This window comes from Spirosoma luteolum (assembly GCF_054778875.1).
The window spans coordinates 1-57,671 of sequence record NZ_BAAGZE010000023.1 but is presented as its reverse complement, the minus strand read 5'-3'; the positions used below and the strand labels follow the sequence as shown (position 1 = coordinate 57,671).

The following is a 57,671-nucleotide window of genomic DNA, read 5'->3' as shown; positions in this document are numbered from 1 at the left end:
TCAAGAATCTTTTTTAAACCTGTTTTCCCGTCCGGGACTGGCAACGGTCCTGTAGCCTATAGATGCGTACTGAGGTCGCTTCCACGGAAGCGGCCTTTTTTTATGCCCGGCCGGAGCGCGTGTGCCAGTCAGTCTATCTAATTGGCTGACAATCAGGAGTCGGAAAAATAGTAGAACTATTTAAAGAAGTTGTCGGCCGGGGGTTTTGGCAAGCGCTTGATTCCGTACAGGTTAGGCGCGCGGGTACGCATGGGCAGGTGTTATCGGGCCGGGATGGCCTTGTGATAGCGGCCACAAACCTTAAATTTGTCTACACGCTTATTCGATCTTCCCCGGGTGGGGCTGGTCTTACCACATATACGATCAAGACAAACCGCTTTATGACACAACAGGACGCGATCGAACCGATTCTTCAGGAAGATAAGGGACGTTTTGTGCTATTCCCGATCAAGCACTGGGACATCTGGGAGTATTACAAAACCCATGAAGCATCGTTCTGGACGGCCGAAGAGATTGACCTTGGGCAGGACATGAAAGACTGGAACAGCCTGAACGACGGCGAACGGCATTTTATCTCGCATGTGCTGGCCTTCTTCGCGGCTTCCGACGGGATCGTCAACGAAAACCTGGCGGTCAACTTTCTGTCGGAGGTGCAGTACGCCGAAGCGAAATGCTTTTATGGCTTTCAGGTGATGATGGAGAACATCCACTCCGAAACCTATTCGCTGCTGATCGATACCTACATCAAAGACGCGGCTGAGAAAGACCGGCTGCTCAACGCCATCGACACCATTCCGTGCGTGCAGAAAAAAGCCGAATGGGCGCTGCGCTGGATCGAGAACGGTACGTTTGCCGAGCGGCTCATTGCCTTCGCGGCCGTCGAAGGTATTTTCTTCTCGGGCTCGTTCTGCTCGATCTACTGGCTTAAAAAGCGCGGGCTCATGCCGGGCCTGACCTTCTCCAACGAGCTGATCTCGCGCGATGAAGGGCTGCACCGCGATTTCGCCTGTATGCTATATACCGATCACATTATCAACAAAATGCCCGAATCGGCGGTCTACGACATTATTCGCAATGCGGTCGAGATCGAACAGGAGTTTGTTGCCGACGCACTGCCGGTGTCGCTGATCGGCATGAACGCCGACCTGATGAAGCAGTACATTGCCTTCGTTGCCGATCACCTGCTGGTGACGCTGGGGCTGAAGAAAATCTATAACGTGACCAATCCCTTCGATTTCATGGATATGATCTCGTTGCAGGGTAAAACCAACTTCTTCGAGAAGCGGGTTGGCGAGTACCAGCGCGGTGAGGTGATGTCGAAATTCCGGGCCATGAAAGCCGCAGCCGAGAACCCGCAGGCCGAGGCATCGCAAACCGTTGTCAAGGAAGAACCTAAAGGTTTCGTGCTCGACGCTGACTTTTAGAATGCGTTAGTGCGTTGTTGTGTTTGCTCGTTATACAGTTTGAATGCTCACTTTGTAGACACAGAAACGCCAGCATTGCCAATTATACCAATACGCAGAAGGGCCACCCGTCGGGTGGCCCTTCTGCGTATTGGGGGCAGGCGGGTCTACTGCCCGACTACTTTGATGAGCATACCACGGGTAACCTTGTCGCCACCTTTCATGCTATTGATCGTACCCAGTTCTTCCAGCCGTTTGGCAGGCATACCGAGGGCCGCCATCGCTTCCTGAAACGTGCCATCGCGCGGCACCTGCCGCACCCGGATGCGCTCGGGCTGGCGATTCAGCTTGTCGGGGTCGGTCAGGCTGCGGAATCCACCGGCCACGCGCTGAAATGTACCAAACGAGTTCTGAAAGTCGCCGGCTGCCGACAGTCCGTGCAGGGCGTAGATCGAATTGCCGTACTGAATCAGCCACGTGCCGATCTGCAATACCGATCGGGGGTCCTGCTGCTGCTGTTGGGGCTGACCCTGCTGCTGCTGTGGCTGCTGTTTCGAGATAATCACAAAAGCCGGATTGCCGTTGATGGTTGTCTTGTTGCTTTCCAGCACCGTAAGGCCCATTTCCTTCACCATCGTCTGGGCCGCTTCGTCGAGCGAGTTGCCCTGGGCGGGCATCAGAATCATGGCCAGCTTCCCTTCTTTGGGGCCCATCTGAAACTGAGCGGGCGAGTTTTGGTGCTGCCAGCCGCTCGGTACCGGAAACTGGAACTTCAGATCGGGGTGGTAAAACATGTTGTTCTCCACAAAACCCTGTTTCGGGTCTTCGCCGTAAATGATGCCGTCGATCATACGCAGGTAGCCATCGCGGTCGACCTGGTAGTTGCCCGGATTTTTGGCCTGGTAGTCTTTCGCCATTGCATGCACGTTTGAATAGCGGTTGCCCGGATCGGGGTGGGTCGACAGAAAGGTGGGCACGGCCTGCCCGGCATTGTCGGAGATACGCTTGATGGTGGCGAAGAAGTTGGCCATCTGGTGTGCATCATACCCAATTTTGCTCGAGTACTCGACCCCGATTTTGTCGGATTCCGACTCGTGGGCACGGCTGTAGCCCAGCAGCGCCAGTTGCAGCCCCTGTGAGGCCGCTTCGGTCAGCTGCCCCGTTTTGTCGAGCAGTACCGAGCCGGCAATGAGACCCACGGTTCCGAACAGCTGACTGGTTTGCTGGCGGGCCGAGTGCTGGGCGGTGATGTGCCCGATTTCGTGGCCCAGAACGCCGGCAAATTCAGCCTCGTTGTTGAAGTGGGCCATGATACCCCGGGTGAAATAAACGTACCCGCCGGGCACGGCGAAGGCGTTGACAACCGGCGAATCGACAATGTAGAACTGGTAGGGCAGGTCGGGACGGTGCGAAATCTGGGCCATCGCCTTGCCTTTCTCGTTGATGAAAGCCGACAGTTTCTTGTCGTCGTAGAGACCCATGCTGGCTACGACCGACGGGTGCGACTGCTGGCCCAGCGCAATTTCCTGTTCTTTCGACATCAGGATGACCTGCCGTTTGCCCGTAACCGGATTGCGCGAACAGGCCGACAGCAGCAGCAGACCGGGCAGTGCGCCGTAGAGGAGTGTTTTTACTAGGTGGTTCATGTTGATAGGAATGGCGAAACAGACTCATAGCGAGTCCGTTTGTGTGTTAGACACGAAGATTATTAAATCGTCATTAAAAGCCATAGACGGGCTGATTTGTTTGCCGATGGCCAGGGTCTGATGGCCAGAATCGAGGGAGCGGCCGGCGGGCGCGGCACGCAACCCGAATAGGCTGTATCTTCGCAGCCTACTTTCGTTTGTCTGTATGCCTGATCGCCAACGCATCGAGCCGTGGCTCTACTGGCTCGCTGGCCTGTTTGTGCTGCTGTTTACGCTGACCACCTACCACCGCGCCACCGATTTCGACGATGCCTGGTTTGCCGAACAGGCGTATTTTCTGCTGCGCGACGGCGTAGTGCGGTCCGAATTTTTCCGGGGCGTCAATCACTGGGAAGACCGTATCTACGTATTCCATAAACTGTATATCTACCTGCTGGCCGGCTGGACGGCTCTGCTGGGTTTCTCGGCGCCGGCCGTCGAGTCGCTGGGCACCCTGGGAGCGGCTCTCAATGTGGCCGGCCTTTACGCGCTGACCCGCCACGCTACCACAGGCGACCAACAGATCCGCACCCTGTTCGGCTGGAGCCTACTGCTCTACGTTTCGTGCGGGCTGGTGCAGCGGTTCGGCTTCGTAGCCCGTCCCGAAACCATGAACGCGGCCTTCGGGCTGTGGGGCTACTATTTTCTGAGCACGATTCCGCCCCGGTCACTGTCTCCCGACCAGTCCCGGCCACTGTCGGGTCGGCTGGTACTGGCGGCTGTGCTGGCGGGGCTGGCCGCCCTGACCCATCTCAATGGGCTGATGTACGGGCTGGCGGGGCTAACGTGGCTGGCCGTGGCCCGGCGCTGGCGCGAAGGGTTTCTGTACGGCCTGATCTGGGTTACGGTGTTTGCCTTTTATTTTACCGACGTAGCGGTCGACGGGCAGTGGGCACGTTTCCTCCAGCAGTTTCGCTACGACCCGGCCACGCGGCACCTGTTTGGCTGGCTGGCCAAGTTGCGCACCCTGGCCTCGTTCCACCAGATGCTGTTTCATAACCAGGTCGAAGCCGCCATTACGCTGCTGACGGTACTGGTGGGCTGGTTGAGCTGGCGGTACGATCGCGCCAGCCGGCCGCTGATTGGCTATCTGGCGTCGCTGACGGTCTGGCTGTGGCTCATCACGCGGGGCAGCACCAAATACTATATGCTGCTGCTGCTGCCATTTGCCTGCCTGCTGGCCGGCCGGGCTCTGGTGGGGCCAGTAAGGCAATGGCCAGTGCGGTGGCAGCGCGTAGCTGCGGTGCTGGTGGTAGGCTGGCTGGTGTCGGGCGTTGCCGAGGCCGGACAGCTGCTGTACGCCAACCGCGCCCCCGTCGTGGCCGAACGAACGGCCCGGCTGGCGACGCTGATGGGCAAACCGGGGGCCACCATCATTGGTCCGCTTGACCTGTTTTTCGAGCAGGTCGGTCACTACCGCATCCACAGTCTGACTTACTATTACCTGCTCAACCAGCACGAATACGGAGGTAAGCTGAGCCTGCCTCAATTCTTCGAGCTGGCTGCCCGCGAAGGCGCTGCGTATGTGGTTACGGATCCGAAGCTGAACATGGCTTACGACATTCCCGACACGGCCCCCGCCCGCATCGGGCGCTACCGACGCATCTACCAGGACGACTGGAACAGTCTCTACAAGCTGGAATAAAGGCGGGGGAGTGGGTTTGTTGTTTGTAGTTTGTCGTTCGTTGTAACGGGTGACAGCTGTTGCCGCCAATAGCAAACCACAGACCACAAACTACAAACTGTAAACCACAAACTGTAAACCGTAAACTATAAACTCCCCACCTGCTCGATCACCTGCCAGATCAAATCCGACTCATAGCCCTTGCTGAGGGCGAAGCGGAATAGCTTCTGTTTGACCACCAGTGGGTTGTCGTCGCGCAGGCTCTGGCGTTTTCGGGTGAGCAGGTCGGTCAGGGTGGTGTGGTAGTCGTCGGGCTCGATTTCTTTCATGGCCTGATCGAGGTTATAGCCCGTAATGCCCCGTTGCTGGAGGTGCTGCTTTATTTTGCGTCGGCCCCAGCCTTTGACCCGAAACTTGCCGCCGGCAAACGATTTGGCAAACCGCTCTTCGTTGAGGTAGTTCTGCTGAATCAGTTCGGCAATAATTTCTTCGGCATCATCGCCCCACACACCCCACTCGTTCAGCCGGTCACGCACTTCCTGCTGTGTCCGCTCCTGATAGGCACAGAACATGGCCGCTTTCCGAAGGGCATCCTTAAGCAGATCGGTCATGGCATTGGGCTAGGTCAGCAGGTTGTCGAGGGCGCGGGGCAGGTCGCCAAACTGATACTGGAAATCGGTTTCATCGGCAATACGCTTGTTCAGCACGTAATTACCCCCCAGCACCGTAATGGCCAGTTCGCCAAACATCAGTTTCAGGGCAAACGACGGGATGTTGGGCAGAATAAGCGGGCGGTGCAGCACGGCCGCAATGGCTTTGGTGAGCCCCTCGTTGGTAACGGGCATCGGCGCTACGGCGTTATACACCCCCGACCACGACTCGTCGGTGAGGGCCTGGCAATACATCCGGCACAGGTCGTCGAGGTGAATCCAGGAAATATATTGCTGCCCCGACCCCAGCGGGGCTCCGGCGCCGAGCCGGATCGGCTGGGCAATTTTGGGCAGGGCCCCACCCGCCATGGTCAGTACCACGCCGGTACGGAGTTTCACCGTCCGGATGCCTAGGGCGGCTACTTCGTCTTCGGCCCGTTCCCAGGCCCGCGTTACCTGTGCCAGAAAATCGGTGCCGCCGGTTGCCGTTTCGGTCAGGGGCCGGTCGGCGGTGTCGCCCCCGTAGTACCCAATGGCCGATGCGCCGATAAATGCCTTTACGGTATGGGTAGTGCTGGCCAGCGCCTTGGCCAGCAGCTTGGTCGATTCGGTACGGCTGTTCAGAATCTCGTCTTTGCGGGCATCGGTCCAGCGCTCGTCGGCGATACCGGCCCCGGCCAGGTGGATAATGTAGTCGGCACTCTGAATAGCCCGGGGATCGATGTGCCCCTTTTTAATATCCCACTGAAAGACGCGGACGTTGGGCACCGGCTCGGCCGAGCGGCTCAGCAGGGCAACCTGAAAGCCTTGCTGGTGAAGAATTTCCGTTAGCCGGTGGCCAATGGTGCCGGTTCCGCCGGTCAGTAATACCGTCTTGTTCATGGTAGGTCATGGGATGTTGTACTCATTCTATAACCCATGATTACGCATTGGGGTTTCCCCGAGGTCTTATTCCCGGCGGCACGGTCAGACTTTACCGCCGGGAATAAGACCCCGCGAACCGATGCTGGACAGACCAGTGCGGGCCCGGTTGGCATCGACCGGCCAGCGGGGGAAGGGGCGGGTGGGAGAGAGGCATCGGGCGGGTTGCTAGGGCTGGCGCCAGAAGGGCATTTCGGCCTGTTGCAGGAGTAGTTTGCGGTTGCTGCCCGTAGCGTCGCTGGTATACACGTTGCGCTGCCCCGTGCCCGTGTTATCGGTACTGGTGAAAATGAGGGCAGCTCCGGTGGGGGAGTAACGCGGGTCGAGGTCGTTGGTACCGGCGGGTTTGTTGCCCTGATTGCCCGTGTTCCCCTGGCCTTTCGACAGATCGGTCAGCGTGTTGGTCGTCAGGTCGAAGCGGTAGATGCGGGCGTCGAGCTGCCGACCCTGATCGTTCTGAAAATCGGTCGAGTCGGCCGAAAAGAGAACCTGCCGTCCGTTGACCGAAAAGGCCGGGTTGCCCACGCGACCGTTTCGACGGGTGTAGAACGTGCGTGCGTTGCTGCCATCGACCGAAAAAACGCTTAACTCGTTGTCGTAGACGCTTGTGCCGGTGCTGCGGGCCACAATCCGATCGCCCTGCGGAGTCCAGTCGCAGCCGGCCCAGATGCGTCCGTAGCTGGCCAGCGCCACAGTGCGCAGGCCAACGCCGTCGGTCCGGATCGCGTACAGCCGGTCGTTGGCCGGATACAGTAGCTGGGTACCGTCGGGCGACCAGCAGAACGTCAGATCCAGCGCCGACAGACCACTGATCGGCACCGTTGTGACCCGTTGCCGGTTGCTGCCGTCGAGGTTCATGGTGTACAGCTGCACATCGGTATCGGCATTGGAGATAAACGCGATGCGCTGCCCGTTGGGGCTCACAACGGGCCGCCAGTTGCTGCCGGTACGGGTGAGCTGGCTAACGGCCCCATCGGCCGTGGCTCCGAAAATCTGGAACTGACCATTCATCCGCCGGGCAAATACGTAACTGTACACGGGGTAGCTGCCGGTCTGAAACGACCACACTGCCCCGTTGACGGTGTTGACGCCGTCTTTGACCAGTACCTGCCAGAGGTACGTGGTGTTGTAGTCCAGCCCGCTGATGGTCAGCGAATCGGCTGTCAGGCCGGTGTAGGAACTGGTGGGTGTGCTGGCTCCGGCCCGAAACAGGAGCACATCGTAGGTCAGTGTATCGCGGTTGGGGTCGGTGGCAGTCCATTTAAGCGTCAGCGTCGTCGACTGGGTCGTACTGTTCAGGGCGGGCGCGACCAGTACAGGCGCTGTGGGCGGGCGATTCTGGGTCTTGTCGTCGGTGAGCAGGATCGTAACGGCCGGCGAGGTGGTTGTGGTCGGCGCAACAGTGACTACCTGCGTGCCGTAGCCTGCTTTCGACGCCTGCACCGTGTAGTTGCCGACGATAACGCTGTCGAACCGGAATGAGCCCGAAGAGTCGGTCGAAACGATTCGGTTGCCGGGCGTCAGCTTGACCGTAGCGTTGCCGATCGGTTGCTGGTTGACACTGTAGAGCACCCGGCCCCGCACCGTGGCGAGCTGTACCGGATCGACATAGACGTCTTCGTTGCAACTCGCCAGCGCCAGCAGCCCGGCCGTGACGAACAGGATATAATAAAGCAATCGCATGGTGAACCGGTTGGCAAAAAAACGGGCTGATAAGGGCGGGGTCATGGCGGTGGGATTACTTGCCGGTGATTGATTTGGGCCTGGGACGAAACAGGCTGCCGATATGCAGGGTCAGCCCGACGGTGGCCCGCAGGTAATAATCGTTGCGGGTACCGGCCACAATGCCGTCGAGGGCATCGGTGAAGGGCTGGTTGTAGGAGAGGGTAGTGCGGAAACCCAGCGCCCCGGCCGATGCGTAGCGAATGCCTACGCCCCCTTGCGCCTGGGCGTAGCGGCTGCCCTGCCAGTTGACGGGCGATGCCCCCTGGCGCGACACCAGGCCTCCCCCGATAAACAGCAGCGAACTCCAGCGCTGGAAGGGTGTCGGCGTATACACCAGGTTGCCCTCCAGCGATGCGATACGGGTCGAAAAGACGCCTTCGCTCGACAGGGTGCCGCTGGCGCCGTTGAGCTGAAGGCCCAGCGTTGGCCTAAACTGCACATCGACCGAGGCTCCGTAGGTGCTGGCCATACTGTGCCGGGCATAGTCGCCATAGTAGCGCATAACACCCGCCCAGGGCTGGATGGTGATGAGGGGCGCGTCGATTTCGGGGCGCATGCCATACACGTCGGTTTCGTTCATGCGGTTTTTTTCGCGCTCGTAGGCGTCGAGAACGGTTTTCATCGGTCCGGCCGACTTTTCGGCTGCCGCCCACAGTCCATCCCGAACGCCCTCGACGATTAGACCTTCCACGGCTTTTTCGATGGCTTCGGTCACGGCCAGCTGCCCCGGCTCGGTAGTGGTCAGGCCGGTTTCAGTTTCCAGCAGCCGCTTGAAGCTTACGTAGCGGAACAGGCTGGCATTGACCGACTGCGACAGGATGGTCTTGGAGGTGTAAATCGTTTTCAGAATCTTACCCGTCTTGGTGGCTACGGCCCGCAGGTAAACCGTTACGCGATCCTGCCGGTACTGCGTGGAGCCCCCCGCGCTGAAATACTGGAGGCCACCCCCGCCGGTAATGATGTTGGCATCGTATGAAACCACGCCCCCCTCCAGAATGACCCCGGCAAACAGCAGCGGAGGCAGGTTTTCGCCTTCCTTGAACTGGGCCACGCTCGACCGGACAATCTTGCGTTCGTTGAGCAGGTTACTCACGTTTTCGCGCTCGATCGGCACAAACCAGTTGCTTTCTTCGAGGGCCTTGAGCAGAATGTTGGTGGTGCCCTGCGTAACGGCTGTCGAAAAACCCGCGCCGGTTTCGGTCTGTTTGTACTGCCCGGTGAGGTCGCGGAATTTATACACGGCGGCCACGATTTTTTCATGGGGCGGGGGCAGCTGGCGCAGGGTGGCCGTAGTAGGCGTTTCTTCGCCCGGCCGGGCCCGGCGTGGCCCCGTGGGCTGATAAAAAAAGGTCGTGCAGCTGCTCAGAAAACCCGTCAGCAGCAGGGCGATTGGCAGGCGGTGCCGCCCGTAGGTATAGCGTGCCATAGATAAGTGGAGTAGGGGGGCGCGGTGGGGGGTCAGTAATAGGGTACGGTAATGCTGGTTTCGCCCCCTTTGCCATCGACGATACGGACCACCACGCCACTGGACCCGTTGGTGATTTCGACCTGGAAATCGCCGAAGGTGTAGGTGCCGGGCTTGAGCGTCGACTCGCCGAACTGTTTGCTGATGAGGTTGCTGGTAATGCGGCTGAGCAGCTGGTTTTGCAGGCTCTGCGCGTAGGCATCGAGCTGCGACGTACTGCTGCTGGCCGTGCCGGTCTGGTTACGTTTGGCCGACGGGTCGACGGTGCGGTCCTGCGCCTGCGCCGAACTGAGCATCCACGAATAATTGAACGTGTTGCCGCCAAAGTTGGGGTTGTTGGGGCGATAGACCAGGCTCTGGGCGCTGGCGCTGGCACCGGCCAGCAGCAGAGCCAGCAGCAGCAGAAGACGGTAGTGCATGAGGAAGAAGCGTTGTGGGTCAGCGAGTCTGAACTTAAAAAATGCCCGAACCCCGCTGGTCGTCGTTTTCGAGCGAACGTTGAACGTCCTGATAGTTAAGTACATACTGATTGATCAGTTCGGCAGCATCGAAGGCGTAAGCCTCCAGGATTTCGGTCCGGGCCTGCACGTAGTTTTGCCAGATAACCTGGTCGTTGAGCGACACCACCATCACGGTCGTGCCAACGCCAAAGGCCGGCAACTCATCGATTGTGACCACAAAAGCCGCCAGATCGAGGTCGAGGTTGGGGGCAACCGTGCGGGTCGAATCGGCTGGGGCGGGCAGGCCCGGCGCTTTAGGCAACTCGGCATAGCGCCGGAAAAAAGCCTCGTAGAAGTCGCGCCCGATCTTCGACCGGGTATTGTCGAGCAGCAGCGTCTGGGTACCCTCCTCCGTCACAACGGCCTCGTCGAGCCTTGTTTCGTCGAGGGTTTCGTCCGACAGACCGGGGTCCTGTGCCCGCAGACTCGGTCCCGCCAGCAGCAGACAGCACAGCACCAGCAAACGAAATCGGTTCATGGCTGGCTGGTCAACGCCCCGGGGTGGGGCCGTTCTGAATCCGAATCGTTGCCCCGCCCGACTGCTCGATACGCAAGTTGGCCACACCCTGACCCGATGATGCCGGACTGGGCACCGTCAGGCCGTCGGCCACGATGGTGTTGTTGCCCCCGCGCTGAATCAGGTCGATGCCAGCATGGCTGCCCGTCAGGCCGGCCAGCTGCACCACGTCGCCCCCGTTCTGGTCGATGCGCAGGCGGTTGGTCGATCCGGTCAGGCCCAGGGTCAGCACGTTGCCGCCCCCGGCCTGGGTCAGCATCAGCTGGTTGGCCTGGCCCGTCAGCTGAACCGATGCCGTGTTGCCACTGGCCGTCTGGTTCAGTTGCACGCGGTTCTGACTGCCGTTGAGCACGGCCATCAGGGCCTGGTTGCCACTGCCAGCCTGCTGAATGATCACTTCATTAGCCGACGACAGGGCCGGTGCCGCACCGGTGCCGGCTGCCGTCCATTGCCAGTAAGCATCCGGTAGTGCCGACGCCGGTCCGGGGGCCGGCTGGGCCCCGGCGCCGGTCGTCAGGCCCAGTAAAAGAAATAGTAGACAACGCATAGGGAGAGGGGCCATTGGGAGAAACAGCGGTAACCGATGCCAGTCGTGGCACCGGTTACCGCATGCCGTAGCGATTAGTTGCGACCGGTCTGGATAATCGTGGCCATGTTGCCGGTGCCCAACTGCGTGACGTTGGCAATATTCGGCACGTATACTCCGCCCGAACCCGAATCCTGGCTGATTGAAAGGGTGTTGGTGGTGCCCCGCTGCGTGGCAAAGCTGCCGGCGCTACCATCGGCCGCCCGAATAAGGTTATAATTGCCCGTTTGTGAGAGCGTGGCTACGTTACGTTCGCCAACCTGCAGCAGACGAGCCTGGTTCTGGCTGGACTCCTGGGTGATCGTAGCCAGGTTGCCGACGGAGGATTTGCCGGCCTGCTCGCCCTGATTGACCTGCGCCACGTTGCCAGAATTAGCGGGCGAACTCAGGTTCTGATTGATGGTTGCTGTGCTGCTGATGCTATTGATCTGGTTGATGCCGGCCGTGTTGTCGTATCCGTTTTGCCGGACCGTTGCCGCATTCATCCGGGCATTATACTGCTGGTTGATCGTCGCGTTGCTGTTGCCGCCCAATTGCTCAATCGTAGCCTGGTTGTTCTGGGCATTAAACTGCTGGTTAATGGTGGCACCGTTGCTGCCTGTGCCTGTCTGCTCAATCGTAGCCTGGTTAGTGCGACTGGTATTCGACTGATTCACCTTCGCTACGTCGCCAAAACCGGTCTGCAGTATCGAGGCCTTGTTGCTCAACGATATATCGCTCTGAACGATGTTGGCGTTTTCGTAGTACGCTCCGCTGATCTGGCTGATCGTCGCTTCATTGCCGGAAGCGCTGTTGTTCTGCGCGATCGATCCCGCGCTGCCCTCGCCGGTTTGCGTGATCAGCCCCCTATTCTTATCACTGGTGCCGCTTTGCTGAATACTGGCCGCTACGTTGATGGCTGCATCCCCGGTAGTGCCCTGATTGATGCGGGCTTCGTTGCTGACCGACGTCGTCGACTGCTCGATCTTGGTTTGCCGGCTACCGTTGGCGTACTGAGTAATCGTGGCCAGGTTTGCCTTACTGACGTTGCTCTGGTTGATGGTGACATCCCTGTTGTTGGAACCCTGTTGGTAGAGATCAGCCCAGTTACCGCCCTGTGCGCGCACCGCTCCCACGCTGGTACCGTCGGTTACCTGCAGCGGGCTTTCCCCACTGCCGTTACTTTGCGTGATGCTGCCCACGTTGCCCGTGCCCCCCACCTGGGTCACGTAGCCCCGGTTGCCCAACGAGCCTACGTCCTGGCGTACGATGGCCGTGTTGCCGGCCTCGCCGGTGCTCTCCTGGCGGGTAGCCGCGAAGTTACCCACATTGCGCTGCGTGGTCTGATCCTGCGAGATGATCGACGTGAGGTAATTGCCCGTCTGCTGCTGCCGGGCCGTTTGACTGATACCGGTCTGTACGGTGGTGGTGGTGTTGCTCTGGGCAAAGCCGGCAGCGGCAAACCCCAGCAGGGCCGAACCGGTAAGGAGTACTTTTTTCATGGGAATGGGCTGGTTAGTAGGAAAAGTTGCTGGTTAGTGGGTCGGGAGATCCGGCCGTTGGGATACGGGTAATGCGATGAAGCGTGGGCTACCGTCATCCTGACGACGGTAGTCCACGCTTCTGAATCGGCTAGTTGTGGCCCAGTTGTACAATGTTGGCCATATTGCCATTACCGATCTGGCTGACGTTGGCGGTGTTTCGCACATACGGTGCGCTTGCCCCAGAATCCTGTGTAACTGTCATGGTGTTGTTGTCACCCCGTTGCATCGCGAAACTATCGGCTGTTCCGTCGCCAGCCCGGATGATGTTGAAGTCGCCCGTTTGAGTCAGCGTACCCGTGTTGCTGATACCTACCTGTAGCAGTCGGGCCGAGTTCTGGCTGTAATTCTGAACGATCGAGGCAGCGTTTGCTGCCGATGTGCCTGCCCCCAGTTCGCCCTGCTTGATTTCAGCGACGTTACTGAAGCCAGCCGTCGAACTCAAATCCTGCTTGATACTGGCCCTGTTACCGCTACTGTTGGCATTAACCTGCTCGATAGTCGCCATGTTGGAGAAGCCATTCTGATCGATAGCCGCTGTTCCGTTGGCCGCATAATCGGTCTGTTTGATCGTGGCCATGCCGCCAAAACCGCGCTGCATGATATCCGCCGTATTGTAGCCGCTGGCATCGCTTTGCTTCACGAATCCTGTATTACCTCCCCGTTGCTGGGTGATCGTAGCCGCGTTAGTGGTCGAGTAGTTCTGCTGTTCAATGGTAGCTGATGATCCGCTGCCGTCTGTCTGGCTAACCGTTGCCTTGTTGTTATCACTACCCGCTATGTTTCCTCCTTTCTGAGTAACAACAGCGTCATTACCGCTAGCCAGCTGTGTTACAAACGCTTCGTTGTTGCGGCTGTTTCCCTGCTGCGACACAACCACCCGTCCGTTTGAGATGGAAGCGCTGGCCGTTCCCTGATTAACCGTTGCCGTATTCCCGTTCGAGTTGTCCGACTGGTCGATGGATGTCTGGCGGTTGCCGGAACCGTACTGGTAGATCTCACCGAAGTTTCTGCTGGCCGACTTTCCCTGATTGACGTAGGTGTTCTTGTTGTTGCTACCCTGCTGGAGAATACCCGCCCAGTTGCCACCTGCTGCCTTTACGTCGGCTGCCGACGTACCGCTGCCCACATGCAGTGATCCGCCACCACTGTTGTCACTTTGGGTAATCGTGCCTTTGTTGCCCGTACCAATCTCCTGCGCTACAAAAGCGCGGTTCGAGTTGGCATTTGTCTTCTGATCGATGATCGCTTCATTGCCTGCCGTACCGGTACTTGTCTGGTTCGTTCCGGCGTAACTGCCCGCGTTGCTGCCCGACCCTTTGTCCTGCGTAATGGTCGATTTCAGGTAATTACCACTCTGGTATTGGGAGGCCGATTGGCTGGTTCCGTTTTGCAGCAGCGTGGCGGTGTTGTTCTGGGCGAAGCCGGCTGCGGCAAAGGCCAGCAGGGCCGATCCGGTGAGGAGTACTTTTTTCATAGTGGTTAGTTAGTAGAAATTGGAAAATTGAACTGGGTTGTTGTACGCATACGATCGGCTACGGCCGGCGATGGCCACGCCGGGTAGGGCGCCGGCGGGGTGCCCGAGCTGGTGTCGGCTCGGGCAGGGTCGTGATGGTGTTCTGGTCGTTGTCCGACGATTGGCTGATGGTCGCCGTCGATAGCCCTTCCTGCGAAATCTCGACCGAGTTGGGGCCAAACGGTCCGTCGCCACGGCTACGCTGCTCGATGGTGGTCTGGGTGCCTTTCGTCACCCGCAGACTAACGCGGTTGCCGGGCTGGCTGGCATCGGTTGGGCTGCCACCGCCCGACTGGCTGATGCTGACGGTGTTGCCCTCGCCCGACTGGGTGACGGAAGCCGAGTTGCCCGCAGCACCCGACTGACTGATGCTGACAGTGTTCTGGCCGAAGGCTGCCGCTGCACAGAACAGCGTACCCAGGGTGAGGAGTGTGGTTTGCATGGCACGTAAAGGGTTAGTAGTCAAGAGAAAAGAGGAAGGTATGGTGCCGGCCGGGCGGATGATTCTGCCGGCCAATCGACAAGTCAAATGTAGACCGGCGCGGAACCGGATGCCGGGGAAAGGCAGTGAATGACGGTGTGTGGTAAGTGAAAACGGCGGTTTCGTGTGCGAACGATACTGCCCCCACCGGGCGGTGGTCACCGGCCCGGCCCGCTTGCCCGAAGCCCGCCCGGCTGCCGCCTTACCGGTAGAGAAAATGGCGCATGAAATCGTCCTTGCAGCTTCGGCTCATGGGCAGCAGCTGCGGCCCGATGCTGACCTCCACGTCGTTGAACGACTCGACAGCGTTGATGTTGATGGCGTAGGAACGATGGATACGGACCAGCCAGGGCTGACTGATGCGTTCCAGCAGGTTGCTAAGCGTCAGCCGGAGAATGTATTTGCGGCTCGACGTAACCAGCCGCGTATAGGTATTGTCGGCCTCCAGATACAGCAATTCATTCAGGTCGATGCGGATGAACTGGTAGTTCTGCTTGATATACAGGTAGTTGTTGATTTGTAGTAAACTCTCGCGGCTCGTGCTGTCGCGATCGGGCGTTGCCAGGGGCGGGGCAATCAGCTGCCGGGTGGCGTTATGAACGGCCAGGTCGATGGCGATACGGAGGCTGGTGAGCTGAAAGGGCTTGTTGAGGTAAGCCGCCGGATACGTCTGCTTGGCCCGCTCTACCGTGCTGCTGTCGGTCAGGGCGGTCAGGTAGATAACCGGCACCGGCCGCTCGGCCGTTAGCTGACGAACCGTCTCGATGCCGTCCCAATCGCCTTTGATCATAATATCGCACAGCACCAGATCGACCGTATGGCGCTGGAACAGGTCGAGCGCCTTGCGGCCGTTGTTGACCGTGCCGATGACCGAGTACCCTTCTTCTTCCAGGCTGTCGGACAGATCCATGGCCAGAATAGGCTCGTCTTCGACCACCAGAATTTGCATGCGTTCTGTTGTTTTCATGGGTGTATGTATGGGCGTAGATGATACAAAAAAGCAGTGGCCGACCGGCCAGTGGCAGGGTCGGAATGGGTTGGGGCATCCCTGACCCGGTGGCCGGCTGGGGTTATTGCGCTGGGTTGGATAAGGGTGGTTCCGGGCCGGCCGGTGATTCAGGCGGTGGCCAGCCGAACGTTGGGCATCGACAGCCGGAAGAGGGTGCCATTCTGCCGGAACCACTCGGCCTGTCCGTCGAGCTGCTCGCTCAGCGACGTAATCAGTCGTTTCCCAAACGACCGGGGGCCGGCCGGCTGGCCGTCGACGATGTCGATGCCGGGGCCATTGTCCTGCACTTCCAGGGTCATGCCTTTGCCCGATGTTTCATCATTCTGGTGCAGTCGGATCGACAGCTGCGGATCGGTATGGCTGTCGTAGGCGTATTTAAACGCATTGGTGATCAGCTCGTTGGCGATCAATCCTAGCGGGATGGCCACGTCGACGTCCAGCTCCGGCAGCGCCACGTCGAGGTGCAGATCGAACCGGTCAGGCTGATAGCCGTAGGCGCTCATCAGGCTCCGGGCCAGATCGTTGAGGTACTCACCCATGTCGACACTGGCCACCCGGTCGGTCTGGTAGAGCCGCTGGTGAATAAGTGACATGGCTTCGACTCGCTGCTGGCCTACCCGCACGGCCTGAATGGCCTTTTCATCGTCGAGCCGGTTCGACTGCAGGTTGAGCAGGCTCGAAATAATGGCCAGGTTGTTTTTTACGCGGTGGTGCAGTTCTTTCATCATCAGCGTCAGCTGGGTCGACTGCTGCTGAATCTGGTTGCGGCTGCGGCCCAGGCGCCGGTACTGCCAGTAGAGAGCCCCGAGCAGGATCGACAGAGCCAGCAGCCCACCGGCTCCGGCGCTGATCTGCCGGGCCTGATGCGTCGTGATGGCATCGAGCAACTTGATCTGATCTTCTTTCTGCCGGTTCTGATACCGGGCTTCCAGGCTGGCTACCTGCTGGTTCTTGGTGGCGTTGAACACGCTGTCGTGGCTGGCCGTGTACTGCCGGTAGTAGGTGAAAGCCTGTCGGTAGTCGCCCCGCAGTTCGGCAATCCGGCTCAGGTGGGCATACACTTCTTCCTGCGTTGTGTGTCGGGAGCTACCCGTGCTGTCGGTCCAGGCCAGGGCCCGGTGGCAGGCCTGTTCGGCTTCGGCCAGTTTGTGCTGCGGAATCAGCACCGCCGGCAGATTGGCGTATACGTAGCCCTGAAAATAAGTGTCGTGGTGCTGGTTGCCATAGGCCAGTACCTGACGCATTAGGTTTTCGGCCTGGCCGTATCGCTCCTGCTTCTTGTACAGCAATGCCAGATTGAACAGAGACGCGAAGTAAGATGCGGTGTCTTTATTCGCTCTGTAATAGGCCAGCACCGGTTTCGTGTAGGCAATGGCCCGGTCGAACCGGCGGGCATGGGCTTCGATGTTGGCCATCGTGCCGTACAGTTCGTGCAGTTCACCCGGGAGGTTGTGCGTTCGGGCCAGGTCGATGCCATACTGCACATACCGGCGGGCGTCGGTCAGCTTGTCGATCCGGTCGTAGGCAAAGCCGATAAACGACGCTGTGCGGGCCAGCTTGCGCGGCTGGCTGCGCTGCCTGAAGGCGGTCATGGCCTTCAAATACCAGCCGATGGCCGAGCTGTAATCGCCCGACGAACCGTACCAGAAGCCGATGGCCCGGTAGCTCATACCAAGGGCATCGGGGTCGTTGCCGGCCAGCGCTATCGACAGCGACTGGTCAAAGGCCGCGCGGGCTTTGTCCAGCTGACCGGCGTAGATCAGCGAGTCGCCGATGTTGCGGAGTGTCCAGAGCTTGACGGAGTCGGGGGCCGAGCGCAGCGCGGCCGGTAGCCTATCGGGTTGTGCCTGCAGGCAGGTGGGTAGCAGGATGAGCAGCCAGCTAACGGACTGCCGATACAATCGATTCATGTTGGGTTAGGGGAGAAGCCCGACGGGAACGATCGCCGTTGGGTCTCCAAAACAAGGCGTTGCCCCGGGCACAAACGTGCCAAAATAGGTCACAGCCGTGCCAACCTGCCTTTTTTAGAGGTAGTCGGCGGGGTTTTTGCCGAAGCGTTGCTGATAAAGCTGGCTGAAATGACTGACGTGTCGATACCCCACTCGGTGGGCCACCTGCTTGACCGAGCTTACCTGGCGGGTCTCGAGCAGGTGCCGCGCCGTACTGAACCGGGCTTCGGCTACATACTGAGCCGGTGTCAGTCCGGTTAGTCGTTTAATGGTTCGGTAGAATGTCCGGCGGGTCATGGCTAGTTCGTCGGCCAGCTCGTCGGCTACCAGATCGAACTGCCCGACCCGACCGGTAATGATTGTTTCGAGCTGCTCCAGCCAGGCCACCTCATCGGCCGACAGCGAAGGCGCACCGGTGGGTTCGCCCGGCCGATCGCCGGCATCTGGCTGTTGGGCCGCTTCATGCCGCTGCCGCTGGTGCTGCAACAGGGCCGACACCCGGGCCAGCAACTCCGCTTCGTCGAATGGTTTGAGCAGATAATCGTCGACACCCAGCCGTAGCGCCCGCAGCTTATCGCCTGTCTCACTTCGGGCGGTCAGCATGACCACCGGAATCAGGCGGTAGCGCGGATGCGCTTTAAGGGCGGTCAGCAGCTGAAACCCATCCATGACGGGCATCATAATATCGGAGATGAGCAGGTTCGGCAGCTGCTGCAGGTCGGCCAGGCGGTTCAGAGCAGCCTGCCCGTTGGCGGCTGCCAACACATCGAACGAGGGGCTGAGCACCGTTGTCAGGTAGTCGCGCAGATCGGGGTTGTCTTCCACCAGCAAAATCCTGGCTCTGGGGTAGGCCATCAGGGAAGCCGGATCGGCCTCTGCCAGTGGCTCGGGCCCGGCCATTGGATCGTCTTCGGCAACGGCCGGCGCATCGGCGACGGTAGCCTGCCCGGGCAGCGTCGACAGCGGCAGGGTCACGCAGAACGCACTGCCTTTGCCGGGCGTACTGTCGACGGTGAGGGACCCCTGCATAAGCCGCACCAGTTCCTGACACAGGGCCAGCCCGATGCCGGTGCCACCCTCGAGAGGAGCGTCGGGCTGACGGGTCTGGAAATAGCGTTCGAATACATAGGGCAGATCGGCAGGGTGGATCCCCCGACCCGTATCGATCACCCATAGCCGTAGCTGGTTCGCCATCGTGTCGGTGCGCAGCGTGATGGTGCCTCCCGGCGGGGTAAACTTGCAGGCGTTGGCCAGCAGGTTCTGCATGACCCGGTCGAGCTTGTGTCCGTCGAGCAGCACGGTGAGCCCTTCGGTACGGCCGAGTTCGGCCCGGAGCGTAATGGCTGTCTGGCGGGCAGTCGTGTCGAAAAAAGACAGGCATTGCCGGAGCAAACCGTTCAGCGGCACTGCCTGCGGCTGGAGCACGGGTTGCGCTGTGGCGGGGCGGGTCAGCTCGAGCAGTTCGTTGACCAATCTGAGCAGCTGGCGGGCGTTGCGCTCGGCCGTGCGGAGCAGCTGCTCGTCGTGGCCGTCGATCTGGTGGCGGTTCAGCACACTGCTCAGCGGTCCCAGCATCAGCGTCAGCGGGGTTCGCAACTCGTGCGACACGTTGGTAAAGAACCGGGTTTTGTCCGCATCGAGCTGCCTTAGTTCATCGGCCTGTCGCTGGCGCATGGCCAGCTCGCGTCGTTCGCGGCTGCGGGCTGCTCTGAACCGGATCACACCCAGCCCGGCCGATCCCAGCAGTAAGGCATACAGGCTGTAGGCCCAGCCGCTGGCCCAGGGGGGCGCCAGAATCGACAGAGACACCGTTCTGATTTGCGGGCTCCACTGCCCTACCGAATTAGCCGCGTTGATCTGGAGGGTGTAGGTGCCGGGGGGGAGTTTGGTGTAACTGGCGGTGGGTTGCGTCGTTCTGGTCCAGTCGGCGTCGTAGCCCTGCAGGCGGTAGCGGTATGTAACCCGGCTGGGCTGGTGATAGTTGAGGGCCGTAAAATTGACAGTCAGGTAATTCTGGTCGTAAGCCAGGCGCAGCGCCCGCAGGGTATTGAACAGCTGCGGCAAATCGGTCGGCCGGCCCAGCGAGTCGGCCGGCTGGTTGTTGATCGTCAGGCTGCTGATGGCCACGTGCGGCTGGTCGGTGTCGGTCCGGATCTGGTCCGGGTCAAACAGCACCCAGCCATCGATCCCCCCGAACGCCAGCCGGCCGTCGGGAAAGGAGAGGCTGTGGTAGCGGTTAAATTCTTCGCCGGGTAAGCCATCGGTAAGCCCCACGACCAGCGTGCTGCCGTTGGCCGGATCGAAGCGGCACAGTCCCCGGTTTGTGCTCAGCCACAGGCGATGCTGCCGGTCGGGCCGAATGGCGTAGACGGTATTGTTGGGCAGGCCGTTGGCCATCGTAACCAAACGGTAGCGCCTGGTGCGCTTGTCGAACCGGATCAGCCCGTTGTAAGTCCCGATCCAGAGGTAGTGGGGCTGGCGCTCATCCTGGTAGATATCCATCAGCGGAGACGCCAGTCCGTTGACCGGGCGGGGCTGCAGGTAAAGGGTTTGCCACTGGTGGGTACGCCGGTCGAAACGCAGCAGCCCCTGGGTCGAACTGGTCAGCCACAGGGCTTTTTCGTCGGCCTGCAGGTCGTTGATAAGCGTTTTGCGGAGTACCGCCGGATTGCTGGAAAACGAGAACGTTTCCCATTGCCCACGGGTGGCGTCGAAGCCGTGTACCGTACCCGTGTGCGAAGCCACCCAGAGCTGCCCATCTGGTGCCATAGACAGTCCCCACAGGTAGCTTTCCAGACCGCGTTGCCGGCCGGGGGCGGGGTTGGGCAGTTTCGTGAAGGTCTTTGCCGAAAATGAGTAATAGCCCACTTCGTTGCCAATACTCATCCAGAGGTTACCCGCCCGATCGTAATCCGTTCTGAACGCGTAGGACGATTGTACCCTGAGGTTATCGAAAGGCCAGTTGAAAAAAGACGGCAGCGCCAGCCCCAGGCCGGTTTGCAGGGCGTCGGCGCAGAATGTAATCCGGTTGCGGAAGGCCTGGATTGGGGCGGCCGCCAGATCGATCCGAAACAGCCCCCGGGTATTGGCCCCCAGCCACAATACGCCCGATCGATCCAGTATGAGGCTGGTGCCCAGCAGCACATCCGATTGAGCCGACTGACTGGTGGTAAATTGCCAGAGCACCGACAGGCCTGGTCTGGCCCCAGCTGCGTCGTTGTAGCGATAAAGCGTGTTGGCGGCCAGCAGAAACAGCTGGCCATCGGCCGACTGATGAAGAAGCGGCTGATCGATGGTTGGGCGGCTGGCAAAGGGAAACCGCCGGATGGCACCCGTGGCCGGATCGATAAGCAGCAGCTGGGTGCGCGTATTGACTACGATGGTTCCGTTGGGACGTATGAACGCTTCCACCCGGTCCAGGCTTTGTGTAATGGTGAGCAGATCCCGGGCCGGGGTCGCAAACCGGATCGATCGGATCAGGCCCTGCCCGGGGGCGATGTAACTCAGCCCCGCGGGCGAAATAGCCCAGATACAGCCCCGCCGGTCGGCGACAAGCGTCGTAATGGTATCGCTGACCAGCCCGGGCATATTGGTGGCCCGGGTGTAGCGCACGACTTTGTTTTGCCGGGGCTGGTAGCAGAAAAGTCCCCGGTTCAGGGCCACCCCCCACAACGTGCCCTGCCGGTCGGTGAGCCGAAGCCGAAAGGCAGCCAGAGCCCGCAGACTGTCGCTCAGAAGCGCCAGCCGCTGGCAGCGCCCCGTACGGGTATCGAGCCGGTCGACCATGTTGTTTTCATAGAGCACCCACAGCTGGTGGGCCGATCCGCGAATCAGTTCATCGACTCCATTGCTGGTCGGCGACGCCGGATCGTTTGCCCGGTGCAGAAAGGGTACCATTTTCTGGCCATCGTACCGGGTAAGGCCCCCCAGTGTCGCTACCCACAGAAAACCGTCGTCATCCTGAATCACGCTCGATACGAAGGCTTGTGGCAACCCCTGCCCAACGCCCAGCTGCTGCACGGGTGGCCACCCAATGGCTACCTCCGGCTGTTGCGCATAGCCGGCCGGCAGAGGCCCCGTCAGGAGCCAGACGAGCCACAGCGCCAGACTGGCAACACGATGGCTGCACCACAGGACTGGCTGGCCGGGCAGATTACAGCAATCGGGCCAGTTGGCCCTGTGGCGAAAGACGTTCATAGGGACCAATGGGGTATGGGTACCAACACGGGGCCCTGTAGGGTTGTTTCGTCAGGGCGTCCGCGCTGGTCCCATGTCGACCGGGTAATACCGCTCGGGGTGGGTTTACGCGGCCCACGACCTGGGCAGGCCCAGCAGCCGGGCCGTGTGCGCCGGGGCCGACTGAGAAATGCGGGTCAGGAGGGTGTTGATACCCGGCTCAAACTCAAGGTGGTAGTCGGGGTCGAGCTTAGCCACTTTTTTCAGCAGCTGATCGGTGCGTTTGGCAATGTATTCCGCAACACGTTCGGTGCGGTGGTTGAGCTTGTGCAGCAGCGCTGCGTGGTGGTTGTAGAATGTGTTGAGCAGATGCAGCAGCAGCTCAGCCTCGCCATACTTGTCTTTGGTTACTTTCAGGTGGCGGCTGATGTAGCCGTTGGCCGTGCGCATGTCCATCAGCACCGAGCTCGCCGAATCCTGCCGCAGGTTGGCCGTGCGGTCGATAAACTGCCGGATCAGCGTTCGGCGGTCGTCGATGGTGTGTCCTTCTTCGACCAGTTCGAACTGGAGTTTTTCGGTCAGGATCGAATCTTTGGCAATCAGCCGCAGCAGGAGTTTGTCCTTTTCCTTATCAGGCATCCGCACAATGGCTTTCTTCAGATCAGGGTCGAGGGCGGGCATAATTCAATTGAGTGATTGTGTCGTTGGGCGGTTGAGTGGATGAATAAACAATGAACTGGCCGATGTTGTGCACTCAATCGCTCAATTTATAAATCACGCATTGGTCATACCCCCACCGTATCGCCTTCGTCGCCGAGGATTTTGTCTTCGATGTAGGCAATGATGTCGGTGGCGATATCGAGGCCGGTGGCGCTTTCGAGTCCTTCGAGGCCGGGCGAGGAGTTGACCTCCAGCACCAGCGGCCCCCGGTCGGAGGGCAGCATGTCGACGCCGGCCACTTTCAGGCCCAGCGCCCGGGTGGCGTCGATGGCGGTTTGTTCCTCCGCTGCGGTCAGCGTCACGGCGGTGGCGTTGCCGCCCCGGTGCAGGTTCGACCGGAATTCGCCGTCGACGCCCTGCCGGCGGATGGCCCCCACCACGCGCCCGCCCACCACGAAGGCCCGGATGTCGGACCCCTTGGCTTCGGCGACAAACTCCTGCACCAGCACGTGCTTTTTGAGGCCGTAGAACGCTTCGATGGTCGAGCGGGCGGCTTTGGCCGTTTCGGCCAGTACCACGCCGATGCCCTGGGTGCCTTCGAGCAGTTTGATCACCACCGGCGGACCACCCACCAGGTCGATGAGCTGGTTGACGTTGCCGTTTTTGGGGTGGTTGGCAAACACGGTTTTGGGCAGGCCGACGCCCGCTTTGGAGAGCACCTGCAGGCTGCGCAGCTTGTTGCGCGACCGCATGATGGCCTGCGACTTGGCCGTTGTGAACACCTTCATCATCTCGAACTGGCGCACGATGGCGCAGCCGTAGTCGGTCACCGACGCCCCGATGCGCGGAATGATGGCATCAAACGAGTCGAGTTCCTGGCCTTCGAGCAGCACGGTTGGTTTGCCGCCCTCGATCATAACCTGGCAGTTGAGGTGGTTGATCACCTGCGTGTTATGGCCACGGTCGAGTGCTGCCCGGAGGAGTCGATGGGTCGAATACAACTCCGGATTGGTCGATAAAATAGCGATACGCATTGAGCCAAATGGGTTTCTGGTCAGCAAAGAGTGGGCTGGTCGGGCAACGGTAGTGGCTTACGGATCGACGCGGGAAGCCTCGTCGGATTCGGCCTGTTGCTGGTCGATTTTGAGTTGATACGACAGGTCTTTCTGCGACACGTCGACGACAAAGCGGTTACGGAGAATTTTACGGCCCAGCAGCACGGGGTTTTTGAGCCGTTCGCGGTCGGCCAGGGTGAATTCGGCCCGGAAGGTATGCCCGAAGAGCACCAGCCGGGTTCTGATAACGTAGCGTAGCTCGGCTACACCAAACGAGTTGCGGATCATACGCTGACTGAAGTGTCGGGTAAAGAACCGCCGGGAGTCGTCGGCTGTTTTGTCGATCAGCCGAAAACTAAGCGTTTGCCGCCCCCGCAGCTGCACAACCTCCACATCGCTGCAGTGCAGCGACGAGGTATACGCCCCCGTATCGACCTTGGCCGGTATATCGACCAGATCGAAGTCCGGGAAATCGACCCGGTCAGTCATGCCAATGAGTTGTTTCGACATGGAGTAGGGGAGAGTTGAGAGTTGGAGGGTTGTAGCGTTTCGGGTTTATAGCGTTTCAGTGTTGTGAAGTTGGTTGGGGAGGTCGGGTTGTCTGGTCAGTGACGAGGGTAATGCCTGGCTGGCTGCTTTGGGACGACCTGCTTTGGGATGGGCTTCTGCTGACAGGCGATGCGTTCGGCCGACCGCTCAATCCGTGTACGACACTCGTTTGCCAACGCCATAACTCGCCAACTGTATAACGCTATAACCTTACAACCCTCCAACGCTAAACTATCCCTGCCGAATCAGCCGGGCGAAGGTAAGCGACAAATCGAGCAGCACCATCCGGGCGCGGGCATTTCGTTCGAGATGATAGGCGCCCTGGTTCAGGTCGGCAACGATGCGTTCGACGTGGGCGGTCGAAAGCACTTTGGCGAAATTTTTCACGAACGCAAGCTCATCATCGGGCAGACGCAGCAGCTCGCCCGCGCCCTGCTGCCACAAAAACAGATCGCGGCACAGCCGGATGCTGTAGTCGAAGAGCCCTTTCTGCTTTTCCTTGCTGAAGCCGTCGAACTGCTCGGCCTGCTTCACTAGCTTGGCGAGGTCCTGCCGGTAGCAGTCGCGCATCCACTCGGCAAACCACGTATGTTCGTCGGCGGTGCCCGTCTGCGTGCTCAGGTGCAGCGCATCGGCCAGGTTGCCGTCGGCCAGGTAGGCCAGCCGGCGGGCCGTTGTTTCGTCGAGGTTGCGGTGCTGCCGCAGGTACGTGGCCACGTCGCCATCGGTAAAGGCCCGCACCGCTACCCGCTGCGTGCGCGACAGGATGGTGATGAGCAGCTTATCGGGCTGGTTGGTCACCAGCAGAAAAAGCGTCTGGGCGGGCGGCTCCTCCAGTACTTTGAGCAGGGCATTGGCCGAGGCTACGTTCATCAACTCGGGCAGCCAGATCAGCATAATCTTGTAGGCCCCCTCGTAGGCTTTGAGCGACAGCTTCTGCAGAATCTGCCGGGCTTCTTCGGCCGAGATGTTGCCCTGCTTGTTATCGGCCCCCATGCGGTCGAGCCAGTCGGGGAGGGTGCGGTAGGGCTGGTCGAGGATAAAGGCCCGGAACTCAGTCAGGTACGCTTCGGAGGTTTTGCCTTTGGCCAGGTTGGCCACCGGAAAAACGAGGTGCAGATCAGGATGAACCAGTTTCTGCATTTTTACACACGACGCGCAGCGCCCGCACGCATCGGCATCGGGTGTGCCCGACCCCTGCCGGTCTTCGCAGTTGACGTACTGCGCCAGGGCCAGGGCCAGCGCCAGGTTGGCACTCCCCTCGGGCCCGTCGAAGAGCAGCGCGTGGGCCAGATGATTGGTCTGTACGGCCCGGAGCAGCAGCTGCCGGGTATCGTCCTGCCCAATGATTTCTGAAAATTGCATAGGAAGTCGGTTCACGGCGGGGGCTACTGGCCCCGCACCGCCCCCTTTAGAACGAGAAAAGTGGGTCGGTTGGTCGCTCGTGGCTGCGGTCGAAAATCGCTTTGAGGATGTTCCGGTCGAGGTCGTCGAAAACGCGGTTGCGACGCCCGTAGGCTTCGGCCGCTACCTGCAGCGCTTTGTCGAGCCGGTAGGTGGTAAAACCGTCGGCGGCCCCGCCCCACGAAAAGGAGGGAATGTGTTTGTACTGAAAACCGCCCCCAAACACATTCACACTCACGCCCACCACCGTGCCGGTATTGAACATGGTGCTGATGCCGGCTTTGGTATAGTCGCCCATGGTCAGTCCGCAGAACGCCCGGCCCGTATCTTCGAGCTGGTGGGTGGCGTAGCTGTAGATCTTTACATTGGAGTAATCGTTCTTGAGGTTCGAGTTGTTGACGTTGGCGCCGAGGTTGCACCATTCGCCGATAACCGAGTTGCCCAGGAAACCATCGTGCCCCTTGTTGCTGTACCCCAGAAACACCGAATTGCCGATTTCGCCCCCCACTTTACAGTACGGACCGATGGTGGTGTTGGCGCGCATCTTGCCACCCCAGTTCACGGTCGACCCTTCGCCGAGCGAGAAGGGGCCGATCACGATGCTGCCCTCACTGATGGTCGCGTCGCGGCCGATGTAGATGGGTCCGTTTTCGGCATTCAGGATAGCCGCCCGGATGGTCGCACCCGGTTCGATAAATACGTTTTCGGGGGCGTAGCAGCGGGTAAAGGGGTCGGTGATGGGTTCGGAGGTGCGGCCAGCCGTGATGCGGGTAAAATCGGCCCGGATCTGCTCGGCGTTCTCCACAAAAATGTCCCACAGGTGGCGGACCACCGTCAGCGGGCTGTTCAGGGTGTGCCAGTTATGTACGGTCGATGGGGTAGGGGCGTGGCCAAGGGCGTGTGTACTCCGCACGGCCAGCACCAGTCCCTGCCCATCGTTGAGCCCCTGACCGGGCGCGAGCCGCTGTACGGCGTCGAGCAGCGCGGGCGTGGGGCATACGGCGCCGTTGATATACAGATTGTCGGCGCCGGGGGCCGCCGGAAACTTTGCCTGCAGGTAATCGACGGTCAGGAAAGAAGGGGTTTGATCCAGGGCATCGGCCCATTTCTCGGCCAGCGTCCGGATACCAACCCGGATACCCGCTACAGGGCGGGTAAACGTGAGCGGCAGGAGCGCCGTACGCAGCGCAGGGTCGTCGAATAAAATCAGGTTGGCCATCGTCTTGAAGAATCTGGTTGTAAATATCCGACCTTTATCCAAAAAAACGTAGTTGCCCGGTTTGCAAATGCCCCCGATTCCGTCCGATGCGCTCGTGGCCCAGATTGCCCGGCTGCAGGGTGCCGATGGCCTGTTTCCGTCGGAGCGCCGGCAACCGCTGCTGGGCTACCGACGGCCCGATACCAACGTGTTTTTTACGGCGGCCACGCTGTTTACCCTGCAGTCGCTGGGGCCGCAGCTATCGGTCCGTGCGCAGCAGGCGGTAGCGGCCATGACGGCGCGGGCCGTAGCGCAGGGCTATCCGCGGTTTCGAAACAAAGACGGGCTCGCTACCTATAATTTCTGGCCGACGCGTCCGTCGCAGCACTTTTCGAACGGCTACGTATTCCGGCACTTCGAGCACTTCCGGATTCCCGACGATATCGACGATACGGCGCTGGTGTACCTGACCAGCCCGCCCCCGGTTGCTACCCGGCAGTGGCTCGCCGACAAGCTGCCGCAGCACGCCAACCGCACCCGCCTGACCATCCGCAACACCTGGCCCGATTACCGGCCCCTGCGCGTTTACTCGACCTGGTTCGGACGCGACATGCCCATCGACTTCGACGCCTGTGCGCTGAGCAATCTGCTCTACTGCCGCTACGCGCTGGGGCTGCCGCCCGACGGTCACCAGGCCGATACACTCACGTACCTGCGCGACATCGTTCTGTCGGGGCGCTACCAGACCGACCCGTTTACCTGCGCGCCCCACTACGCCCGCACCACGCTGATTGGTTATCACCTGAGCCGGCTGGTAAGCGCGTTTGCCATTCCCGAGCTGGAACCCATCCGGGCGCGGCTCCTGACCGACGCGCAGCAAACGCCCCGCCCGGCCAACCGAATCGAGCAACTGCTGCTGGCCATTACCCGCCTGCGGCTGGGCGACACCCCGCCCCCCGTCGATCTGACCGCCATCGAGCGCGACTTCGCGGGGTTTTATTTTTTTATCGCGGGTTTGCTGACGGCCTACGAAACGCCCTGGCTGCGTCGCTGGGCATCGTACCCGATCACGCAGATGCGCTGGCACTGCGACGCCCACTGCTGGGCGCTGGTGCTGGAATACGGTTGCCTGAGCGGTCAGCTACCTGCCGGCGGGGATCAATAGGTTTTGGTCATATCGGAGGGGATGGCCAAAACGAAATCGGCCAGGTGGCGCAGGTCGGTGGTTTCGCCCCCTTTGGTGGGTTCGTCGGGGTTGGGCACCTCCAGCGAGGCAATGGTCAGAATACGGAGCGGCCGGTCGGGGTTCTCGCGCAGGTAGGCCACAATGCCGTCGAAGTTTTTAGAGTGGTAGTCGCCGTTGATGTGCAGCAGCGTTTGCCCCGGTTTCAGGTTCTGGCGGATAAAGTACGCCATTGTCGCGTCTTTAACGGCCTGGGCCCGGGCAAAGTTGGCCGCCATGTCGCCGGTACTGCCGTGGGGACTGGCGCTGCCCGACCCGTGGGCCGAGCCCCCCATCATGTCGAGCATGGCCTTGTAGCCGGGGCGCGTCAGGTCGACGGTGAGCGGGAGGGGCATCATCAGCGCGCGCGACGCGGCCGATACGGTATCGAGGGCCACCAGCCCCTGTCGGGCCACCAGGCTGGCGTACCGGCGCGGAATGTTGGTGGCCACAAAGGGCAGGTGCTGCGTTCGGGCCAGTTCGGTGAGGGGCTTGTAATCGGTGTCGTAGTTGGGCCACAGACGCGCCTGGGCAGCAAATTCCTTATCGGTGATCGTGCCCGTTACGTACCGACTCAGCGCGGGCTGGTTGTCGGTTTCGAACATCTCGGCGCCCAGCACCAGCTGTCCTTTTTTCAGACGGGCCAGGTCTTTGGCCAGTTGGAGTTCGAGCCAGTGGCAGATGGGGTTGTTGTGCAGCTCACCAAAAAGCACCACATCGGCCTGGGCGGCCTGACGTAGCAGCTGCGCGTAGTCGACGGCTTTGACGCGGGCGTCGTAGAGCCGGTATGCCGGCTTGTCGGGACGAAAGGAAAAGGCCAGTAAACCAGCCAGTAGCAGCAGCGTAGTACGCATAGACAGAACGGGTCGGGGCGTATCGGCCGACCGCTTTTACAAATGTACGTTCGCGCCCGTAACCAAACCTACCGGCCGGGCGTTACCTCCCTGTTACCACCACCGATCCGTATGGACTTACCAGCCCTGCTGCGGCAGATTCCTGCCCTGGCCGATGTACCGGCCGACCAGCTTCAGTGGGTAGCCGACCAGGCCACCGAACACCAGTACGAAGCCGGCGCGGTGCTGGCCAACATCGGCGACCCGGCCGATCATCTGTTTTTTTTGCTGGATGGCCGCATCGTGATCGACAGTGGGCAGAACGGCCCCGACGACGATATTGCGGTCTACGAACCTACGGGGCTGCTGGGCGTGCTGCCGTTTTCGCGGATGAATCGCATACAGAGCCGGCTGCTGGTCGAGCGCCCATCGCACCTGCTGCGGCTCCACCGCGATCAGTTGCGGCCGCTGGTGCAGGCCCACTACGAACTGACCGAAGCGCTCGTGCAGCAGATGACGACGCGCGTGCGCGACTTCACGCGTTTCACCCAGCAGGAAGACAAGATGGCGTCGCTCGGGCGGCTGTCGGCAGGACTGGCCCACGAGCTGAACAACCCGGTGGCGGCCATCGTGCGCTCGGCCGATACGCTTCGGCGGCACCTCGGCGCTACGCCCGACACGGTGAAACGCCTGATGCGCATGACCCTAACCGACGAGCAGATCGACGGAGTGACGGCGCTCCTGTTCAAGAAATTCGGCCAGAAAGCACCCACCCTGAGTATGCTGGCCCGCAGCCGGAGCGAGGATGAACTGACCGACTGGCTCGACGATAACAACATGGCCGATTGCAGCCTTGACCTGACCAGTCCGCTGGTCGATTTTGGTTATACGGCCCATGATCTGGAGGAGCTGCGCCAGTGTGTGGGCGAAGAAAACGTACCGGGCGTGATTACCTGGATCGTCGATAACCTGGTGACCGAGCGGCTGGTCGTCGATATCAGCGACGCATCGGGGCGGATCGATACGCTGGTCAGCTCGATCAAAAACTACACCCACATGGACCGCGGGGCCGGCAAAACGCTCGTGCCGCTGGGTGAGGGTATTCGCAGTACGGTAACCCTGCTCGACCACAAGATCCGGCAGAAGCACATTATCATGACCCTCGACCTGCCCGACGATCTGCCGGCGGTTTGCGGCTGGCCGGGCGAGCTGAACCAGCTCTGGACGAACCTGATCGACAACGCTATCGATGCCGTAGCCGACGGGGGGACCATCACCATCCGGAGCGCTGTAGACCATCAGGCCAACGGTCTCGACTTCGTGCTGACCCACGTTATCGACAACGGATCGGGTATTCCGGATGCCATAAAAGGGAATATCTTTGATCCGTTCTTCACGACCAAAGAAATTGGCAAGGGCACGGGGCTGGGTCTCGATATTGTACAGGGCATCGTTCGCCACCACAATGGCTCTATCAACGTCCATTCCCAGCCCGGCCATACCGATTTTAGCGTCTGCCTGCCGATTTAAAGAGTGAAAGAGCGAATGAGTGAATGAGTGAACGAGTAAGCGCGCCATCGCTATTTCGCTCTTTACCAGGCCTTCCGGCAGTCATCGCTCTTTCGCTCTTTCATTCTTTCGCTCTTTACGAGGCCTTCCGGCAGCCACTGCTCTTCCGCTCTTTCATTCTTTCGCTCTTTACAAAGCTTTTCGCTCTTTACCAAATGCGTCTACCCATCATTGTTTCCATCGACGACGACCCACAGGTGTTGCAGGCCATTCAGCACGACCTGCGGCAGCAGTACCGGAAAGCCTATCGCATTCTGGCAACTACCTCGGCCCGCGAAGCCCTCGAGTCGTTGCCCGATCTCAAAAAACAGGGGGAGGAGGTAGCCCTGTTTCTGTCGGATCAGCGGATGCCCGACATGACGGGCGTGGAGTTTCTGGTAGAAGCCCGCAAGGTGTTTCCCAACGCTAAACGCGCCCTGCTGACGGCCTACTCCGATATCAATGCGGCCGTCCGGGCCATCAACGAGGTACAGCTCGACTATTACATTGCCAAACCCTGGGACCCGCCGGCTGAGAAACTGTACCCCGTGCTCGACGATCTGCTGGGCGACTGGCAGTCGAACAACCGGCCCCCCTTCGACGGGCTGCGGCTGATCGGCTACCAGTTTTCGCCCCAGTCGCACGCGGTCAAGGATTTTCTGGCCGGTAACCTGTTTCCTTACCAGTGGCACGATATCGAGAACGATCCGACCGCTCAGGAGCTGCTCGACCTCTACGGACTCGACCGGTCGGCGTTGCCGGTGGTGGTACTGGGCGAGGGCGAAACGCTGGTGCAGCCAACCCTGGCCGAACTGGGCGAGAAGCTGGGGCTGAGCCCGAAAGCATCGGAAAGTCTGTACGATCTGGCCATTATCGGCGCGGGTCCGGCCGGGCTGGCGGCTGCCGTGTATGGCGGGTCAGAAGGGCTCAAAACCATCCTGATCGACCGGCGCGGGCCGGGTGGCCAGGCGGGTACCAGCTCGCGCATCGAAAACTACCTCGGTTTCCCCAACGGCCTGAGCGGGGCCGACCTGACCCGGCGGGCGCTGGCGCAGGCCCAACGCTTCGAGGTGGAGTTTCTGGCTCCGCAGGAAGTGGTGTCGATTACGTCGGACGGGCAGTACAAACACATTCGGATGGCCGACGGCAGCGAGGTGGTGGCCCGCGCCATCGTACTCAGTACGGGGGTGTCGTACCGGCAGCTCGACAATGAAAGCCTCGAGAAATATACCGGCGCGGGCGTCTACTACGGGGCTGCCACCACCGAAGCCTACGCTTTTCGGGGCAAGCCGGTCTACATTGTCGGGGGTGGCAACTCGGCCGGGCAGGGGGCCATGTATCTGTCACGCACAGCCTCGGAGGTATTCATCTGCGTGCGCCGGCCCGATCTGAGCGAAACCATGTCGCAGTACCTGATCGACCAGATCAACAACACGCCCAACATCAACGTACTGGGCTGTACGGAGGTGGTAGCGGCTTCGGGCGATCAGCAGCTCGATTGCGTCACGCTCGAAAACATGGATACCCACGAGCGCCGGAATGTGCCGGCCTGCGGGGTGTTTATCTTTATCGGCGCCAAACCCCTGACCGACTGGATTGCCCTCGACATCATCAAAGATCCCAAAGGGTTCATTGCCACCGGTCGCGATATGGGCCGGTATGCGGAGTTCAGGAAAGTATGGCGGCAGAAACGGGAACCCTACCTGCTAGAAACCTGCAGCCCCGGCATTTTTGCCGCCGGCGACGTACGGGCCGGCGCCATGAACCGTGTAGCCTCGGCCGTAGGCGAAGGCGCTATGGCCGTCAGTTTCGTGCATAAGTACCTGGCCGAAAACTAACTGGTTCACAGTATGTAGTTTTCGGTTTACAGTATACGGTTTTCCGAAACTAAGAAAGCTCTCACTAAATAATACATACTACGTACTAAAAACCAAGCACTGTATACTGTAAACTTTACACTGTGTACTGTATACTGAAAACGGCATACTGTGAACGACAAACCTCAAACAACTAACCCCAAACCGCCCTCTCCCCATGCCTGCCTGTTCTCACCTGACCGCGCTGACGGAACCCAAAACCGCCCGCGAATACGTTTGTGACGAATGCGTTAAAACCGGCGACCGCTGGGTGCACCTGCGCACCTGCCAGACCTGCGGCACCACGCTTTGCTGCGACTCCTCGCCCAACAAACACGCCACGAAACACGCCCACGCCACCCAGCACCCGGTTGTGGCGTCGGCCGAGCCCGGCGAGCGCTGGCTCTGGTGTTATGTCGACGAGCAGATGGCCCGCTACTGACCCCAGCAACGGGATAGCGTATAGGCCTGCCCGTGCTGGCGCCGGTCTGAACGCAAAATAGCCGGATCGCCCAAACACCCAGCCCCCACCTGTAGTTAGACCCTGTATGATCGCCGAACACACGCTCACGCAGCAGTACCTGCGCGTCAGACGCCACTCCGAAGCTATTTGCCGGGGTCTTGAAACCGAAGATTATGTGGTGCAGCCGATGGTCGACGTGAGTCCGCCGAAGTGGCACCTCGGGCATATCACCTGGTTCTGGGAAACCTTCGTGCTGGTGCCCCACGTGCCTGGCTATCGGGTGTTTCACGAGGATTTCAGCTTTGTGTTCAACAGCTACTACGAGACTGTAGGCCGGCGCGTGCTGCGCACCGATCGGGGCAACCTGAGCCGCCCCACCGTGGCGCAGGTCTATGCCTACCGGGCCTACGTCGACGAGCACATGAGTCGGTTTCTGGCGCAGGCCGAACCCACCGCCGATCTGCTGACGCTGCTCGACCTGGGCCTCAACCACGAGCAGCAGCACCAGGAACTGCTCATCACCGACATCAAATATATTCTGGGCCACAATCCGCTGCTGCCGGCTATCGACATGCCGGTGCGCGAAAACCCGCTGGCGGCTCAGGAGTCCCGGCCCGACGCGCACATCGACGCGGGGGTTTATACGATCGGGCATGCCGGCCAGGGGTTCAGCTTCGACAATGAGCTGGGCCGCCACAAGGTCTACCTCAACGATACTACGCTGTCGGGGCAACTCGCTACCAACGCCGAGTATCTCGACTTTATCCGGGCGGGGGGCTACCAGCAGTTCCGGCACTGGCTCTCCGACGGCTGGGCCTGGGTGAACCGCACGGGGGCCAAAGCCCCGCTCTACTGGCACAACATCGACGGGGTCTGGCATGCCTACACTTTTGCCGGTCTGCAGCCCATCGACCCCGATGCGCCGGTCTGCCACGTCAGCCAGTACGAAGCCGACGCCTACGCGCGCTGGAAAGGCACCCGCCTGCCCACCGAGTTCGAGTGGGAGGCCTGCGCCGACCAACTGAACTGGGGCACGCGCTGGGAGTGGACCAACTCAGCTTACCTGCCTTACCCGGGTTTTGCCATGGCCGAAGGGGCCGTGGGCGAATACAACGGTAAATTCATGAGTGGCCAGATCGTGCTGCGGGGCAGCTCGGTGGCCACTCCCGAGGGCCATGCCCGCGCTACCTATCGCAATTTCTTTCAACCCGACAAACAATGGCAGTACATGGGCATTCGGTTGGTGAAGTAACGCCAATCAGCCTGCCGGAATCACCGCAGGCAGTACAGCACCCCGTCACCAGCGAACCGGTGATCGATCCGGCGCTGGCCGAGGAAGTCCGGACGGGCCTGCGGCAAACACCCAAGCGGCTGTCGTCGCGGTTTTTTTACGATGCCGAGGGGAGCCGCATTTTTCAGGCCATCATGTATGCGCCGGAGTACTACCTGACCCGGTCGGAGTACGAAATTCTGGAGGCCAACAAGGCTGCGCTGCTCGATTTGTTTGCCGTGGGCGATCGCTCGTTCGATTTGGTCGAACTGGGGGCCGGCGACGGCCTGAAGACCAAGATTCTGCTGGCTCACTTTGCGGCTGAACACGCCGACTTTGCCTACGCGCCGGTCGATATTTCGGCCGATGCGCTCGAGGGGCTGGCGGCCGATGTGCGGGCACAGTGGCCAGGGCTGCGGCTCAACCCCCGCCACGACGATTATTTCAACGCCCTGCAGCAACTTTCCGAAGAGTCGGATGCCCGGCGCGTGGTGCTGTTTCTGGGGTCGAACATCGGTAATTTCGCTCCGGCCGACGCCATCGACTTTTACCGGCAGCTGCACGACCGGCTCCAGCCCGGCGACCTGGTGCTGACGGGTTTCGACCTGCAGAAACACCCGGCCGTGATTCATGCCGCCTACAACGATCGGCAGGGCCTGACCCGGGCGTTCAACCTGAACCTGCTCCGACGCCTGAACCGCGACCTCGACGCCAATTTCGATCTGGCCACGTTCGACCATTACGAAACCTACAGCCCCGAAACGGGCGAGGCCCGCAGCTACCTCGTCAGCCAGAAAACGCAGACGGTACAGATTCGGGCGATCGACATGACCGTGTCGTTCGAGTACGGCGAAATCATTCATACCGAAATATCCCGCAAATTTACCCGCGCCCAGATCGACGAGCTGGCCCGCCAGACGGGCTTCACCGTCCGGGCGTCCTTCACCGACTGCAAGGGTTACTTTACCGACGTGGTGTTTGAGCGGTAGGTCTGCAAACGGGGGCGTGCTGGCAGGCTGCTCCTTTAGTCGAGCACGGCGGGAAGCACGTACTGCTCCATCAGCTGGTCGACCTGACGGTGGGCGTAGGGGGTACCGTAGGCCGTTGCCGTGACCACCACCACCAACGGCTGATTGGTAAAGACAAAAATTTTGTTGCCTCCGTTGCCCGCGCTGTAATACGTCTCACAGGCTTTGCTGCCAACCTGATAGGTCTTGTTCCAGAAGAGGTAGCCGTAATATTCACCGGCCCGGCCCGGAATGGCTTTGTGACGGGTGAAGGTTTGGCTGACCCAGGCCGCTGGCATGATCGGTCGATTGTTCCAGCGGCCACCGTTTTTGTAGAGCTGACCAAACTTGGCAAAATCCAGCGCGTTCATCCGAATCCCACCCGCCAGACTGACGCGCTGTTGTGGTGTGTACGTCCACCGATAGGTTCGGATACCTAGTGGTTCGAACAGCTGTTGGTGTGCATAGCGCTCCAGCCCGTTCGGCACCACTTGGTCGAGTATGTCGCCCAGCAGCACCACACCGGCCGTGAAGTAATGCCACGCCCCGCCGAACCGGCCCGGATTGACGGGCAGATTCAGAATAAACCGAATCCAGTCGGGCGTGGGATACATGTTTTCCTCATTGCCCGGTGAGTCGCTGTCGTCGTCATCGCCATCGAAGGATGAACTCATGGTCAGTAGCTCCCGAACGGTTATTTTGGCTTTGGTAGCCGACGGATTGGCAACGTGCTGCAGGGAATAGAAGGCCGACAGCGGCTGGTTTATCCGCTTCAGGTACCGGTCGTGCAGGGCTATGCCGGTTAGTGCAGCGGCAAACGATTTACCCACCGACCGGACATCATGCAGTGAGTCGCGGGTGGCTCCGTTGGCGTATTCTTCGATCAGCAGCTCGCCGTTTTTTATGACCACCACGCCCGTAATATGCTTGAACATACCCGCTTCGATCGCTCCTTTCAGGGTTTTGATTCGGTTGGTGTCAAAATCTGCCCGGCTAACGGCGAAGCCGGGGTAGGGGGCGGGGTGGTTGAGCTGAATAGTAGCGGGGTCGATAATCGGTTTTCGGTTCACCCGCAATGCCAGCGTGCCCGTGGCAATCGGCTCGCCTACCCGCAGGCCACCCCAGTTCAGGTAAGGCCGAATCTGTAAGCGGAATAGATGGGGGCCGTCGGTCAGGGCGCTGTCTCCGCCGTGTTGCATGAAGCGGTTCCAGGCCGACTGGCTCCACCAGGCGCCTTCTTTCTGATTGTCGATCAGTGGTTTACTGATAATCGTCTCCCGGTTCTTGACCGACGCGTAAGGGGCGCCCGGGTGTAGATTGGACTGGTAAACGAGCCGGTTGTCGACGTAAAAATTGAACTGGTAACCGCCGACTCTGGTGAGCGTGTCGGCGGGCAGTTCCGGTGCCAGCCGGTGCAGGTAGTTGGTAAGCGAGGTGCCCATAAACACGGTCATGAACAGGTTGCTTTTATTGGTCAGCTCATATGTTGTCAGCTGAACGGAGTCAGACAGGTCAGCCGCGGGAATGGCGACAGGGGTGAATACGATGCGGCCGACATGGGCCCGGTGCACCGGATCGGTGATGGGTGGCAGCGAAATCAGATCGGGCGTCTGGGCTACCGCCGAAGCCGTTAGCAAAAAGAGCAGCAGTCTGTACATAGGCTGTGGTTGGGTTAAACCACAAAACTACCGGCCGGCATCGGCTCGAAATAGAATGAAATTAACGTAGCTGCAATACCTGCCGGCGGTACTGGCCGGGTGTGAGCTGCTGTTGCGCCCGAAAACAGCGAATGAAATGGCTCTGGTCGGCAAATCCGGCCCGGAAAGCAATATCGGTCAGGCTCAGGCTGGTATCGGGTAGCAGGGCCAGCGCCTGACCGATCCTGATTTTACGCAGGTACTCGCCCAGGCTACAGCGGAAATACCGGGGGAAATCGCGCGAGAGGTGAACGGGATGCCGGTTCAGTTCCTGCGCCAGGCGGCTGAGTGTAAGCGCCTGTACGGGCAAGTCGTGGAGCAGTTCGGTGGCTTTTGCGAGCCATGTGGGTTTACCCGTCGGAGCGGCTGACTGGGTAACGGATGTGAGTATGTCGAGACAATGGGCCTGAATGGTGAGCGCTGAAAACGAATCCTGTATGTGTAGTTCTTTCAGAAGGCTGTACAGACGAAGTTTAACGGTTACGTCGCTGATCGTCAGGTTACCGGCAACCCCCTTTAAATCCAGATCGAATTCGTGGAGAAAGTCATCTTCTACCTCGAGGTGAAACCCCCGCGCAAAACCGTTGGGTTTGGTATTTGCGTGCGGCTCCTGCCAGTTATGAAAAAGCAGGTCGCCCGCCTGGCAGTGGGTGGTGTGCCGACGATTTTTTTCGATGAGCTGTCCTGCCAGTAAAAACGTAAAGTATGGGTATTGGTGGTAGTGCCAGTCGACAAAGGCATGGGTGTACACCGTATCCGTCAGCCGAACATGGCCAACCCGCAGATCGTGGTGAGTCTGCCCAAAAAACTGCCCTGTCGGTACGTATTCCATCGTAGTTGGTAAGGTTGGCGACCGGTTGCTGCCCGGCAGGCAAAGTAAGCACGGATTCGGCAAACGCAGGCGTAGGGCACACGATAGGCACCGTATGCCCTACGCAGCCAGCTGGCTGTGTTGGTTAGTCTTCGCGGGCTTCCCGCCGATTGGCGTCGGCCATCCGGACAATGCGGGGTGAGAAGCGGGCCAGTACCTGCACCAGTTCCCGCTGAGCGTCAAGGACGGTTTCGATGTTTTTATACACCATCGGCGCTTCGTCGAGGTCGCCCCCGATGAGCTGCACCTGCGCCGAGGCCAGGGCCTGCCCGAGCTGTTGGGGTGTAACGGTGCCGAACGCCCGGGTGCGCGACATGAGTCGCCCCGCGCCGTGCGAGGCTGAGTTGAGCGAGTCGGATTGACCGAGTCCCCGCACCAAAAAACCCGGCTGGGTCATCGACCCCGGGATGATTCCGAGTACGCCGGGACCGGCGGGGGTAGCCCCTTTGCGGTGTACCATCACCGATCGCCCATCGGCCAGCTGCTCCTGCCAGGCAAAGTTGTGGTGGTTTTCGATCCGCGCCAGGGGCTGCTGGCTGAGCTGCCGGGCAATCTTGTTGTGGATTTCGTGGTGATTGGCCGATGCGTAATCGCCTGCCAGGTTCATGGCAATCCAGTAGCCCTGCCCTTCTTCGGTGTCCATGTCGAGCCAGGCCAGGTGGGCCGCCTGTTTCGGGAGCCGCGTTTTCTGCATGGCCAGCTTCGAGTAGTAATTGGCAATGGATGCGCCGAAACCCCGGGAGCCCGAATGCGACAGCAGGGCCAGGTAGGACCCGGCCGGCAACCGGAGTATGTCGTCCGGCTGATCGACCGCCAGGATGCCCCACTCGACGAAATGGTTGCCGGTGCCCGAGCTGCCCAGCTGCCGGTAGGCTTTCTCTTTCAGCGCCCGAATGGGCCCGGTCGCGTGCCACTCGTCGCGGTCGATGATGCTTGAGTCGAACTTGTGCCGGGTTTCGCCACCGATGCCAAATGTCGTGTTGTCGAGCAGGGCTTTGGTCAGCAGTGAGCCGTCGCGGTCGAGCACGGCCGGCGGCAGGTCGAACACCGACAGGCACATCCGGCACGCAATATCGACCCCCACCGCGTAGGGGATAATAGTGTTGGGGTCGGTGGCCAGTACCCCCCCGATAGGCAGGCCGTAGCCCTGGTGGGCATCGGGCATAAGCGCTCCGGCCACTGCAATGGGCAGGCTGGCGGCTGTTTCCATCTGCTGCAGGGCCCCCGCTTCGATCTGATCGCGGCCGAAGATGGCGTAGGGCAGGGGTGTCTCGCGAAGCGCGAAATCGGCTTCGGGCTGGTTTCCGCGGGCGTTCAGCACGAACGGAGCGGGCTCGGGCGGCAGGAGGGCGGCTCCGGCGGGGCTCAGCGGTACGGCTATTCCCTGCTTGTTGAGGGCATAAATGGCCTGCGCCAGGTTGGTACCCTTGTTTTTGGTGTGCGCGTACTGTTTCGGCTGTTGCAACAGCTGCGCCATCAGCACCAGCACCTGGTTTTTCGAGTAGCCGGCACGCGAGATCAGGCCGTTGCCCACCCGAAGGAAGGCGGCATGCAGTGTGTCGGGAATGGGAGCCAGTTGCAGGATGTCGTGAACGGTAAGGGAAGTTTCCATGCGGATGGGTGCGTTGTGGTTATCGATGACCCAAAGGTGAACGGCTACTGCGCAGTGTTTTTGCGTAGTGGAAAAAAAGGACCAATTTTCCCGAAAAAATGCTGACCAGCCCATGCCGGCTAACCGCAACGCCCTGATTCGTTACAAAACCATAGACGCCTGTCTGCGCAACCGGCAGCGAAAATGGACGCTCGATGCCCTGGTCGACGCGGTGTCGGCGGTGCTGTATGATTATGAGGGGATCGACAAGGGCATCAGCCGACGCACCATCCAGGCCGACCTGCAGCTCATGCGCAGCGATAAGCTGGGCTACTACGCGCCCATCATCGTTCAGGAAAAGAAATACTATACCTACGATGACCCCACTTACAGCATTACCAACCTGCCCCTGTCGGAAAGCGATTTGACGCGCCTGAACCAGGCGGTCGATGTGCTTAAGCAGTTTCGGGGGTTTTCGCATTTCGACGCCCTGCAAACGGTTGTTCAGCGGCTCGAAGACCACGTCTATGTGTCGGCCACGAAAACGGTTTCGGTAATCGATTTTGAAAAGAACGAGCACCTCAAAGGACTCCACTTTCTGGATGTGCTGTACCAGGCGGTGGTGCAGCAGCGCCCTGTGCAGCTTACCTACCAGTCGTTTTCGGCGCGCAGTCCCCAGTCGTTTCCCTTCCACGTGTGGTGGCTGAAGGAGTTCAAGAACCGCTGGTTTGCGGTGGGCGTACAGGATGCGCGCCGGCAGGTCATGAACCTGGCGCTCGACCGGATTCAGCAGGTGGCGCCGGCCGACCCTATCGATTACCTGTCGCGGGGGCCGCTCGATCCCGAAACGTACTACCGTCACGTCGTTGGCGTAACGGTCGATGAGCACCTGCGCGTAACCCAGGTGAAACTGCTGGTTAATCACGCGCAGGCACCCTATCTGGAAACCAAGCCGCTGCACCCGTCGCAGCGGGTGCTCGAACGGCGCAACGATGGGGTAGTCTTGCTTCTGGACGTGCAACTCAACCACGAGCTGGAGCGGGAGATACTGAGCTTCGGGGAAGCGGTAACCGTGCTGGCGCCCGAACGGCTCCGCAAACGGATCCGGCACCGGCTGATGCAGGCGCTGAACGGCTACGGCACCGACTGATTTAGGGATGTACTAACGGAAGGGGGCGCCGACCCGGCTATCGTAGAAAACCGACTTGCCGGCTCTTTACAAAGAGCGCCTGATCGGCGTGCAACCTTCGGAGGCATTCAAACGTATCGTAGTAAAAACGTACCCTACCAATGCATAAAACTACCTATGTACTCTGCCTGAGTGCGGCCCTGCTGTCGGTGGCCGCTCATGCCCAGCGCTGGACCGCCCGCACGGCGGGCAGCATCGTGACCGTGACCAACAAAGGCGGGCAAACGCTCGGCTATGCCACCACCTCGGGTGTGAAACTCCTGACGGTCGATGGCCTGGCGTTTAAAGACCTGAACAAAAACGGCAAACTCGACGCCTACGAAGACTGGCGGCTCCCCGTGGCCACCCGCGCCCGCGACCTGGCCAGCAAGCTGTCGGTAGCGCAGATCGCCGGCCTGATGCTCTACAGTCGGCACCAGCCCATTCCGTCGCCCCCCGGCGGGCCGTTTGCCGGCACCTACAACGGCAAGTCGTTTGCCGAAAGCGGGGCCGGCGCCAGCGACCTGTCGGACCAGCAGAAGGCGTTTCTGACGAACGATAACCTGCGCCACGTGCTCGTTACGTCGGTACAGAGCCCCGAAGCAGCTGCCCGCTGGAACAACAACGCTCAGGCGCTGGTCGAAGGCATCGGGCTGGGTATTCCGATCAACAGCAGCTCCGACCCGCGGCACGGCACCCGCGCCGACGCCGAATTCAACGCCGGGGCCGGTGGGTCGATCTCGATGTGGCCCGGCTCGCTGGGTATGGCGGCCACGTTCAACCCCGCGCGGGTGCAGCAGTTCGGGCAGATAGCCGCGGCCGAATACCGGGCGCTGGGTATTGCCACTGCGCTGTCGCCCCAGATCGATATTGCCACCGATCCGCGCTGGAACCGGGTGAGCGGTACCTTCGGCGAAGACCCCAAACTGGCTACCGACATGGCCCGTGCCTACATCGACGGCTTTCAGACCTCGACCGGCGCGCAGGAAATTACGGGTGGTTGGGGCTACACGAGCGTCAACGCCATGGTGAAACACTGGCCGGGGGGCGGCTCGGGCGAAGGAGGGCGCGATGCCCACTACGGCTTCGGTAAATACGCCGTTTATCCGGGCAACAACTTTGCTACCCATATGCTGCCCTTCACCGAAGGCGCCTTTAAACTCAGGGGCAAAACCAAATCGGCAGCGGCCGTGATGCCTTACTACACCATCTCGTTTAATCAGGACAGGAAAAACGGCGAGAACGTAGGCAACGGCTACAACAAGTACCTGATCAACGACCTGCTCCGGACCCGCTACAAGTATGATGGGGTGGTGTGTACCGACTGGCTCGTTACGGCCGACGAAACCGCTATCGACGTGTTTCTGACCGGGAAATCGTGGGGTGTCGAAAAGCTGTCGCTGGCCGAGCGCCACTATAAAGCGCTGATGGCGGGCGTCGATCAGTACGGCGGCAACAACGATGCGGGACCAGTGATTGGCGCCTACCAGCTGGGCGTGAAAGAGCACGGCGAAGCGTTCATGCGGAAACGGTTCGAGCAGTCGGCGGTGCGGCTGCTGACCAACATCATGCAGGTAGGGCTGTTCGAGAACCCCTACGTGTCGCCCGAGGCTGCCCAGAAAACGGTGGGCCAGCCCGCCTACATGCAGGCCGGCTACCAGGCCCAGCTGGAATCGGTCGTCATGCTGAAAAACAAGGCATCGGTGCTGCCGCTGACGAAGCAGAAAACGGTCTATATACCGAAGCGGTTCATACCGGCGGGGCGTAACTTTCTGGGCATGCCCACGCCCGAAAGCAACGACTATCCGGTTAGTCTGGCGGTGGTGAAAAAGTATTTTCGGGTAACCGACAACCCGGCCGAGGCCGATTACGCGCTGGTGTTTATCGAAAGCCCGATCTCGGTGGGCGGTTATACCAAAGCCGCGGCTACGGATGGCAAAACGGGCTATGTGCCCATCAGTCTGCAATATGGTCCCTACACCGCTGCCGGTACCCGCGACCCGAGCCTGGCCGGGGGCGATCCGCTCGAAACGTTTACCAACCGCAGCTACAACGGCAAGTCGACGACGACCACCAACGCCACCGATCTGGCCATGGTGACCGATACCTACGCCAAAATGAACGGCAAGCCGGTGATCGTGTCGGTGCGGATGAACAACCCCACCGTGTTTGCCGAACTGGAACCCAGCGCCAGCGCCCTGCTGGTGCATTTCGGCGTGCAGGATCAGGCACTGCTCGATCTGCTCACGGGGGCGCATGAGCCGTCGGCGCTGCTGCCGATGCAGCTGCCCGCCAGCATGAAAACCGTCGAGCAGCAGGCCGAAGACGTTCCCCGCGACATGCAGTGCTACACCGACGCCGATGGGCATGCCTACGAGTTCGGCTACGGCCTGAACTGGAAAGGCGTCATCAGCGACAGCCGTACGGCGACTTACCGGCGGCCGGTGCTGTCGGCCAGGTAAGCAGGTTGCTGCTACCACTAAACGAGCAACGCCCCGGCACAAACTATGTCGGGGCGTTGCTCGTTTTAGAAATCCGGGTTAGCCTCAGGGCTTGGGCGCTCCGGTGCTGTTGCTGCCACTGGCGGGGGCCAGCGAGTTGATCCAGGCAGCAATCTTGAGCGCGTCGGCTTTGGGCACCTGCGGCATGGGCGGCATCTCGGTTCCGTAGTCGGGCCAGTTGGCGGGCTTGGGGTTGTAAATCAGCTCCACAATCTGGTCGTTGGTGTACCGGCGCTTGGCTACTTCCGAATAAGCCGGACCCACCTGCCGTTTGTTGGCCTGGTGGCAGGCCAGGCAGGTGTGGCGCGTCAGCAGGCCTTTTACCTCCTCGTAGGTCGGCGCTTTGGCCATCGTTACCGCCTGTCCTTCGACCAGTTTGGGCCTGGCGCCCGTGGTGGCCTTACTGCCTTTTGCAGGGGCTTTTTTGGCCGGGGCAGCAGGCGTAGCCGGTGCTTTGGGCGCGGCTGCCGGGGCCGTGGCTGAGTTCAGCGTGCTCACGTCGCTCATCGACAGTTTGGTGCCGTCGGGGATGTTGTTGAGCGTATAGTAGGCAATGGGGTGCACGAGCGAGTAGGACCCTTCGGCTCCGCGAACACCGTCGAGGGTGAGCTGGTGGATGTAGTACCGGCGCAGGTCGCCCACGATCAGGCGGGCTTTCAGGCCATCGGCCGATACCTTCACACCCTTCAGCGGCAGTGCTTCCTTGTTGACCGTGGGGCTGCCATAGACCGAGTGGTATTTGTAGAGGAAACTCTCGACCCGGTACGAAGCCAGGTCCTCGGCCGATTTGCGGTCGACGGGCTTTGTAAACTCGATTTCAAAACCGTCGGGCATGGCTTTCACCGTGCGCATCTCGAAGGGCATAGCCCCGTTCCAGACCAGCCGCTGCAGGCCTTCATTGGCGTCGCCGGCCGAGCCCCAGCCCCGGTTGGTTTCGCCCACGAACAGCGAGCCGTCTTTGGCCCAGGCCATTCGCAGCACACCCGACCGGAAGCCGTTGCGCAGTTCGATGGCCCCGCCCTGGTACTCGCCGTTGACTTTTTCCATGAACACGCGCGAAATTTTGCTCATGCCCTGGTCGCCCACCAGCAGCTGTCCGCTGAAGGGACCGAACGTACCTTTCGGAATCTCCAGAATTTCGGAGTTCGAAATACCCAGAATACCATGGGGCAGCCAGACAGCCGGCGTCCGGACGTCGACATCCGGAAACTGCTCTTTCATGGTGTAGAGCAGGGTCGGCTTTTCGCTGGCAATGTTTTCGGGTTTGATAGCCCGCCCGTTTTCATCGCGCCGGCGCCGTTCGTCGATTTTGGCGTAGAACTGGTCGGGGGTCAGTTTGAGGGGCGAGTTGGCCATGCTCGTCCAGCGCAGGCCGGCAGGATGACCTACAAACGAGCCTTTCTTCACGTGGACAATGCCGCCCGAGCCCATCCAGTCGCCCTGGTTGTCGGCGTAGAACAGCTCATTGTCGAAGATGCCCAGACCGCAGGGCGACCGCATTCCCGTAGCCCAGGGCTGCATGTTACCCTCTGGTGTAATGTTCATGGTCCAGCCCCGCCAGGGAACGCGGCTCTCGCCCCGCCACCATTCTTCATCGCCGAAGGCCACGTTACCCGTCACGAAAAACGAACCGTCGGGCGCGATTTTCGGACCGAAGCTGTACTCGTGGTAGTGCCCCGACAGCGGCCAGGCGTAGACCGTTTCGAACACGTCGGCTTTGCCGTCATTGTTGGTGTCGAGCAGTTTGGTCAGCTCACCCCGCTGAGCGCAGTAGAGCGCCCCGTCTTTGTAGGCCAGCCCCAGAATTTCGTGGAGCCCCGACGCAAACTTGCGGAAATAGGGCGTTCGGCTGGTGGGGTTCTGTACCAGCCAGATGTCGCCCCGGCGCGTGGCTACGCCCAGGCTGCCATCGGGCAGGGTGGTGAGGCCACCCACCTCGAGCAGTGTGCCCTCGGGGGCGGTTAGTTTCTGTATCTTGAAAAAGTCCTCCTCTTTCGGCGATTCCTGAGCCAGGGCGGCCGTCAGGCTGGCGGTTGCCAGGAGGGTTGTGAGTAGTTTCTTCATGGGGTTAGAACAGGATGGAGTAGGTGATCGACCCTTTCACCGGCACAATCAGCTCCTGCTGACTGCCCACGGTACGGACCGTTGGTTTGGCCCCGGCCAGATTGTCGACGCGCACATACTGCTGCCCATCGATCAGGTACAGACCGTTGTCGAGCAGCGTGATGGCGCTGCCGCTGGCCAGCCGGGCGTAGAGGTCGGCCGTCGGGTTGGTAACCGTCAGCGACCGTTGCAGCCCCTGCCCGTTGTCGATTACCCGCAGTTTGTCTTCTACCGTTGCGCCGTAGGTCTGGTAGCGGAAGGTAGGCCGGTCGCTCTCGTCGAGCACATAGCCTTTGGGGCGGTAGCTGGTGCCGGTGGTATCGGTGGCCCAGGGCGCCTGGGCCGACGCCAGTTTGCCCAGAAACAGCATGGGCGTGCCCAGCCGCTGCACCATACCCATGGGGCGCGATGAGCCATCGCCCCGGTCGTGCCACATAGGCGTGGCGTCGAGGAAAGCCCCGCGCCAGACCTGCAGCAGGGCACCCTTGTCGAGGTCGTAGCTGTAATGCACGTTGTCGGGGCTACCCACCGAAATGGCGTGTACCACCCGTACCCGCTTGCCCTCAGCGGGCATATCCATAAAGCTGCGCAGGATGGTGTTGGTTGGCGCGTCGACCAGAATCGGGTCTACTTCCTGCCCACCGCCCGTGGTGGCATCGCTGATTACAAACTCACGCACGCCGGGGCCGGCAATGCTCAGGCCGAGCGCGGGCTCGATCCAGTCCATGAATTTGGAATAGAACAGTTCGACCGGTACGTCGCCTTTGGCCAGCGTGACCTTGCCCGTGCCCGAACCGCTCCAGCCGACCAGCGGCACCACGGTCTGGTTGTTGATTTTAAGCATACCTGCGCCACCCGGTACGCCCAGGTTGAAGCGGTACTCGCCGGGCTCGGCTACGCGCAGGGTACCCTTGTAGCGAATCAGCATTTCGTTGGGCAGGCGGCTCACCGACGACGACAGTACCGTGGTGGGGCCTTCTGATTCAGGGGCCGTTTTGTCGTATTCAGGCTCTTTCTCGAACTTGCCCTTGTAGACCGCAAACGTCAGGTTGGTCAGTTCGGGGCGGGGCTTGTCGTAGGAGATGTACTGGATGTTGCGAAACGCCACGGCGCCGTGGTCGCCCTGGAACACCAGCGGGCCAGTGGGTTTTTCATCGGCGCTGATGGCCCCGCGGGTGGGACCGCTCAGCTCCACATTGTCGTGGATCAGCACGCCGTTGAGCCGCACGTTCAGGAGCCGGGCGTTTTCGGTTTTGCGGCCCTGCGCATCGAAGCGTGGCGCCTGGAACGAGAGTTTGAGGTGCTGCCAGAGGCCGGGGGCGCGGCTGGCATTCTGGCGGGCCGGGTGACCGTCGTAGCCTTTCTGTCCGTCGGGCCGGCCTTCGTCCCAGCGCTCGTAGACCGAGCCATTGTCGCCGGCACTGGCCGTTTTGGCCCCCCAGCTGTCGAAGAGCTGAATTTCGTAGCGTCCCTGCAGGTAGATACCCGAATTGCCACCTTTTGCCAGCATGAAATCAAGCTCCAGATCGGCATCACCGTGCTGCAGGGTTGTGGCCAGATCGCGGGCGGGGCTGTTTTTTTTCTCGGCAGGCAGGCTAACCAGCACGCCCGTTCCTTTTTCCGTCTGGAGGGTGTTGGGTTTGCCGAGGTCGGCCCTGACCGCACCAACGATGCGCCAGTTGGGCGTGGCGCTGGTAAAGGCACTAAGATCGTTGAGTGGGAGCGGGGTGCTGCCCGGAGGAGCCGGTTGCGCCAGCGCAAGCCCGGCGCCCAGCGTCCAGCCAATGGCCAGCAGCCAGCGGGCCGGGGCGGCAGTAAATGGGTTGATCATGAAGAAAAGATGGAGTTTTGGCCCCGAAAGTACCATTTTTTCCCTGCAAACCGTGGGAATAATCCATTTGCTCTATCTTTGAGTCGTTGAAGCCAGCGCTGCGGAAAGGCGTTGCAACGGGGCGCCCTGATGGGCCGGTTGCGTATTTCTACCCGGTTGGCTTCGTTATCCGTTAACCCGATTTTATCTGTATGAAGACCACCTTTGTGTCGGTAGCTGCCAGCGTGGCGCTGCTTAGTCTGGCCCTGGCTCCCGCAGCGGTTGCGCAGCCGCAGCCCAGCAAACAAACCCCCGAGTCGACCGAAATCTGGGAGCCCGTACCGCCGGTGGTTACGCCCGGCACCACCTCGGCCAATACCAGCGGCACCACGCCCCCCTCCGACGCGACCGTACTGTTCGATGGTAAAAATACGGACCAGTGGGTAGCCATTAAAGGGTATGCCCCCGCCGACTGGGAAAAGAAAAACGAAGGCCCGCTGAAGTGGCCGGTTACCGATGGGGTCATGTATTCGACCAAAGGGTTCTCGGCCCGGTCGAAGAAGGAGTTCGAGGATTTTCAGCTGCATATCGAATTTAAAACGCCTGAGAAAGTGGAAGGCAACGGGCAGGGCCGCGGTAACAGCGGTATCTTCCTGCAGGGCCGCTACGAGCTGCAGGTGCTCGATAACTACAACAACCCGACGTATGTCGACGGTATGGTAGGCTCGATCTACAAGCAGGCCATTCCGCTGGCGAACCCCAGCCGGAAGCCCGGCGAGTGGCAGTCGTACGACATCATCTATCAGGCACCCAAGTTCAACAAAGCCGGTATGATGACCGATTTTGCTTACGTGACGGTGCTGCTCAACGGGGTGCTGGTGCAGAACCACACGGCGATCCGCGGCACGACCGAATACATCGGCTATCCGAAAGTGCAGGCGCACGGCCCCGGCCCCATCCTGCTGCAGGACCACGGCAACCCGGTTGGTTTCCGCAACATCTGGATCCGCGAGCTGTAGTCGATGTCGATCTACGCAAAACGCCCCCGGCTACGGTCGGGGGCGTTTTGCGTTCAGACAAGTTTATCCGTTATGTTAAGCCTTATTCGTCAAACGATGCGCTATTGTCTTCTTTTCGCTGCACTCCTGTTGTTGGGCAGCTGCTCCCGCACGACGGTTTATGTGGTGCGCCACGCCGAAAAAGTCGACGAGTCGGACTCGGCCAGTCTCTCGGCGGCCGGGCAGGCGCGGGCGGTGGCGCTGGCCGATTTGATGGCCTCTCACCGGATCAGCCGAATCCTGACCACGCCCTACCGACGCACCCGGCAAACGGCCGAACCCCTGGCCCGGCGGCTGGGCCTCCCCATCGAAACCTACCCGGCCGCCCCCGTGCAGGCGGGTGTCGACCGCATTAACCGGCTTCGTAACCAGACGGTGCTGGTGGTGGGCCACAGCAACACCATCCTCGAACTGGTGCGGGGGCTGGGCGCTACGCCTGCGCTAACCAGGGTCAACGCCAGTGATTTCAGCAATCTGTTCCGGGTCAGCATCCGGCGCAGCCCGTTCCGGCGGTCGGTAACCGTGCAGGAAGCCCGCTACGGGCAGCCAACGCCCTGACCTCAGCGCTTTACCGTTGCGGAGAGTGTGCCCTGTTCCTTATCTACGTCTACCCGAATAATCTGATCCGGATCCAGGGCCTGAATGGCCTCGCGCGATACCGCCTTACCGTTGATCATGAAGTGATCGATACCCGGAAAGGGGTTTTTGCCCGATGCAACAGCGGGCGATACCTGTCGCAACTGAAAGTTGATGGGCAGGGCGTAACGTACGTTGATGGGCGTATTGTCCTGCTTACCCGGTATCCACCGCGGCATCTGCTGCACCACCCGAACGGCTTCGGCGTCGGCACCGTAGCCAATGCCTTTCAGTACGCTTACATCGGCAATCTCGCCGGTTGTCGTCACCACAAACTGAACAAATACCTTGCCTTCGACCTGCTGTTTGCGGGCGTGTTCAGGGTATTTCAGGTTTTGGCTCAGGTAGCTGCTGAGGGCCTTCACACCACCGGGAAACTCCGGTTGCTGCTCAACTACCGTGTATATTTCACCAGCTACCTTGACCGGCTTTCGCGCCGAGGCGGTAGCCGCGTCGGCCTGCGTGGTGAGTTTATCGCTCTCATTTTGCGTACACATCAGGAGCAGGGCTGCCAGCGGCAGTACGAGGGTGTAGCCAAGCAGGCCTGTGCGGGGCGAACGGGGTTTTTGTAACATGACAATTCGTTGTTTAAGGGTTGAGAAAGACGCAAAAGGAGTAGTCAGTACCGTGGTGGGTACGTCGAGCGCGTAGGCGACCAGCTGGTGCGCGTAGTCGGCCGGGTCGGTGTCGGGCTGGCTGGCCGAAGCGGCCGCACGATCGGCCAGAAACTCATGCACCTCCTGCAGCGCCAGCCGGTAGCCCCACAGCAGCGGATTGAACCAGAGCCCCGCCTGCACCAGCTCCACAAACAGAATATCGAGCGTATGCCGCTGCCGGATGTGGGCTTCTTCGTGCCGCAGCAGGGCGGGCGGGGGCGCCTGCGCGTCGGTACGGTTCAGCACCAGATAATGCCTAAACGAAAAGGACGCGGTCGTATCGTGTGGTAACTGAACAAGCGTATAGGGATGACCGGTATAGTGCGTACCCTGTCCGATCAATCGATAAATAAGCCGAAGCCGCACACCCAGCCGAACCAGCATGGCCAGTACGCCCAGACCGTAGAGTGACCACAGCAGCTGGCCGGTGGTTAATCCGGAAGCCGGTGCCGGGGCGCCCGCGGTGAAGACCGGCAGGCTGATAACGCCCGCTGGCAGCGCATCGGCGCGGCTACCGGGCCACTCGACAAAGGGCAGCACCAGCGACAGCGCCAGGGCCGCGAGGAGGTAAGCCCGGTTCAGAGCGAAAAACGTGGTTCGGCGTAGCAGCAACTGGTAGCAGCCCGCAAACAACAGCAGGTACAGCGTCGAACGAAGCAGGTAATCGAGGCTATTCATGGCTTTTTCGTGGTTATCTCAACGACACCGTTCTGGCCTTTTTGGCCGTACAACGCTCTGGCCGACTCTCCTTTCAATACGTTGATGTGGGCAATCTGGTCAGGCGTGAGCTGATCAATGCGGTCGACAATGGTGCCGTCGATGACGTAGAGCGGAGTAGTCTGTAACCGGCTGCGTATCCGAACGCTCGTTGTTAGTTCGCTGAGCAGACGCATCGAGTCTGGCGGGGCAGGATAGCGGTCCGTATTGGCAGAATAGGTTGGGGAATCACGGCCCGGGCGTCTTAAGGTACCGGTTTTGGGCAGTGTGTCGGTTGGTGCCTGCGAGCGCTGGTCGAGGGTAAAGCGAATCGGGATTTGGTACTGACCGGCAACGGGACGACCATACTGGTGGGCTGGAATCCACCGGGGCATCTGACGGACAACGCGCACCGCTTCTTCCTGACAGCCGCCCCCCGGTGAGGGTGCTGTTTCGTCGACCCGGGCGTTGATCACCTGACCCGATGGCGCAACAGTGAATAATACTTGTACATCGCCCTGAATACCAGCTGCTCTGGCCTTGGCCGGGTAGCGTAGGTTACGCGCTACATACTGCATCAGGCCCGGGATGCCGGTGGGGAAGGTGGCCGGTTCAGCCGCTGCCGTGTATGTTTTACCATCCTTCACCACACGGGTCGGTACTGTCTTAAGGGGCATGGACGGGTTTGGCCTTACGGCTTTGTAATCGGCCGTAGCGCCCATCGCTGGCAACTCATTTTCCGTGACAGGCTGGAGCAGTGTGTTGAGAGTTAGCTGACCGTTGCGAAGCCGGCTTGCCAGGCTGGTCAACCGTTTGGTATCAGTTCGGTAGCCGGTTGCGTTGAAAAATAAAGTTGCCGACGGAGCAACGTTGGTCAGCCGATAAAAACCCTGTCTGTTGGTCAATACCAGCCGGTGGCCATCCATTACGGCTACGCCAGACAGGCCTCGCCCATCTACCGTCCTGGTGACCCGACCGGTTACGATGATGGGCGTACCCGTATCAGTAGGCGGGCCGTTCTGCACGGCAGTCATGGCCAGTACGACAAGGAGCAGGGGCAAAACAAGCACGTATTTACCCAGTGCCCAGCGGGTTGTAGCCTGTCGATGCATCATTTGGATACGCGCCTTGAGCAAAGTCGCTCCAGCGAAGCCGTGGGTAAGGGTAACGGCGGGCAGACCAAAGGCATAATCGACCAGAAACTGCGCGTACTGGTGGGGTTGGGTTTGTTGCCGGGCCAGCACACCCTGATCGGCCAGATACTCGTGTACGTGGCGCAGGGCGCGGTCGAGCAGCCAGAGTACCGGGCAGGCCCAGGCCAGCGCGCGTACTACGGCCATAAACAGCACATCGGCGCTGTGCCATTGGCGAACGTGAACCTGTTCATGGTGCAGCACCACCAGACTGTCGGCATCGGACGGGCTCAGCACGATGTAGCGGAAAAACGAAAACGTAGTTATCCGCTCGTTCGTCGATTGAACCCGTATAAAATCGTGGAAGCGCTGACGAACCGATTGGCGAATGAGTGTATGGATCTGTATCAGATGCCACCCTAGTCGGGCCAGTAAGAGGAGCGCTACAAAGCCGTAAGTCAGCGCTGCCAGGCGTTCCAAGTCGGGTTCGCTGGTGGCAGGGGGCGTGTCGACCGGGGTTGCGATTGCCATGGCCGGCAGGGTCAGCAAGCCAACGGGGACGGATGCCGGCAGCACGTCGGCTTCGTCGGCCGTCAGGTCCACCAGGGGGAGGGTCAGCGTCAGAACAACCGAAAGCAGCAGGTACATCCGGTTTAGCTGCAGAAACGTATGCCGGCGCAGCCACAGCCAGTAACAGCCGGCGAAGAGTGATCCGTAGAGGTTGGCTTTGAGCCAGTAGTCCAGTATGGTCATGGCTTTTTTTGCTGGTTGAGGAGGTTGATAATCTCATCGGCTTCCGACAAGCTGACGTTCTTTTCCTGCACGAAAAACGACACCAGCTTTTTAAGCGAATTGTCGAAATAGTTCGTCAGCAGCTGATCGGTCTGGAATTTCCGGTACTCCGCTTCGGTGATCAGTGGGTAGTACTCGTGCGTTTTGCCGAAGGCCCGGTAGCCCACCAGTCCCTTTTTTTCAAGAATCCGGATAATGGTCGATACCGTGTTGTAGGCAGGCTTGGCGGGGGGCATGCCCGACTCGGGCAGTTCGGCCAGCACGTCCTTGACAAACCCTTTTTCGAGTTGCCACAGAACGCGCATAATCTCTTCTTCGGCTTTGGTCAGTTCGCGCATAGGTATCTGGCGTTGGTGGTGCGTGTAATGGGAGCAAGCTATGACTAATAGATTAGTTTTACAACTAAAATATTAGTTAATAGAGAAAAAAAATGAGCCCTTCGCAAAGGGCTCGATAAAGTTGCTGGGTACGAATCGAAGCGATAGCCGGCGGGTGGGGGTACGGCCGGGGTGCGGGCTAGTGCATATCCCTGATGTTAAGCCAGTACATCCCGGCGAAGAGTATGCTGAAAAAAACACCGAATGAAACGTTGAGCGCATTGAAACCGGCCAGCAGTACGGGCAACACCAGACCAATTACGATGCCGGCCACGTAGATCCAGAAACCAACCCGGCGGAGCCGAAACATCAGAATAGCCCCGATGAGCGTCAGCCCCGAGTAAAGCAGCTGCGCCAGGGCCAGCGGCCGAATCAGTTCGGGATCACCCGGCATCGGTACATCGCCCGAGGCCCGGTCTTCAAAGTATTGCTTAGGCTGCGCTTTGCGCTCTTCAGGCGTGAGGGTACGGGTAATGGGCGCCGTTTCGGAAACGGCTTCGGTGCGTGTGTACGAAACGATCGCGTCGAAAATGCCGAGCCCGCAGCTCAGGAACGACATGATGCAGAGAATGGTCAGAAATTGAGAACGCATGGACAAAAGTACCACTTTGACACGAGGTCAGCGGTGTTTTGCGGTTGGCCAGAACCTAATTTGCTTCATACCGTTAGGTTAAGAAGATGCAAATCGATTGCTATGCTTAAACGTGACTCGGAACGTCGACCCGCAACTGATCTGACCAGTCGACTGGATATTGATTTTGCTTTGGCAGCTGCCGGTCTCGGAGCCTGGGAATATGATTCGAATACAGGCCAACTGCGGGGCGACGACCGTTGCCGGCAGTTGTTCGGCCAACCGAACACCGATGCCTGGCGGCTTCCTGACCTGCTCGGGGCCGATGAGCTGCCGCTGGTGATGCAGGCTTTCGACCAGACGATCGATTCGGCGTCGGATGGTACCTGCGCCGTTACAATACGATTGGCAACGGCTGCGGAGCCGGCACGCTGGCTCCGGCTGGCAGGGCGGGTATCGGCTACCGGGCCAGATAAGACATACCAGCTGAATGGAGTAGTCTGGGACGTAACCAACGACGTACAGGCTGCCGCCGGACAGGGGCAGACCGAAGCCGAAAATCAGCGTTTCCGGGATCTGGTTACGGTAAGTCAGGAATTTATCTGCGTAGTCGACCTGGAGGGGCGGCTGCAGTTCATCAATCCGGCCGGGCAGGCCTTGCTTGGTCTGGAAACGACCGAAGGCGCATCGCTGCTCGATTATGTGTATGCCGATGACCGGCAACTGGCCGAAACTGTGCTGACCGATGTGCTGCAGTCGACACTGGTAACGCAGGAAATCCGGGTTGTGAATCAGCAAACCGGCGAACCTTTCTGGATACAGTGGCGGGTGGCGGTCATGCGCGACCCGCAGACCCGGCAGCCGCAGGCACTGGCGATTGTGAGCCCGGCTATTTCGGGCATTACCAGCCGCAAGCAGACTGAACAGGCACTGGAGGACAGCGAAGCGCGCTTTCGGTTCGCTGTCGAAGCAGCTATGCTCGGTGTCTGGATGCTCGATATGGATGCGGGTATGGTCTATTGGGATGAGCGCTGCTCGACCCTGTACGGACTGGCCACCAGCGAACCAATATCGTATCTGGAAGCCATTCAGTATATCCACGACGAAGACCGCGGGCGGATCGACAGCCAGGTTCGCGACGCGCTGGCCGCCGATGGTTATATAGATTTGACCTACCGGACCGTCGGTGCTATCGACGACAAACTGCGCTGGGTTCGGTTTGTGGGGCGTCGGTATGCCAGTGAGGGACCTGGCGCCAGCCGATTGTCGGGCGTGGCTGAAGACGTCACCACCCTTGTTCAGGCGCAGCAGCGATTATCGGTCAGCGAGGCCCAGGCCCGCAACCTGATCGAAGAGGCTCCCATTGCTACCTGTCTGTTTGTGGGGCGGGAGCTGCTCATCAAAGTAGCCAACAAACCCATGCTGGCGTTCTGGGGCAAGGGCGACACCCCCCTTGGCAAACCACTGGCCCAGGCGGTTCCGGAGCTGGTTGGGCAGCCGTTTCTGGCCATTCTGGACCGTATCTTCACAACGGGCGAGACCTACACCGCCTATAATGAACGGTGCCAGCTGGAAGTAGACGGGGTAATGGGCACCTATTATTTCGACTTCACCTACAAACCGCTGCTCGATGAGCAGGGGCAGGTCTACGCCATTATGGATATGGCCGAGGACGTGACGGTGCAGGTGATGGCCCGGCAGCAGATCGAACGGGCCCAGGCCGAAATGACGCAGGCCAGTCAGCGGCTGACGCTGGCTCTGGAGGCCGGGCGGCTGGGTTCGTTCGAGGTCGACCTGCAAACTAGAGCAATCCAGTCGAACGACCAGTGTAAGCTCAATTACGGATTAACGCCGGCCGATACGATCGATCTTGACCGCATCAGAGCCAGCATCGTGCCCGGCGATCAGGACAGGGTTACCAGCCTGTACAAACAGGCGCTGGCCAGCCATCAGGTGCTAAATGCCGAGTACCAGGTGCACTGGTCGGATCAGAGCCTGCACTGGATTCGGGTGTCGGGCCAGCCCATCTACAACGAGCAGGGCATTCCGGTGCGGCTGGTGGGGGTGTCGCAGGAAATAACGGCGCAGCGCATTACGCAGCAGGATCTCGAACAGCAGGTGGTGCAGCGAACGCAGGAGCTGCAGGCTACCGTCAAAGACCTGCAGCGGTCCAACCAGAACCTCGAGCAGTTTGCCTACGTGGCCAGCCACGATCTGCAGGAGCCCCTGCGCAAGGTGCAGCAGTTTGGCGACCTGATCAAAACTAACCACGCCGACGGGCTGGGCGCCGGACTGGGGTATCTGGAGCGGATGCAGTCGGCGGCCAGCCGCATGTCGGCTTTGATCAAAGACCTGCTGACCTATTCGCGCATTTCGACCCGGCAGGAGTCGGCCCAGTCGGTAGCCCTGGCCGATGTCATCAGCCAGGTTTGCGACGACCTGTCGCTGGTGATTACCGATGCAAAGGCCGACGTGGTTGTGGGCGATATGCCAACCGTACTGGGCGATTCGCTGCAGCTGGGGCAGCTCTTTCAGAACCTGGTGAGCAATGCGCTCAAGTTCCGGCGTATCGATTCGGATGGGCAGCCCGTAAAACCCCTGGTGCAGCTTACGGCTGCAACGGTCGATCGGGCCGATATGCCCGACACCGTATGGCCTGCCCGCCCGGCCGACGCCTACTACCGGATCGACGTTTCTGACAACGGCATCGGGTTCGACAACAAATACACCGATCGTATTTTCCAGGTGTTTCAGCGGCTGCACAACAAAAGTGCCTTTGCCGGTACGGGCATTGGGCTGGCCATCTGCGAAAAGGTTGCCCTTAACCACGGCGGGGCCATAACGGCACACGGCCAGCCCGGCCAGGGGGCCACGTTCAGCGTTTACCTGCCCGTTCTGGCCGATCCGGTTTCCTGAATCGACGGTATAGGCGCAGCCGGTCGTAATCTTCTCCGGTTTCGAAAATGACGGATACGGAAAAGGCGAGTCTACACTACAGGACGACCATCTGGCGGAGTTCCGGCGCACCATAAATTGTAGGCAGGAACGGGGCATCGGCAGGCGTGGCCGGGCGTTTGGCGGCTCATGGGCAGCGCACTGCCCGAACGGGTCGGCCATGCGTAGCGGCCGGTGCCGGCAAACGTGTATTTTTGCACCCGAGTTTGATTCAATAACATATAGCTCGCTACCCATAATGACATTACAGGAACTTACCGAACAAATTCGGACCAAAGCGGCTCAGGCCGAACCATTCAACGCCACGGCGAAGATCGTGACTGATCAGGGCGTTGTTTTTATCGATGGCAATCAGACGCCTGTGGCGGTCAGCAATGACGATAAGCCGGCCGATTGTGATCTGCAGGTAAGCATCGACAACCTGATCAAACTGGGTACCGGCGATCTGAACCCGATGATGGCCGTGATGACGGGCAAGCTGAAGGTGAAAGGTGATATGGGTATTGCCATGAAAATGGGTCAGATCATGGGCTAACAGGCCCCGGATCAGAACAGACGGGTGGGTGGTGCCAGGCGTGGCAAAAATTGCAGAAAAGGCGTAGTTTGCGCCCCTGCTGTCCGCCACCTACCCGTCTGTTCCAATGCCTTCTTCCACTAAAACGTCGCGCCGTTCTTTTCTGAAGCAGAGCGCGCTCACGGCTGCCGCCACGGTAGCCGGTTCGTTTACCCTGGTACCCCGCCATGTGTTGGGTGGTACCCTCGCCAATGGCACCCGCCTGCTGGCTCCGTCCGACAAACTCGACATCGCTGCGATCGGCTGTGGCGGCAAGGGCGACTACAACATTCAGCAGGCCTACAACGGCGGTACGGCCAACATGGTGGCCCTGTGCGACGTCGACGATCGGCAGGCCAAAAAATACCGGACGCAGTTTCCCAATTCGCCCTACTTTCAGGATTACCGTGAACTGCTCGACAAGGCTGGCAAAACGGTCGATGCCGTGCTGGTCAGCACGCCCGATCACATGCATGCCCCCATTGCCATGGCCGCCATGCAGCTTGGCAAACACGTGTACGTTGAAAAACCCCTTACACACGACATTTACGAAGCGCGCCGGCTGACCGAAGCGGCCGCCCGCTACAAGGTGGTTACGCAAATGGGTAACCAGGGCAGTTCGGGCGATGCCACCCGCATTATCGAAACGGCTATTCAGGATAAGCTGATCGGGTCGGTGCATACCGTGTATTGCTGGACCAACCGACCCGTCTGGCCGCAGGGCGTACAGTCGCCTAAAGACAAAGGACAGTCGCAGCCCATACCGCCGGAGGTGAACTGGCCGCTCTGGCTCGGCACTGCACCCACACGGCCTTACCACGAAGCCTACATGCCCTTCCGGTGGCGGGGCTACTGGGATTTTGGCACCGGGGCCCTGGGCGACATGGGCTGCCACTTCATGGACGTACCCTTCCGGGCGCTGGGACTCACGTATCCTACCTCGGTCGAATGCAGCGTGGGCTCGGTCTACGCCGATTTCTTCCGGGAGGCTTATTTCGACGATGTCTGCCCCCCGTCGTCGGCCATTCACCTGACGTTTCCATCGACCGATCGGAAAGTAAAGGAAATCCGCCTGTCGTGGTTCGACGGCGGTATTCGGCCCCCACTGCCCGAGGGCGTCGACTACAACGACGTATTCCGGAACGTCGACGGCGGTATGCTGTTTATCGGTACAAAGGGGATGCTGGTGGGAAGTCTGTTTGGCAACGACCCGAAGCTGTTGCTGTCGAACAAAACGCTGCCGGCACCGGGCCGCCCCCTGGTGGCGGGTAAGACCGAAGGCCACCAGCAGCAGTGGGTAAACGCCTGCAAGCAGGGCTACGGAGCCTATACATCCTCCTCGTTCGATCAGGCCGGGCCGCTCACCGAAACGGTGCTGATGGGCAACCTGGCCACCCGCTCGTATCTGGCCCGGGAGGATGGCAAATTTACCGGCCGCAAAAAGCTGCTCTGGGACGGCCCCGCCATGCGCATCACCAACTTCGACTACGCCAACCAGTTTGTTCGTCGGAACTACAACGGGGGGTACACCCTGTAGCGACAGGTGTGTATGCTATAACCGTTTAGCCCAGCCAGCATCAGGGCGCATTTGGTATAAAGACGCAGTATTTGCTGTGCGTCGTAAAGTTGGGTATCAGTAACGTCAGCAAGTTAGCTACTTTCATGGCTTTTATAAATCGACTACGATATGGCACGTGCCGTTGAGATGGGG

45 protein-coding genes (1 of these 45 running past the window's edge) are annotated in these 57,671 nt (G+C 60.2%); 16 read left to right on the top strand and 29 right to left on the bottom strand.

What is annotated here, in order from left to right; genetic code table 11:
* Both ACYVAC_RS20545 and ACYVAC_RS20540 read left to right on the top strand, forming a co-directional pair.
* Window positions 1-17, top strand: the 3' portion of a protein-coding gene (locus tag ACYVAC_RS20545; RefSeq protein ID WP_461099681.1) for an Hsp20/alpha crystallin family protein. Its footprint begins 394 nt before the window's first position; the window shows 17 of its 411 coding nt (coding positions 395-411); the start codon falls outside the window, past its left edge; it ends in the stop codon at window positions 15-17.
* A gap of 363 nt (window positions 18-380) precedes the next feature.
* Window positions 381-1,424: a ribonucleotide-diphosphate reductase subunit beta gene (locus ACYVAC_RS20540; RefSeq protein WP_461099680.1), complete on the top strand. Its 1,044-nt coding sequence runs from the start codon at window positions 381-383 to the stop codon at window positions 1,422-1,424.
* Window positions 1,425-1,570: 146 nt separating this feature from the next.
* On the opposite strand, the gene ACYVAC_RS20535 is transcribed toward ACYVAC_RS20540, so the two are convergent.
* Window positions 1,571-3,049 (bottom strand): M48 family metalloprotease, encoded by a 1,479-nt coding sequence (locus tag ACYVAC_RS20535; RefSeq protein WP_461099679.1) that lies wholly within the window; start codon window positions 3,047-3,049, stop codon window positions 1,571-1,573.
* Window positions 3,050-3,254: 205 nt separating this feature from the next.
* Here ACYVAC_RS20535 and ACYVAC_RS20530 point away from each other — a divergent pair, with 205 nt between their 5' ends.
* Window positions 3,255-4,733 carry a hypothetical protein gene (locus tag ACYVAC_RS20530; RefSeq protein WP_461099678.1) on the top strand — a complete coding sequence of 493 codons (1,479 nt, stop codon included), beginning with the start codon at window positions 3,255-3,257 and terminating at the stop codon, window positions 4,731-4,733.
* Between the two features lie 125 nt (window positions 4,734-4,858).
* Here the strand turns inward: ACYVAC_RS20530 and ACYVAC_RS20525 are convergent, their stop codons facing one another.
* The 18 genes from ACYVAC_RS20525 to ACYVAC_RS20440 all read right to left on the bottom strand — a co-directional run bounded on the left by ACYVAC_RS20525 (window position 4,859) and on the right by ACYVAC_RS20440 (window position 26,614).
* Entirely contained in the window at window positions 4,859-5,323 is a 465-nt protein-coding gene (locus ACYVAC_RS20525; protein WP_461099677.1) for a regulatory protein RecX, read from the bottom strand.
* A 9-nt stretch (window positions 5,324-5,332) separates the two neighbouring features.
* The gene (locus tag ACYVAC_RS20520; RefSeq protein WP_461099676.1) at window positions 5,333-6,244 is read right to left on the bottom strand and encodes a TIGR01777 family oxidoreductase; all 912 of its coding nucleotides are present in this window, start codon (window positions 6,242-6,244) and stop codon (window positions 5,333-5,335) included.
* A gap of 207 nt (window positions 6,245-6,451) precedes the next feature.
* A complete protein-coding gene (locus ACYVAC_RS20515) occupies window positions 6,452-7,966 on the bottom strand; it encodes a carboxypeptidase regulatory-like domain-containing protein (RefSeq protein WP_461099675.1) in 1,515 nt (504 codons plus the stop codon).
* A gap of 55 nt (window positions 7,967-8,021) precedes the next feature.
* Entirely contained in the window at window positions 8,022-9,434 is a 1,413-nt protein-coding gene (locus ACYVAC_RS20510; protein ID WP_461099674.1) for a CsgG/HfaB family protein, read from the bottom strand.
* A 32-nt stretch (window positions 9,435-9,466) separates the two neighbouring features.
* Window positions 9,467-9,892, bottom strand: a complete 426-nt coding sequence (locus ACYVAC_RS20505; RefSeq protein WP_461099673.1) for a curli production assembly/transport component CsgF — start codon at window positions 9,890-9,892, stop codon at window positions 9,467-9,469.
* Between the two features lie 34 nt (window positions 9,893-9,926).
* Window positions 9,927-10,451 (bottom strand): CsgE family curli-type amyloid fiber assembly protein, encoded by a 525-nt coding sequence (locus tag ACYVAC_RS20500; protein ID WP_461099672.1) that lies wholly within the window; start codon window positions 10,449-10,451, stop codon window positions 9,927-9,929.
* A 10-nt stretch (window positions 10,452-10,461) separates the two neighbouring features.
* The gene (locus ACYVAC_RS20495; RefSeq protein ID WP_461099671.1) at window positions 10,462-11,037 is read right to left on the bottom strand and encodes a hypothetical protein; all 576 of its coding nucleotides are present in this window, start codon (window positions 11,035-11,037) and stop codon (window positions 10,462-10,464) included.
* Window positions 11,038-11,111: 74 nt separating this feature from the next.
* Window positions 11,112-12,557 carry a hypothetical protein gene (locus ACYVAC_RS20490; protein WP_461099669.1) on the bottom strand — a complete coding sequence of 482 codons (1,446 nt, stop codon included), beginning with the start codon at window positions 12,555-12,557 and terminating at the stop codon, window positions 11,112-11,114.
* A 130-nt stretch (window positions 12,558-12,687) separates the two neighbouring features.
* A complete protein-coding gene (locus tag ACYVAC_RS20485) occupies window positions 12,688-14,073 on the bottom strand; it encodes a hypothetical protein (RefSeq protein WP_461099668.1) in 1,386 nt (461 codons plus the stop codon).
* A 58-nt stretch (window positions 14,074-14,131) separates the two neighbouring features.
* Window positions 14,132-14,554 carry a curlin repeat-containing protein gene (locus tag ACYVAC_RS20480; protein ID WP_461099667.1) on the bottom strand — a complete coding sequence of 141 codons (423 nt, stop codon included), beginning with the start codon at window positions 14,552-14,554 and terminating at the stop codon, window positions 14,132-14,134.
* A 241-nt stretch (window positions 14,555-14,795) separates the two neighbouring features.
* Window positions 14,796-15,560 (bottom strand): response regulator, encoded by a 765-nt coding sequence (locus ACYVAC_RS20475; RefSeq protein ID WP_461099665.1) that lies wholly within the window; start codon window positions 15,558-15,560, stop codon window positions 14,796-14,798.
* Window positions 15,561-15,709: 149 nt separating this feature from the next.
* A complete protein-coding gene (locus tag ACYVAC_RS20470) occupies window positions 15,710-17,512 on the bottom strand; it encodes a histidine kinase dimerization/phosphoacceptor domain -containing protein (protein ID WP_461099664.1) in 1,803 nt (600 codons plus the stop codon).
* 114 nt (window positions 17,513-17,626) lie between these two features.
* The gene (locus tag ACYVAC_RS20465; RefSeq protein WP_461099663.1) at window positions 17,627-21,748 is read right to left on the bottom strand and encodes an ATP-binding protein; all 4,122 of its coding nucleotides are present in this window, start codon (window positions 21,746-21,748) and stop codon (window positions 17,627-17,629) included.
* 105 nt (window positions 21,749-21,853) lie between these two features.
* On the bottom strand, window positions 21,854-22,408 hold the full coding sequence (locus ACYVAC_RS20460) for a hypothetical protein (protein ID WP_461099662.1): 555 nt from the start codon (window positions 22,406-22,408) through the stop codon (window positions 21,854-21,856).
* A 104-nt stretch (window positions 22,409-22,512) separates the two neighbouring features.
* Window positions 22,513-23,421: a 30S ribosomal protein S6--L-glutamate ligase gene (gene rimK / locus ACYVAC_RS20455; protein ID WP_461099661.1), complete on the bottom strand. Its 909-nt coding sequence runs from the start codon at window positions 23,419-23,421 to the stop codon at window positions 22,513-22,515.
* A gap of 57 nt (window positions 23,422-23,478) precedes the next feature.
* Window positions 23,479-23,952, bottom strand: a complete 474-nt coding sequence (locus ACYVAC_RS20450; RefSeq protein WP_461099660.1) for an ATP-dependent zinc protease family protein — start codon at window positions 23,950-23,952, stop codon at window positions 23,479-23,481.
* A 270-nt stretch (window positions 23,953-24,222) separates the two neighbouring features.
* Window positions 24,223-25,356 (bottom strand): DNA polymerase III subunit, encoded by a 1,134-nt coding sequence (locus ACYVAC_RS20445; RefSeq protein WP_461099659.1) that lies wholly within the window; start codon window positions 25,354-25,356, stop codon window positions 24,223-24,225.
* A gap of 46 nt (window positions 25,357-25,402) precedes the next feature.
* Window positions 25,403-26,614: a putative sugar nucleotidyl transferase gene (locus ACYVAC_RS20440; protein ID WP_461099658.1), complete on the bottom strand. Its 1,212-nt coding sequence runs from the start codon at window positions 26,612-26,614 to the stop codon at window positions 25,403-25,405.
* Between the two features lie 67 nt (window positions 26,615-26,681).
* On the opposite strand from ACYVAC_RS20440, the gene ACYVAC_RS20435 reads away from it, so the two are divergent.
* Window positions 26,682-27,758, top strand: a complete 1,077-nt coding sequence (locus ACYVAC_RS20435; RefSeq protein ID WP_461100174.1) for a hypothetical protein — start codon at window positions 26,682-26,684, stop codon at window positions 27,756-27,758.
* On the opposite strand, the gene ACYVAC_RS20430 is transcribed toward ACYVAC_RS20435, so the two are convergent.
* On the bottom strand, window positions 27,752-28,669 hold the full coding sequence (locus tag ACYVAC_RS20430) for a ChaN family lipoprotein (RefSeq protein WP_461099657.1): 918 nt from the start codon (window positions 28,667-28,669) through the stop codon (window positions 27,752-27,754). The two genes, ACYVAC_RS20435 and ACYVAC_RS20430, sit on opposite strands and share 7 nt — an antisense overlap.
* Before the next feature lie 111 nt (window positions 28,670-28,780).
* Here ACYVAC_RS20430 and ACYVAC_RS20425 point away from each other — a divergent pair, with 111 nt between their 5' ends.
* The 5 genes from ACYVAC_RS20425 to egtD all read left to right on the top strand — a co-directional run bounded on the left by ACYVAC_RS20425 (window position 28,781) and on the right by egtD (window position 34,774).
* On the top strand, window positions 28,781-30,178 hold the full coding sequence (locus tag ACYVAC_RS20425; RefSeq protein WP_461099656.1) for a sensor histidine kinase: 1,398 nt from the start codon (window positions 28,781-28,783) through the stop codon (window positions 30,176-30,178).
* 194 nt (window positions 30,179-30,372) lie between these two features.
* Complete coding sequence (locus tag ACYVAC_RS20420; RefSeq protein WP_461099655.1) at window positions 30,373-32,034, top strand: FAD-dependent oxidoreductase; 1,662 nt, start codon at window positions 30,373-30,375, stop codon at window positions 32,032-32,034.
* Between the two features lie 196 nt (window positions 32,035-32,230).
* Window positions 32,231-32,494: a UBP-type zinc finger domain-containing protein gene (locus ACYVAC_RS20415; protein WP_461099654.1), complete on the top strand. Its 264-nt coding sequence runs from the start codon at window positions 32,231-32,233 to the stop codon at window positions 32,492-32,494.
* Window positions 32,495-32,600: 106 nt separating this feature from the next.
* Window positions 32,601-33,767 carry an ergothioneine biosynthesis protein EgtB gene (gene egtB, locus ACYVAC_RS20410; RefSeq protein WP_461099652.1) on the top strand — a complete coding sequence of 389 codons (1,167 nt, stop codon included), beginning with the start codon at window positions 32,601-32,603 and terminating at the stop codon, window positions 33,765-33,767.
* Window positions 33,734-34,774: an L-histidine N(alpha)-methyltransferase gene (egtD, locus tag ACYVAC_RS20405; RefSeq protein ID WP_461099651.1), complete on the top strand. Its 1,041-nt coding sequence runs from the start codon at window positions 33,734-33,736 to the stop codon at window positions 34,772-34,774. Before egtB ends, egtD begins: the two co-directional genes overlap by 34 nt.
* A 35-nt stretch (window positions 34,775-34,809) precedes the next feature.
* Here egtD and ACYVAC_RS20400 read toward each other — a convergent pair whose 3' ends face one another.
* The 3 genes from ACYVAC_RS20400 to ACYVAC_RS20390 all read right to left on the bottom strand — a co-directional run bounded on the left by ACYVAC_RS20400 (window position 34,810) and on the right by ACYVAC_RS20390 (window position 38,972).
* The gene (locus ACYVAC_RS20400; protein ID WP_461099650.1) at window positions 34,810-36,450 is read right to left on the bottom strand and encodes a serine hydrolase domain-containing protein; all 1,641 of its coding nucleotides are present in this window, start codon (window positions 36,448-36,450) and stop codon (window positions 34,810-34,812) included.
* A gap of 61 nt (window positions 36,451-36,511) precedes the next feature.
* On the bottom strand, window positions 36,512-37,321 hold the full coding sequence (locus tag ACYVAC_RS20395) for a helix-turn-helix domain-containing protein (protein ID WP_461099649.1): 810 nt from the start codon (window positions 37,319-37,321) through the stop codon (window positions 36,512-36,514).
* Window positions 37,322-37,445: 124 nt separating this feature from the next.
* Complete coding sequence (locus tag ACYVAC_RS20390) at window positions 37,446-38,972, bottom strand: RtcB family protein (RefSeq protein ID WP_461099648.1); 1,527 nt, start codon at window positions 38,970-38,972, stop codon at window positions 37,446-37,448.
* Window positions 38,973-39,084: 112 nt separating this feature from the next.
* On the opposite strand from ACYVAC_RS20390, the gene ACYVAC_RS20385 reads away from it, so the two are divergent.
* Complete coding sequence (locus ACYVAC_RS20385) at window positions 39,085-40,101, top strand: helix-turn-helix transcriptional regulator (RefSeq protein WP_461099647.1); 1,017 nt, start codon at window positions 39,085-39,087, stop codon at window positions 40,099-40,101.
* A 140-nt stretch (window positions 40,102-40,241) separates the two neighbouring features.
* On the top strand, window positions 40,242-42,581 hold the full coding sequence (locus ACYVAC_RS20380; protein ID WP_461099646.1) for a glycoside hydrolase family 3 protein: 2,340 nt from the start codon (window positions 40,242-40,244) through the stop codon (window positions 42,579-42,581).
* Window positions 42,582-42,665: 84 nt separating this feature from the next.
* Here ACYVAC_RS20380 and ACYVAC_RS20375 read toward each other — a convergent pair whose 3' ends face one another.
* Window positions 42,666-44,684, bottom strand: coding sequence for a c-type cytochrome (locus ACYVAC_RS20375; RefSeq protein WP_461099645.1), 2,019 nt, complete (start codon window positions 44,682-44,684; stop codon window positions 42,666-42,668).
* 4 nt (window positions 44,685-44,688) lie between these two features.
* Window positions 44,689-46,554 (bottom strand): family 16 glycoside hydrolase, encoded by a 1,866-nt coding sequence (locus ACYVAC_RS20370; protein ID WP_461099644.1) that lies wholly within the window; start codon window positions 46,552-46,554, stop codon window positions 44,689-44,691.
* A gap of 191 nt (window positions 46,555-46,745) precedes the next feature.
* On the opposite strand from ACYVAC_RS20370, the gene ACYVAC_RS20365 reads away from it, so the two are divergent.
* Window positions 46,746-47,552, top strand: coding sequence for a 3-keto-disaccharide hydrolase (locus tag ACYVAC_RS20365; RefSeq protein WP_461099643.1), 807 nt, complete (start codon window positions 46,746-46,748; stop codon window positions 47,550-47,552).
* 96 nt (window positions 47,553-47,648) lie between these two features.
* Window positions 47,649-48,149 carry a SixA phosphatase family protein gene (locus ACYVAC_RS20360; RefSeq protein ID WP_461099642.1) on the top strand — a complete coding sequence of 167 codons (501 nt, stop codon included), beginning with the start codon at window positions 47,649-47,651 and terminating at the stop codon, window positions 48,147-48,149.
* Window positions 48,150-48,151: 2 nt separating this feature from the next.
* On the opposite strand, the gene ACYVAC_RS20355 is transcribed toward ACYVAC_RS20360, so the two are convergent.
* The 4 genes from ACYVAC_RS20355 to ACYVAC_RS20340 form a co-directional block, all read right to left on the bottom strand.
* Complete coding sequence (locus ACYVAC_RS20355; RefSeq protein WP_461099641.1) at window positions 48,152-49,561, bottom strand: M56 family metallopeptidase; 1,410 nt, start codon at window positions 49,559-49,561, stop codon at window positions 48,152-48,154.
* A complete protein-coding gene (locus ACYVAC_RS20350) occupies window positions 49,558-51,465 on the bottom strand; it encodes a TonB family protein (protein WP_461099640.1) in 1,908 nt (635 codons plus the stop codon). Before ACYVAC_RS20350 ends, ACYVAC_RS20355 begins: the two co-directional genes overlap by 4 nt.
* A complete protein-coding gene (locus tag ACYVAC_RS20345; RefSeq protein ID WP_461100173.1) occupies window positions 51,462-51,848 on the bottom strand; it encodes a BlaI/MecI/CopY family transcriptional regulator in 387 nt (128 codons plus the stop codon). Before ACYVAC_RS20345 ends, ACYVAC_RS20350 begins: the two co-directional genes overlap by 4 nt.
* A 172-nt stretch (window positions 51,849-52,020) precedes the next feature.
* Window positions 52,021-52,473 (bottom strand): hypothetical protein, encoded by a 453-nt coding sequence (locus tag ACYVAC_RS20340; protein ID WP_461099639.1) that lies wholly within the window; start codon window positions 52,471-52,473, stop codon window positions 52,021-52,023.
* 102 nt (window positions 52,474-52,575) lie between these two features.
* Between ACYVAC_RS20340 and ACYVAC_RS20335 the strand changes: the two genes are divergently transcribed.
* The 3 genes from ACYVAC_RS20335 to ACYVAC_RS20325 all read left to right on the top strand — a co-directional run bounded on the left by ACYVAC_RS20335 (window position 52,576) and on the right by ACYVAC_RS20325 (window position 57,497).
* On the top strand, window positions 52,576-55,368 hold the full coding sequence (locus ACYVAC_RS20335) for a PAS domain-containing sensor histidine kinase (protein WP_461099638.1): 2,793 nt from the start codon (window positions 52,576-52,578) through the stop codon (window positions 55,366-55,368).
* A 277-nt stretch (window positions 55,369-55,645) separates the two neighbouring features.
* On the top strand, window positions 55,646-55,942 hold the full coding sequence (locus tag ACYVAC_RS20330; RefSeq protein WP_461099637.1) for an SCP2 sterol-binding domain-containing protein: 297 nt from the start codon (window positions 55,646-55,648) through the stop codon (window positions 55,940-55,942).
* A 106-nt stretch (window positions 55,943-56,048) separates the two neighbouring features.
* Window positions 56,049-57,497, top strand: a complete 1,449-nt coding sequence (locus ACYVAC_RS20325) for a Gfo/Idh/MocA family protein (protein WP_461099636.1) — start codon at window positions 56,049-56,051, stop codon at window positions 57,495-57,497.
* The last annotated feature ends 174 nt before the right edge of the window (window positions 57,498-57,671 follow it).

Bases quoted from the DNA above. Each gene is read 5' to 3' on its own strand.
- ACYVAC_RS20540 (WP_461099680.1), top strand. From the start codon at position 381: ATGACACAACAGGACGCGATCGAACCGATTCTTCAGGAAGATAAGGGA.
- ACYVAC_RS20535 (WP_461099679.1), bottom strand. From the start codon at position 3,049: ATGAACCACCTAGTAAAAACACTCCTCTACGGCGCACTGCCCGGTCTG.
- ACYVAC_RS20530 (WP_461099678.1), top strand. From the start codon at position 3,255: ATGCCTGATCGCCAACGCATCGAGCCGTGGCTCTACTGGCTCGCTGGC.
- ACYVAC_RS20525 (WP_461099677.1), bottom strand. From the start codon at position 5,323: ATGACCGATCTGCTTAAGGATGCCCTTCGGAAAGCGGCCATGTTCTGT.
- ACYVAC_RS20520 (WP_461099676.1), bottom strand. From the start codon at position 6,244: ATGAACAAGACGGTATTACTGACCGGCGGAACCGGCACCATTGGCCAC.
- ACYVAC_RS20515 (WP_461099675.1), bottom strand. From the start codon at position 7,966: ATGCGATTGCTTTATTATATCCTGTTCGTCACGGCCGGGCTGCTGGCG.
- ACYVAC_RS20510 (WP_461099674.1), bottom strand. From the start codon at position 9,434: ATGGCACGCTATACCTACGGGCGGCACCGCCTGCCAATCGCCCTGCTG.
- ACYVAC_RS20505 (WP_461099673.1), bottom strand. From the start codon at position 9,892: ATGCACTACCGTCTTCTGCTGCTGCTGGCTCTGCTGCTGGCCGGTGCC.
- ACYVAC_RS20500 (WP_461099672.1), bottom strand. From the start codon at position 10,451: ATGAACCGATTTCGTTTGCTGGTGCTGTGCTGTCTGCTGCTGGCGGGA.
- ACYVAC_RS20495 (WP_461099671.1), bottom strand. From the start codon at position 11,037: ATGCGTTGTCTACTATTTCTTTTACTGGGCCTGACGACCGGCGCCGGG.
- ACYVAC_RS20490 (WP_461099669.1), bottom strand. From the start codon at position 12,557: ATGAAAAAAGTACTCCTTACCGGTTCGGCCCTGCTGGGGTTTGCCGCT.
- ACYVAC_RS20485 (WP_461099668.1), bottom strand. From the start codon at position 14,073: ATGAAAAAAGTACTCCTCACCGGATCGGCCCTGCTGGCCTTTGCCGCA.
- ACYVAC_RS20480 (WP_461099667.1), bottom strand. From the start codon at position 14,554: ATGCAAACCACACTCCTCACCCTGGGTACGCTGTTCTGTGCAGCGGCA.
- ACYVAC_RS20475 (WP_461099665.1), bottom strand. From the start codon at position 15,560: ATGAAAACAACAGAACGCATGCAAATTCTGGTGGTCGAAGACGAGCCT.
- ACYVAC_RS20470 (WP_461099664.1), bottom strand. From the start codon at position 17,512: ATGAATCGATTGTATCGGCAGTCCGTTAGCTGGCTGCTCATCCTGCTA.
- ACYVAC_RS20465 (WP_461099663.1), bottom strand. From the start codon at position 21,748: ATGAACGTCTTTCGCCACAGGGCCAACTGGCCCGATTGCTGTAATCTG.
- ACYVAC_RS20460 (WP_461099662.1), bottom strand. From the start codon at position 22,408: ATGCCCGCCCTCGACCCTGATCTGAAGAAAGCCATTGTGCGGATGCCT.
- rimK (WP_461099661.1), bottom strand. From the start codon at position 23,421: ATGCGTATCGCTATTTTATCGACCAATCCGGAGTTGTATTCGACCCAT.
- ACYVAC_RS20450 (WP_461099660.1), bottom strand. From the start codon at position 23,952: ATGTCGAAACAACTCATTGGCATGACTGACCGGGTCGATTTCCCGGAC.
- ACYVAC_RS20445 (WP_461099659.1), bottom strand. From the start codon at position 25,356: ATGCAATTTTCAGAAATCATTGGGCAGGACGATACCCGGCAGCTGCTG.
- ACYVAC_RS20440 (WP_461099658.1), bottom strand. From the start codon at position 26,614: ATGGCCAACCTGATTTTATTCGACGACCCTGCGCTGCGTACGGCGCTC.
- ACYVAC_RS20435 (WP_461100174.1), top strand. From the start codon at position 26,682: ATGCCCCCGATTCCGTCCGATGCGCTCGTGGCCCAGATTGCCCGGCTG.
- ACYVAC_RS20430 (WP_461099657.1), bottom strand. From the start codon at position 28,669: ATGCGTACTACGCTGCTGCTACTGGCTGGTTTACTGGCCTTTTCCTTT.
- ACYVAC_RS20425 (WP_461099656.1), top strand. From the start codon at position 28,781: ATGGACTTACCAGCCCTGCTGCGGCAGATTCCTGCCCTGGCCGATGTA.
- ACYVAC_RS20420 (WP_461099655.1), top strand. From the start codon at position 30,373: ATGCGTCTACCCATCATTGTTTCCATCGACGACGACCCACAGGTGTTG.
- ACYVAC_RS20415 (WP_461099654.1), top strand. From the start codon at position 32,231: ATGCCTGCCTGTTCTCACCTGACCGCGCTGACGGAACCCAAAACCGCC.
- egtB (WP_461099652.1), top strand. From the start codon at position 32,601: ATGATCGCCGAACACACGCTCACGCAGCAGTACCTGCGCGTCAGACGC.
- egtD (WP_461099651.1), top strand. From the start codon at position 33,734: ATGGCAGTACATGGGCATTCGGTTGGTGAAGTAACGCCAATCAGCCTG.
- ACYVAC_RS20400 (WP_461099650.1), bottom strand. From the start codon at position 36,450: ATGTACAGACTGCTGCTCTTTTTGCTAACGGCTTCGGCGGTAGCCCAG.
- ACYVAC_RS20395 (WP_461099649.1), bottom strand. From the start codon at position 37,321: ATGGAATACGTACCGACAGGGCAGTTTTTTGGGCAGACTCACCACGAT.
- ACYVAC_RS20390 (WP_461099648.1), bottom strand. From the start codon at position 38,972: ATGGAAACTTCCCTTACCGTTCACGACATCCTGCAACTGGCTCCCATT.
- ACYVAC_RS20385 (WP_461099647.1), top strand. From the start codon at position 39,085: ATGCCGGCTAACCGCAACGCCCTGATTCGTTACAAAACCATAGACGCC.
- ACYVAC_RS20380 (WP_461099646.1), top strand. From the start codon at position 40,242: ATGCATAAAACTACCTATGTACTCTGCCTGAGTGCGGCCCTGCTGTCG.
- ACYVAC_RS20375 (WP_461099645.1), bottom strand. From the start codon at position 44,684: ATGAAGAAACTACTCACAACCCTCCTGGCAACCGCCAGCCTGACGGCC.
- ACYVAC_RS20370 (WP_461099644.1), bottom strand. From the start codon at position 46,554: ATGATCAACCCATTTACTGCCGCCCCGGCCCGCTGGCTGCTGGCCATT.
- ACYVAC_RS20365 (WP_461099643.1), top strand. From the start codon at position 46,746: ATGAAGACCACCTTTGTGTCGGTAGCTGCCAGCGTGGCGCTGCTTAGT.
- ACYVAC_RS20360 (WP_461099642.1), top strand. From the start codon at position 47,649: ATGCGCTATTGTCTTCTTTTCGCTGCACTCCTGTTGTTGGGCAGCTGC.
- ACYVAC_RS20355 (WP_461099641.1), bottom strand. From the start codon at position 49,561: ATGAATAGCCTCGATTACCTGCTTCGTTCGACGCTGTACCTGCTGTTG.
- ACYVAC_RS20350 (WP_461099640.1), bottom strand. From the start codon at position 51,465: ATGACCATACTGGACTACTGGCTCAAAGCCAACCTCTACGGATCACTC.
- ACYVAC_RS20340 (WP_461099639.1), bottom strand. From the start codon at position 52,473: ATGCGTTCTCAATTTCTGACCATTCTCTGCATCATGTCGTTCCTGAGC.
- ACYVAC_RS20335 (WP_461099638.1), top strand. From the start codon at position 52,576: ATGCTTAAACGTGACTCGGAACGTCGACCCGCAACTGATCTGACCAGT.
- ACYVAC_RS20330 (WP_461099637.1), top strand. From the start codon at position 55,646: ATGACATTACAGGAACTTACCGAACAAATTCGGACCAAAGCGGCTCAG.
- ACYVAC_RS20325 (WP_461099636.1), top strand. From the start codon at position 56,049: ATGCCTTCTTCCACTAAAACGTCGCGCCGTTCTTTTCTGAAGCAGAGC.